This is a genomic window from Halomonas sp. KM-1, assembly GCF_000246875.1.
In the GTDB taxonomy this organism is placed as follows: domain Bacteria; phylum Pseudomonadota; class Gammaproteobacteria; order Pseudomonadales; family Halomonadaceae; genus Halomonas; species Halomonas aerodenitrificans.
Map to the genome: position 1 here is coordinate 1 of NZ_BAEU01000018.1, position 57,096 is coordinate 57,096.

Below are 57,096 nucleotides of genomic sequence, written 5' to 3' on the forward strand. Positions count from 1 at the left end.
ATATCGCGAGACCTCGAGCGCGGCCCCATCGAGGTCACTGCCGCGCCGGCCCCCTTTCACCCGCTGCCCGGCCCCTGGGGGCGTCGCTCGGTGTTTCGTCACCGCCGCTTCGCGGTGTTGGTGCAGGAGTTCTTTCTCGACGCCATGGCGGATGAACTGCAACTGCCGACACGCTAGGATGATCGGCATCGAATGAGGAGATACCGATGGATCGCTCCCTGATGCGCCCCAAGGGGCTGGCCCGCCTGCCCGATTTCCTGCACCTGATGCGGCTGGACCGCCCCATCGGCACCTGGCTGCTGATGTGGCCCACGCTGTGGGCGCTGTGGGTGGCCGCCCAAGGGCTGCCCGAGCGGCATCTACTCCTGATCTTCGTTGCCGGGGTCTACCTGATGCGCGCCGCAGGCTGCGTGATCAACGACTACGCCGACCGCCACTTCGACGGTCACGTCAAGCGCACCAAGGACCGCCCCCTGGCCACCGGACGCATCAGCGAGCGCGAGGCCAAGGGCCTGTTCGCCGGCCTGGTCGCCTCGGCCTTCGTGCTGGTGCTCTTCACCAACCTGTTCACCGTGATGCTGTCGCTGGTGGGCGTGGCGCTGGCCTTCATATATCCATTCATGAAGCGCTATACCCACCTGCCCCAGCTGTTCCTCGGTGCGGCGTTCTCCTGGGCCATTCCCATGGCCTTCGGCGCGGTGCTGGGCCACGTACCCCTGGAAGCCTGGCTGCTGTTCGCCGCCAACCTGGCCTGGACGGTGGCCTACGACACCGAATACGCCATGGTCGACCGCGACGACGATCTGAGGATCGGCATCAAGTCCACCGCGGTGCTGTTCGGCCGCGCCGACCGCGTCATGATCGGCCTGCTGCAGCTGATCACCCTGGGCCTGCTGGGTTGGGCCGGGCTACGTCTGGGCCTCGGCGTGTTCTTCTGGCTGGGCCTGGCCGGCATGGCCGCCACCTTCCTGCACCAGCAACTCCTGATTCGCGGCCGCGAGCGTGAGCGCTGCTTTCAGGCCTTCCTCAACAACCACTGGTCAGGCCTGCTGGTATTCGCCGGCATCGCACTGAGCCTGTGGCCCATCACCGGCGTCTAAAGCCACTGGCGGCAGTGTCATGCAAATGTCATGATCACATGGTGAGATCGTCACCGACCCGTCACTGACCGCGAGGCTTCGGGATGACCGCCAAGACCGTTTTGATCGTCGATGACGAAGCGCCAATCCGCGAGATGATCGCGGTGGCGCTGGAGATGGCCGACTATCGCGTGCTGGAAGCCGCCAATGCCCAGAGCGCCCACACCATGATCGTCGACAACCAACCCGACCTGCTGCTGCTCGACTGGATGATGCCCGGCACCAGCGGCATCGAGCTGGCGCGCCGGCTCAAGCGCGAGGAAGCCACCCGCGAGCTGCCCATCATCATGCTCACCGCCAAGAGCGAAGAGGACAACAAGATCCTCGGTCTCGAAGCCGGTGCCGACGACTACATCACCAAGCCCTTCTCGCCGCGGGAGCTGGTGGCTCGGCTCAAGGCGGTACTGCGCCGGACCACGCCCAAGGGCGTCGAGGAGCCGGTGGAAGTGGACGGCCTGGTGCTCGACCCCGTCAGCCACCGGGTCAGCTCCGATGGCAAACCACTGGAGATGGGCCCGACCGAGTACCGCCTGCTGCAGTTCTTCATGACCCACCAGGAGCGCGCCTATACCCGCAGCCAGCTGCTCGATCAGGTATGGGGCGGCAACGTCTATGTTGAGGAGCGCACCGTGGACGTGCACATTCGCCGCCTGCGCAAGGCATTGGGCGATGCCCATCAGCATCTGGTCCAGACCGTGCGCGGTACCGGCTACCGCTTCTCCAGCAAGGGCTGACGTGCGCCTCTGGAGCCATGAACTCTGGCGCCTAGGCCTGCTCGCTATCGCCGGCACCCTCGTCGGCTGGCTGTTTTCCGCCCCAGGACTCGGGCTGGCCCTCGGGCTCGCCCTGCGTCTGGCCTACCACCTGCGACAACTGCACGCCCTGCGTCGCTGGCTCACGCGCAACCCGCACAGCGAACCGCCCGCAGCCACCGGCCTGTGGGGCGAACTGTTCGATCGCCTGTACCGCTACCAGAAAGGTCAGCGCCAGACCCAGCAGCGCCTGCAGACGACCCTCAAGCGTATCCAGGAATCTTCGGAGGCGATGCGCGACAGCGTGGTAATGCTCGACCAGCACGGCGACCTCGAATGGTGGAACAGCGCCGCCGAGCGCATGCTGGGGCTCGAGGCCGCCCACGACCGCGGCCAGCACATCACCAACCTGATCCGCGACCCGCGCTTCGTCACCTATTTCAATGCCCGCGACTACCGCGAGCCGCTGACGCTGAGCTCGCCGGTGAACGAACGCATGGTGCTGCAGTTCCAGATCACTCTCTACGGCGACGACGAGCGCCTGGTGATGGCGCGAGACATCACCCGCCTGCATCGCCTGGAGGAGATGCGCCGCGACTTCGTCGCCAACGTCTCCCATGAGCTGAGAACCCCGCTGACGGTGCTGGCAGGCTATCTCGAGACCTATGCCACCTACGCCGAGCAGCTGCCGCCGCGGCTGGCACAGGGGCTGACCCGCATGCAGGAGCAGACCAACCGCATGCAGAATCTGGTCAACGACCTGTTGCTGCTGTCACGCCTGGAGATCGACCGCGGCGGCGAGGACCATCTGCCGCTGGCCATGGACGCCCTGCTCGAGGAGGTACGCCGCGACGCCCAGGCGCTGGCGGCGAGCCGCCAGCAGGTGCGCGTCGAGCTGGAGGAGGCTCGCCGCCTGGTCGGCAGCGATACCGAGATCCACAGCGCCCTGTCCAACCTGGCCTTCAACGCGGTGCGCTATACCCCGGAGGGCAGTCAGGTCGTGCTGCGCTGGAAGGCACACCCCAAGGGCGCGTGCCTCGAGGTGCAAGACAACGGCGAAGGCATCGATTCCGTGCACATCCCGCGCCTGACCGAACGCTTCTACCGGGTCGACAAGGGCCGCAGCAGCGAGACCGGCGGCACCGGTCTGGGGCTGGCCATCGTCAAGCACGTGCTGCTGCGCCACGACGCCTACCTGGAGATCGAATCCCGCCCCGGCCAGGGCGCGCTGTTCCGCTGCGTCTTCCCCGCCGAGCGGCTGGTGGCGGCCGAAGCAGCAGCTGATCGAATGACAGGTGCTTGATCCTCGCGGCACCGCCCCAGGATGCGTCTCAGGTGGCGGCGACATCCCCCTCGCCGCGATAGTGGCGGTCCCACATCAGCACGGCGCCGGCCACGGCACCGGGCAGCAGGAAGAGGTTGGCCAGCGGAATCCAGGTGATCAGCGTCACCCAGCCGCCGAAGGTTAGGGTCTGCCAGGAGTGCGCGCTGAGGCGGCGGCGCATGTCGGCGAAGGTCACCTTGTTGTTGTCCATGGGGTAGTCGAGGTAGGTGATCGCCATCATCCAGGCCGAGAACAGGGCCCAGAGCAGGGGGGCGAACACGTTCAGCGCGGGTATCCAGCTGATCACGAACAGCGCCAGCGCCCGCGGCAGGATGTAGCCCAGCTTGACCAGCTCGCGGCCCAGGGCGTCCACCGCGGTGCGCGCCAGGCCACGGTCATCCAGCGGCGGTCGACCGGTGGCCCGAACCTCCACCTTGGCCGCCAGAAAGCCGTAGAAAGGGGCGGCGATCAGATGGGTCACCAGGGTGAAGGTGAAGAACACGATCAGCACCAGGCTCAGCACGAACAGCGGCCAGAGCAACCACTCCAGCCAGCCGAGCCAGGCCGGCACCATGGCCATCCACGCCTCCAGCCAACCGCCGAAGCGGGTCACCACGAAGTAGAGCATGGCTGCATACACCGTCAGGTTGACGGCGATCGGCGCATAGACGTAGCGGCGCAGGCCGCGACCGTAGACCAGTCGCGTCCCGCGATTGAGTGCCGTGAAGGCGTCCAGCATGAACCTCAGCCCTTGCGCTTGAGCGCATCCTCGTCGATCTTGTCCGGGTCCATGTGGCGGATGTCGAGCCCCTTGACCAGATAGATGACGTACTCGGCCAGATTGTCGGCATGGTCGCCGACCCGCTCCAAGGCACGCAGGATCCACATCACGTTGAGCACCGGGCCGATGGCGCGGCTGTCCTCCATCATGAAGGTCATCAGCGAGCGCATGGCGCTGCCGTACTCGTCGTCCACCGACTCGTCTTCATGCACCACACGCAGTGCCAGCTCGGTATCGAAGCGGGCGAAGGCGGTCAGCGCGTCGCGCAGCATACCGCGCACGTGCTCGCTGATGTGGCGCACCTCTACCAGGCCGCGCACGTTGTTGCCGTTGTCGATCAGGGTCAGGGCGTTGCGCGCGATCTTGCTCGCCTCGTCGCCGATGCGCTCGAGATCCGCCGTGGCGCGGATCACCGCCAGCACCAGCCGCAGATCGGAGGCGGCCGGCTGACGCCGTGCCAGCACCCGCGTGCACTCGTCGTCGATCTTGAGCTGCATGGCGTTGACGTCGCGGTCGCGGTCGCGCACCTTCTCGGCCAGACGACTGTCGCCCTCGAGCAGTGCCTGGATCGCCTCCTGGACCTGCTGCTCGACCAGCCCGCCCATGGTCATCAATTGGGTCTTGAGGGCTTCCAGCTCCTGGTTGAACTGGCGGGAAATATGCTGACTGTGGGTATCGCTGGTGATGTCCATGGTGCTTCTCCTCGGGCGGCCTGGATCAGGCCATACGGCCGGTGATGTAGTTCTCTGTACTGCGCAGACTGGGGTTGGTGAACAGGGTATCGGTGGGGGCGTACTCCACCAGTTGGCCATCCTGCAGGAAGGCGGTGTAGTCGGAGACCCGCGCCGCCTGCTGCATGTTGTGGGTGACCAGGATCAGCGTGAGCTGCGACTTTAGACTGCGGATCAGCTCCTCGATCTTCAGCGTGGAGATCGGATCCAGTGCCGAGGCCGGCTCGTCGAGCAGCAGCACCTCGGGGCGTACCGCCAGCGAGCGGGCGATCACCAACCTCTGCTGCTGGCCGCCGGACAGCGACCAGGCCGATGCTCGCAGCCGATCCTTCACCTCATCCCACAGCGCTGCCGACTGCAGCGCCCATTCGACGAGGTCGTCCATACGCCGACGCGTCAGCCCGCCCTGCAGACGCAGGCCGAAGGCCACGTTTTCGTAGATCGACATGGGGAACGGGTTAGGCACCTGAAACACCATGCCGACTCGCCGCCGCAGCTCATCCACGGCCACCTCGGGGGCGTGGATGTCTTCGCCTTCGAGCAGAATCCGGCCGCTGTGACCGACCTCCTCGTTGAGGTCATGCAGCCGGTTCAGCAGCCGCAGCAGCGTCGATTTCCCACAGCCGGAAGGCCCGATGAACGCCGTAACCCGATGCCGCGGCACGCGCAGGGTGATGTCGCGCAGGGCCGGTTTGCCGCCGTAAGCCAGACTCACCCCTTCGATCTCGAAGCAGCTGGCGGTGGGATCGAAGTCGATGATCGAGCCCGGGGCGGACGGCTGGAAGCGTGACAATAGTGTCATCGGTGGGCGTTTTCTCCTCATGGGCGCGGCTGCACGCCATGGCGTGAACGAAAATAATGCCGCAGAAATATGGCAGTCAGGTTAAGCACCAGGATCACCATGACCAGCAGCAGCGCCGTGGCGTAGACCAGCGGCAGCGCCGCCTGGACGTCGTTGCCGTGAAAGGCCGTATCGAAGATGTGATAGCCGAGATGCATGAACTTTCGATCAAGATGGAGGAAAGGAAACTCGCCGTCCACCGGGATCTGCGGCGCCAGCTTGGCCACCCCAACCAGCATCAGCGGTGCTACTTCGCCGGCGGCGCGGGCCACGGCCAGAATCACCCCGGTGAGCATGGCCGGCACCGCCATGGGCAGCACCACTCGGGTCAGGGTTTCCAGCCGTGTGGCCCCCAGCGCCAGGGCGCCTTCACGCTGCTGCACCGGAATCCGCGCCAGGCCCTCTTCGGTGGCCACGATCACCACCGGCAGGGTCAACAGCGCCAGCGTCAGCGAGGCCCACAGCAGCCCGCCGGTACCGAAGGTGGGTGACGGCAGGGCATCGCTGAAGAACCAGTCGTCCAGGGTACCGCCAATGCCGTAGACGAAGACCCCCAGCCCGAATACGCCGTAGACGATGGAAGGCACCCCGGCCAGGTTACGCACCGCAATGCGCACCAGATTCGTCAACCGCCCCTGGTGAGCCACCTCGTTGAGATAGACCGCGGCCAGCACGCCGAAGGGCGTCACCAGCAGCGACATAAGCAGCACCATCAGCACGGTGCCGAAGATCGCCGGCCATACCCCTCCCGCGGTGTTGCCATCCCGCGGTCCTTCGGACAGAAAGCGCCATACCCCCCGCGCCCAGGCCCCGCCTTTCTCGCCAAGCGACATGGCGTTGGGCTGCCAGGCGCGCAGCACTTCATCGAGGGGCTGAACAAGGCGACGCCCATCGACGCTTTCGAGCAGCGCCGCCTGCCCGCCCATGGCCTGCTGCAGCTCACGCACTCGCGCATTGGCCTCGGCCAGCGCCTGGCGGGCTGCCGTGTCGTCCGGGCGGGCATCCAGACGTCGAATCAGCGGTCGCAGCACGTCGCGGCGCAGCCGGTCATGCTCGTCACGCAGCGCCTCGAGCTCCGCCAAACGCGCCTCTAACCCGGTCCAGGCCGCTTCCCGGGACTGCGCCGACAGCAGCGCATCGGACTCCCCCACCGCCAGCAGACGGCCGATGAAGGCGCCGTGCCGCCTGCGCTCCAGTACCACCAGTTCGGCTGGCCGCTCGCTGGCCACGATGGTGTCCACCGGCAGCCAGTGCCAGACATGGCCGTCCAGGTCGCGGTTGCCGGTGAAGTAGAGCCGCTCGCGTCCGGCCCGATGTTTCAGCGGCAGCTCGCGCACTGCCTGCCCCGCCAGCAGACGGCCATCCTCCAGCTCGACGAGTGTCACCGAGGCGGGCCAAAAGTGCCCGAGGCCGCGCACCGCCAGCAGTAGCAGCAAACCGCCCAGCATCAGCAGCGACAGCGCCACGCTGCCGGCGGCCAGCCAGGCCCAGGGGCCCTCGGTACGCGGCAGACGTCGACTCATGCCGCACCACCCAGCCAGCGATATCGCCGTCTCAGGCGGCTACGCACCATCTCGGCCAAGGTGTTGACCAGGAAGGTGAACAGAAACAGCAGCAGGGCCGCCAGCATCAGCAGCACATAGGCCTCGCTGCCCGGCACGGCCTCGGGCAGTTCGACGGCGATGCCGGCCGCCATGCTGCGCATGCCCTCGAACGGGCTCAAACTCATCAAGGAGGCATTGCCGCTGGCCATCAGCACGATCATGGTCTCGCCCACGGCGCGCCCGGTACCGATCATCACGGCGGCGAAGATACCCGGTGACGCCGCCGGCAGCACCACCCGCCGCAGCGTCTGCCAGCGCGTGGCACCCAGCGCGTGGGCGCCCTCGCCGAGTCGGCTCGGTACGCCGGAGAGCGCATCCTCGGCCAGGGCATAGATACTGGGCATGACGGCAAACCCCATGGCCACGCCCACGATCATGGCATTGCGCGTGGCGTAGTCGAGCCCCAGTTCACGATCCAGCCACACCCGCAGGTCGCCGCCGAACAGCAGCCCCTCGAGCCAGGGTGCAAGCGCAAAGGTCGCCAGCGCCAGCAGCAGCAGCCAGGGAACGAGCCACAGCCCGGCGCGTGCCAGCGACAGCCGGCGCCGCCAGCCCGACGGCAAGCGGCGCCAGAGGCCCGCCGCCAGCAGCACCCCCAGGGGCAACACCAGCATTAGCGTCAGGACACCGGCCAGATGACGCTCGATCCAGGGGGCCATGACCAGCCCGGCCACGAAGCCGACCACCACACCCGGCATGGCCTCCATCATTTCCAGGGTCGGCTTCATGCGGCTGCGCAAGCGCTGGGTCATGAACAGCGCCGAGTGAATGGCGGCCCCCAGTGCCAGCGGCACGGCAAAGATCATCGCCCACAGGGCCGCCTTCAGCGTCCCCCAGGCCATCGGCGTCAGCGCGAGCCGCACGCGTTCCATCTCCAGCCGGCCACCGAACAGGGCAGGCAACACCTCGACGACGAGGAAAGCCCCGATCGCCATGACCGCCACGATCACGCCGATACCGCCCGCCGCGATGAGCCCCGTGGCCAGTCGATCGAAACGTCGGCGCCAGGGCGAGCGGGGGGCGGAAACGAGATTTTGGGGCTCTATCATGATCGGCAGCCTATAGCGGCTTGATGACAGTTTCGTGACACGCGCTCAGGGCAGCGTAGCGTCGAGGCCCAGCAGCTCACGCTGGGCGGCCAGGTGCTCCTCCGACAGCGCCACGAAGCCCATCTCGGAGACCGTGCGCTGCCCCTGAGGCGACAGGATGAGATCCAGCAGCGCCCGCTCCGGCCCGGAGAGCGCCTCTCCGGGGGGAAGGTTGACGTAGAGGTAGAGCGCACGGCCAAGTGGATACTCGCCCTGGCGCACCGGTTCGGCAGCGGGAACATGCCGGCGCCCCTCGCCATCCTCTATGGCGAGGGCCTTGATCCCGGGAGTCAGGTGATTGAGGCCGACATAGCCGATGGCCTCCAGGCTTTCGGTGACCGCCGCCACCACGGCGGCAGAGCCCGGGTGCTCGTTGAGCCGTGGATTGTAGCTGCCGCCACACAGCGCCTGCTGGCGGAACAGGCCAAAGCTGCCGGAAGCGGGATTGCGCCCGTTGAGCTCGATCCTTCCCCCTCGCCCCGCGACGCCGAGCTGCTCCCAGCGCAGGATCGCCTCGTCGCCACCGCAGCGGCGCGTGGTCGAGAAAATGGCGTCGATCTCGTCAAGTCGCAGCGACTCCAGCGCATGGTGACGGTGCACGATCACCGCCAGAGCGTCTCGTGCCACCTCCACTTCCAGCACCGGGTAACCGTGCCGTTGCTGGAAGGCATCACGCTCGCTGTCGCTCATGGCCCGTGACATCGGCCCGAGCCGGGTGGTGCCGGCCGCCAGCGCCGTGGGAGCACTGGCCGAGCCGCTGGCCTGGAGCTGCAGGCGAATGCCCGGATGGCGCTCGCTGAGCTGTTCGCCCCAGCGCAGCATCAGCCCGGCCATGGTGTCGGAGCCTACCACGCCGAGCGTACCCACCGGCTCATCGCCGTGGGCCGTGGACATGGCCCAGACCAGCAGCAGCACCAGACAACTGTGCCATGGCCTGCGCCGACCACGCGCCTTGCCGAAAGGGATCATGAGAGGCTCCTTGCCGCAGACTGGGAGGATCGCGCACGAGTGACGGCTTGTCGCAGCGCTGGTGAGGCCAAGGCTTGGCGTATAAGATGGCCACCAGCAAGCGCTGCAACGCAATATCGCCGCCCACAACAACAAGCCGAGCATACGACATTCCATGACCGACCTCGACGACGTTCCCGCGCCCCAGGGGCAATTGACACTCAAGCTGCTGGCCGATCGCCAGGATACCAACCTCTATGGCGACATCCCCGGTGGCTGGTTGGTGCGCCACATGGACCAGGCCGCCGAGCTGGCGGCGGGCCGCGAGGCGCGTGGCCGCACCGCAACAGTGGCCATCGAGACCATGGACTTCCTGTGTCCGGTGCGTGTCGGCTCGATGGTCAACATCTTCACTGCCGTGCGCGAGATCGGCCACAGCTCGATCAAGATCGACGTCGAAGTGTGGATCCGCCAGCCTCACGAACGCGAGAGCAGCGAACTGCACAAGGTCACCGAGGCCCGCTTCGTGATGGTGGCGCTGGACGACAAGGGGCGCATCCGCGCGGTACGTCAGAACGGCTGAGATCCCGGAAAGCAGCGAGGGCGCCAATAGGCGCCCTCGCTGCGTTCGACGTCGTCGATCAGGTGACGACGGTGTCGCGGGTCTTGAGATACTCGAACTCGCCCACGTCGCTGAACGGGCGAACCAGCGCCTGGAACGCGCGGTAGGACTCGTAGACCTTGGCCGAGTCGGGGTCGTTCTCCACCTGCTGCTGGATGACCCGCTGCGACGACTCGTAGAGCGCCTCGATGACGTCCTGCGGGAAGGTGCGCAGCTGCACGCCATGCTCCTCCACCAGAGTGGCCAGCGCCTGAGCGTTGCGATAGGCAAACTCGCTGATCATATCCAGGTTGGAAGCCTTGGCGGCTTCGCGCACCACGGCCTTGAGGTCGTCGGGCAGGGCGTTCCAGGCGTCCAGGTTGACGGTGCCCTCGAGCACGGCGGTCGGCTCGTTCCACGGCGAGGTGTAGTAGTAATCTGCCACCTGATGCAGGCCGAAAGCCATGTCGTTGTAGGGACCGACCCAGTCGGCGGCGTCGAGCACGCCGGTCTGCATGGAGGTGAAGATCTCACCGCCCGGCATGTTGACGGTGGTCACGCCGATGCCGTTCATGGCCTCGCCGGCCAGGCCCGGCAGACGCAGGCGGATGCCCTGCATGTCGGCCAGCGAGTTGATCTCGCGCTTGAACCAGCCGGCCATCTGGGCACCGGTGTTGCCCACCGCGAACGGCTTCAGGTTGTGCTTGGCGTAGATCTCGTCCCACAGCTCCTGACCGCCACCGTGGTAGAGCCAGGCGTTCATTTCGGTGGTGTTCATGCCGAAGGGCACGGCGGTGAAGAACTGCGAAGCGGCGACCTTGCCGCGCCAGTAGTAGGCGGCGGAGTGGCCCATCTCGGCGGTACCGGCGGCCACGGCGTCGAACACCTCCATGGCGGGCACCAGCTCGCCGGCACCGTGCACGCGCACACGCATACGGCCGTTGGAGAGCTGTTCGATACGCTGGGCGAATGCGTTGGCACCGGTACCCAGGGCCGGGAAGTTGGTCGGCCAGGAGGTGACCATGTCCCAGGTGATGGTTTCCTGCGCTTTTGCGGTGGAGACGAAGGGGGCAGCGACGACGCCGGCAGCACCGAGGCCGGCGGTCTTGAGGAATTTACGGCGTTGCATGCGGGCATGACTCCGGGGTGGTTATTCTGAGTCGCGTCTAATCAAGCGCGATGTGTCCGTCAGTGAGTATGCTTAATGGCAATTTGGGCAGCAAGCGCGGCTTTTGACGTAGACGTCAACGTACAAGGGATACGCTGATCTCTCTATAGAGGAGTTAGCTTGGCGAACCCCAACACCAGCCACTTGTCGCCTTCGCCCTCGAAGCTGACCTGCACCCGGGCCCGTGCGCCCTCGCCCTCGGCGTTGAGAATCACCCCCTCGCCGAAGACGGGGTGATGCACGCGCTGACCCAGGCTCAGGCTGGGCAGGTCGTCGCCGCCGTCGACCGAGGTCTGACGCGACAGCCCCACCGCCGGACGCATGGCCGTCACCGGACGCGAGATCTGCCCACGCAGGCGCACTTCCTCCAGATACTCGGCGGGAATCTCACGCAGGAAGCGCGACGGTCGCTGGAAGGTCTCCTTGCCGTGCAGGCGGCGAATCTCCGAATGCGTGAGGTAGAGCTTGCGCATGGCGCGGGTCAGACCGACGTAGCACAGCCGGCGCTCCTCCTCGAGCCGGCCGGGCTCCTCCAGCGACATCTTGTGCGGGAACAGCCCCTCCTCGACCCCGGCGATGAACACTACCGGGAACTCCAGCCCTTTGGCCGAGTGCAGGGTCATCAGCTGCACGCTGTCCTCGAACTCGTCGGCCTCGTGCTCGCCGGCGTTGAGCGCCGCTTCGGCGAGGAAGGCCTCCAGAGCCACGGCGCCCTCGCCGGCCTCGGGCGGGTCGAAGGATTCGCCCTGGGTGAAGGCGCGGGCGGCGTTGATCAGCTCTTCCAGGTTCTCGACCCGGGCCTGCCCCTTCTCGCCCTTCTCGTTGCGATGATGCTCGACCAGCCCGGAGCGGTCGTTCACATGATCGATGATCTCGTGCAGCCTCAGGCCGGCGGTGTCGTTGTCGAGCCCTTCGATGAGATCGGCGAAGAGCTGCAGCAACGCACCGGCACGCCCTTTCAGCGAACCGTCGGCCAGGCCGTCGTGCAGCGCCTGCCACAGCGATACCCCGGCCACGCGCGCCCGCTCGCGCAGTAGCTCCACGGTACGCGTGCCGATGCCCCGCGGCGGCACGTTGATGATGCGCTCCAGCGAAGCGTCGTCGTCGCGGTTGAGCAGCAGACGCAGGTAGGCCAGGGCGTTCTTGATCTCCAGCCGCTCGTAGAAGCGATGACCGCCGTAGATGCGATAGGGCATGCCCTGGCGGATCAAGGTCTCCTCGAGCACCCGCGACTGAGCGTTGGAGCGATAGAGGATGGCCACGTCGCGGCGTCGGTAGCCCTCGTCGACCTTCTCCTTGATGGTGTCGACGATGAAGCGCGCCTCGTCCAGGTCGTTGAAGCCGGCATATACCGAGATCGGCTCGCCGCGGGCGCCGGCCGTCCACAGCTCCTTGCCCATGCGCTCGGCGTTGTGGCTGATCAGGGCATTGGCGGCATCGAGAATGGCGCTGGTGGAACGGTAGTTCTGCTCCAGGCGCACGGTATGGTTGCCCGGGAACTCCTGCTCGAAGCGACGGATGTTCTCGATCCGCGCCCCGCGCCAGCCGTAGATCGACTGGTCGTCGTCGCCGACCACGGTCATTGGCGTCTTCATGCCGGTGAGCAGCTTGAGCCAGGCATACTGCAGGGTGTTGGTGTCCTGGAACTCGTCGACCAGCACATGGGCGAAGCGCTCCTGGTAGTGGGCCAGCAGCGCCGGGGTATCGCGCAGCAGCTCGAGGCTCCTGAGCAGCAGCTCGCCGAAGTCGACCAGACCGCCGCGCTCGCAGGTGAGCTGGTAACGCTCGTAGAGCTCGACCATCTGGGCCATGTAGGCGTCGCCGTGCACGTCGACCTGATGCGGGCGCAGCCCCTCCTCCTTGCAGCCGGAGATGAAGTACTGCACCTGGCGCGGCGGGTAGCGCTCGTCGTCGATCTGGTGATCCTTGAGCAGGCGCTTGATCAGGCGCAGCTGGTCGTCGGAGTCGATGATCTGGAAATGCTGCGGCAGCCGCGCATCCTGCCAGTGGGTGCGCAGCAGGCGATGGGCGATGGAGTGGAAGGTGCCGACCCAGACGTTGCGCAGCGACAGCCCCAGCAGCGCCTCCAGACGCGTGCGCATCTCGCGGGCCGCTTTGTTGGTGAAGGTCACAGCGAGCACGGCGTAGGGCGAGAGCCCCTCGGCCTGCATCAGCCAGGCGATGCGATGCACCAGCACCCGGGTCTTGCCGGAGCCGGCTCCGGCCAGCACCAGCATGTTGCCCTGGGGGGCGCTCACCGCCTCGCGCTGGGCCGGGTTCAACTGATCGAGAATCGCCGTGACGTCATCCATGGAAGGGATCTGCCGCTGGAAAAAATGAGCGGACAGCTTAGCATATCCGCCCGTCCAATCCTCGACACGAGCGGCGTTACACGTCGGAAGTCATCGTTCGCGGCTGTTCCGTCGGCAGGCCTGAGAGGAGGCGCTGTGAACCCATCCCTGGGCGCTATCTTCGCCATCCCTGGCGAAGAACCTCCTCTTCGGCCTGCCCCCGGCGCCGCTCACTTCAGGGTTTGCCTTCCTGTTCGGGAAACCTCAACGGCGTCAGGCTCTTCTTGACCGCCTTGAGCTGCTCGGCGAGCTTCGGTCCGCGGGTCTTGGCCACCCCCACGGCGAGCACGTCGATCAGCACCAGGTGGGCCACACGTGAGCTCATCGGCGTGTAGATCTCGGTATCCTCGTGCACGTCGATGTAGAGCGGCAGAGACACCTCCTCGGAGAGCGGCGACCCGCTGGGGCACAGGCCGATCACCGTGGCGCCGGCCTCGCGGGCCAGGCGCACGCTGGCCACCAGGGCACGGGTGCGGCCGGTCTGGGAAATCGCCACCACCACGTCGCCCTCCTTGAGGGTCACCGCCGACATGTTCTGCATGTGGGGGTCGGCGTAGGCCGCGGTGGAGATCTGCAGACGGAAGAACTTGTGCTGAGCGTCGAAGGCCACCGCACCGGAGGCGCCGAAGCCGTAGAACTCGACCCGGTTGGCCATGGCCAGGGCCTGGATCGCCCGGCTCAGTGCCTCGTTGTCGAGGCGGTCGCGCACCGACAGCAGGGTGCCCACGGTGGAGTCGAAAATGCTCTGGGAGAACTCGGCGACGGAGTCGTCGTCGTTCATCGAGAACTGGGCGAACTGGCTGCCTGAAGCCAACATCTGCGCCAGCTTGAGCTTGAAGTCCTGAAAACCGTTGCAGCCCAAGGCCCGGCAGAAGCGCACCACGGTCGGCTCGCTGACCTTGGCCTCGGTGGCCAGATCGACGATGCGCATGTGAATGACTTCATCGGGATTACGCAGCACGAAGCGCGCCACTTTCTGCTCGGAGCGGCGGAAGAGCTCCATGCGGCGTCTCATTTCATCGAACAGGGCGCGGCTCACGCTGAACTCCTTGGTTTGACGAACGCAGAATCTCAGTATGCACGATCCCGACTCGCTTGGGGGAGTTTCACTCGCCAGCGTGGAATAGCCCACTTCGTCATGATTCTGTCAAGTAGGGTATAGTAAAGATGCTGTGATTTGATCTTGCCGTACAGACGAAGATAAGGCACAGAAGAAGAAGGGAGGGTCGACATGAGTAAGGTCGAACGAGTCACTTCCGTCAAGAATGAACTTCTCGACATCTTCATGAGCATCAACGTCGCCGAGCATGAAAAGCGCTCCCGCAGCGCCGCCCAGCGAAACCTGCGCGCCCGCCGCGGAATCGAGCTGCATCAGGAGTTCAAGCAGCTGGAGCGGAACATCGCCGACCTGGTCGACGAAGAAAGACACTGAAGCGGCCGCCCAAAGGCGGCCGCGACAAGCAGCAGATCCGGCCCCGGCATGCGGGGCCAGGTAGGCTCGTCACCCAATAATCCCTGGGTCATCCCAACAGGGAGTTGACGAACACCAGGATCACCCCCAGCGGCGCCACGTAGCGCGCCACCACCAGCCACACCTGCTCGCTGCCGCCGGTCAGATTCAGCTCGGCGGCCACGCTGCGGCGATCCAGACACCAGGCAACGAAGACGATTGCGCCCAGCCCCGTCAGCGGCAGCAGGATCTTGCTGGTGAAGGTGTCCAGTAGATCGAACACGTTGAGCCCCATCATCACCGGCTCGGGCCAGACGTTGAACGACATCAGCGCGGCAATGCCCAGCAGCCACACCGCCACGGCGCTCACCAGGGTGGCCATGACCCGCGTCAGCGGCGTGCGCTCCTCGACGAACTCCACCACCGGCTCGAGCAGCGAGATGGCCGAGGTCAGCGCGGCGAAGGTCAGCAGCAGGAAGAACATCAGCCCCAGCAGCATGCCGCCGGTCATGTTGCCGAACGCCAGCGGCAGGGTGACGAAGATCAGCCCCGGGCCTTCCCCGGCACTCAGACCGTTGGCAAAGACGATGGGGAAGATTGCCAAGCCAGCCAGCAGGGCGATGCCGGTATCCAGGATGATCACCGTGCGCGCGGTGCCCAGCAGGTTGACGTCCTCACCCAGATAGGAGCCGTAGGCCATCATGATGCCCATGCCCAGCGACAGGGTGAAGAAAGCCTGGCCCATGGCGGCCAGCACCACGTCACCGGAGAGCGCGCCCCAGTCGGGGCGGAACATGAAGGCCAGCGCCTCGCCGAAATGACCGGTGGTCATGCCGTAGCCGACCAGCACCACCATCAGCACCACCAGCGCCGGCATCATGGTGCGTACCGCACCTTCAAGCCCCTTGGTCACACCGCGGGCCACGATCCACACCACCAGCGCCATGAAGGCGGTGTGCCACAGCAGCAGCAGTAAGGGATTGCCCAGCAGCCCCTCGAAGGTGGCGCCGACGCCGTCGGCATCCTGGCCGGTAAAGGTACCGGTGACCGAACCCAGGGTATAGGAGAGCGACCAGCCGCCGATCACGCTATAGAAGGAGAGGATCAAAAAGGCCGCCAGCACGCCGCTCGCACCTACCAGTGCCCATGCCTTGGGCTGGGCGTTCTTGCTGGCCAGCTCCGCCATGGCGTTGATCGGGTTCTTCTGACCCCGCCGGCCAATCAGCCACTCGGCCACCAGCACGGGGAGGCCCACCACGGCGACACAGGCCAGATAGACGAGTACGAAGGCGGCGCCACCGTTGTCTCCCACCATGTAGGAGAAGCGCCAGATGTTGCCTAGCCCGACGGCCGACCCGGCGGCCGCCAGCACGAAGGTCATCTTCGATGACCACTGCGCGTGGACGAGTTTAGACATGAGTCACCTGTTGTTATGTATCCGATTGTTGATCTGTTTCAAGCGCAAAAACCCGGAAAAACGATGGGTAATTACACCGAATGGTGGCAAATCTATCCGATCATACGCTCGAAGGCCAGCAGCAGAGGACTCAAAACAGCGTGGTTTGGCGCTCGCCGGCAAAGTCGTTGAGCGGCGGTTGGTCGAGCTGGACGATCAGCTCGCCATGGAGTCGTCGGGCAAGCTCGGGAGCCCGTCGGTTATTGGCGGTATGCACAAAGAGAAAAGGGGTTTTCCCCTGTTTTATCCACAGCTTTAGCTGGCCGATCCAAGGCCGGAAGTAGCTGAGGTTGATCTCCTCATCGAGGTGTCCGATAAAGCGGACAAGCGGCTCGTTTCCCGTGGAAAGCACGTGTAATGGGCAGCGTGGCTTTTCACTCTGCGCTTGTGCAAGCGCGGGGCAGCCCGTCGCCGGGGTCGAGAACAGTGGCCTCACGTCGAGCATGACGCGGTTGGCGCCATGAGTTATCAACAGGCGGTTGAGAGCGATCTCGACCGACCCCTTGTGGAAAAATTCAGGATGCCGGACCTCCACGGCGCAGGGAATCGCCGCAGGCCAGCGCTCCAGCAGCGCTGCGAGCCGGGGCAACAGGTCAGGGCCGAAGTCCCGCGGCAACTGGACGAGCAGAGGGCCCAGGCGATCGTGCAGTGGGGAGAGAGCCTCGACGAAGGCATCGAAATCCGCCTCGATACCCTCGAGACGACGCTCATGGGTCAGCGCCGCCGGCAGCTTGAAGCAGAAGCGGAAATCAGCAGGCGCCAGGCGCGACCAGCCAGCCACCGTCTCGGCCCGGGGCGCCCCGCTGTAGAAGGTCGTGTTGCCCTCCACCGAGTTGAACACCCTCGCATAGTCGGCCAGCCAACCCTCCTGGCCGCCATAGGGCGGGTAGAGGGAGCCACACCAGTCGGAGTTGGCCCACATGGCCAAACCCAGATACAGTCTGGACAACCTTGTCATGCTCCTGTAACAAAATTAATCGGAAACGTCGCCTGACGAATGGCAGCATGAGCGGCCTGCTCCAAATGAACAAGGAAGAGCGCCCAGCGCACCCAACTCATGGAAACCACACTCAACCTTGCCCTGTTCGCCCAGCTCAACGCGGCGCCCGGCAGCGACCCACGGCTGCTGCTGATGGCGGAAGTCTTCGCCGTCTATTTGATCTGGCTGGTACCGGCTCTGCTGGTAATTGGCTGGCTGCGCGGCAGTGAGCGCCTGAAACGCCCGCTGTGGGAGGCCTTCATCGCCACTCTGCTCGCCCTGGCGGCGAGCTGGATGATCGGCTGGCTGTGGCCGACGCCACGCCCGTTCATGATGCCAGTCGGGCAGACCTTCCTGGAACACGCCCCGACCCCGGCGTTTCCCAGCAATCACGCCACCATCATGCTGACCATGGCCTTCAGCCTGCTGCTGCATGCCGGCACCCGAAGGATCGGTCGCTATCTGCTGCTGCTGGCCGTTCCGGTGGCCTGGGCGAGGGTCTTCCTCGGCGTGCATTTCCCCCAGGACATGCTCGGCGCCCTGGTGCTGGCGGCTGCCATGGCCACGCTGGTAGGTGTCAGCCGCAGTTGGCTTATCCTGCCCATCTATCACCGGGTGGCCATGCGGCTCTATCGAATGCTGTTCGCGCCGTTGATCCGCCGCGGCTGGGTGGAGCGCTGAGCGCGCCACCCAGCCCAGTTCAGCGTTTCTTCGCAGCGGCTCAGAACTGCTCCAGCAGCCACTCGCCGGGTTCGCCGTTCACCAGCAACTGGCCGTCCTGTAGCTGCACCTTCAAGGTGTAGCTACCGTCCTGCTCGCGGCGAACGACGCCCATCTCGAGCATCGGCTCCACGCTTCCAGCCACCACCTCCTTGGCCATGGCATCGAGCTCATTGCCCGAAAGCATCCCATTGTACTGCTGACGCAGGACTTCACGGCTCACCCGGTGCAGCAGCATGGCGGAAGCCTCCACGCTCAGGTCCAGGCGGTTTTCCGCATCGAGCAGAAAGCTCTCGTCGAGACCGGCAATGTCCTGAAGCAGCAGGTCGGCTTCCAGCGCCAGCACGATGTCCGCATCGCCCATGCTGAAGGTGGCCGGCTTGATGGTGAGCACGGAGCGGCCCGCCATCAGCGCCTCGCCGGCCTCACCCATGCGCTCGAAAATGGGCAGCAGGGCCTCAGGGTCGTTCCACTGGAAGCTGGCAATGGCTTCGTAGATCAGGCTCCACAGGGTGTCGTACTCAGTACGCGACAGCTGCCCGTAGCTGGATTCGACATGGAAAGCGATCGGCTCTTCCAGGCCCTGAATCTGCAGCCCCTCGGCCGCCCATAGCTGCGCCAGTTGGAAGTGCTCCTCGGATTCCGGCTCCAGCCCCAGGCGAACCGTGGCGCTTTGCGCGGTAAAGCCCGGTGAGAACTGCTCGCGCACCGCCAAGCCGTCGAGGCTGAGGCCCAGCTGGCCATACCAGCTGCTATCGCCCTGGCGAGTCGCCGTGAAATCGGCTGCTAGACCATCCATGGTGAAATAGAGGTCAGGCGCTTCGGACTCGAAGCCCTGCATCTCGAAGTGCGCTACCAGGTCTGCGAAGCGGCCCTGCTCATCGAACAGGAACTTGATCTCGACGCTCTGTCCTTCGATGCGGGAGTTGCCCACCTCTTGCAGATCGCGGCTCTCCGTCAACATGGGCGCATCGTTCGATCGCAGCGTGATTTCACGCAGCACTCCCTGGGGGAAAGAAATCACCAGGTCGGTGGTAGAGCCCTCGAAGGTGTGAACGGCCGAGGGCTCCACCAACCGGGACTGCCCCAGACGATTCGTACTACGATACTCACCTGAGTTTGGGTCGTAGCGGAACTCACCGCCCAGGTACTCACCCTCGTAACGCATCTCCACACCCAAATCATTGAGTAGCGGACCCGAGGCCAGCGTTACCGTCAGGGGTTCCCATTCGCCCTCCACCATCTGGTCGAAGCCGACCCTGCCGGCATAGCGGGTGAAATCCTCGTCATCCAGTTGGAGCGCTTGCTCGAACAGCCAACCCGACGCCTCGGCTCGCCCCTCGAAGGTGGCCAGAGCGCCCATGAAGGGACCGTGGGTGATGCGGTCGTTGACGGCTATCCTGAGCGGCTCTCCCTCGAACGACAGTCCCATTTCTGCGTCAAGGAGATGCTCGTACGCCTGAGCAAGTTCGGGCTCGATGATGAGTTCATAACTGGCACTGGCTTGGAACCAGCCACGTTCATATACCGGGTTCTCGACCTGTATATAGTCGAAGCGCTGCAACTGTTGCAGATAGTCGGCGTAATGCTTTTCCACCTGCTGGCCCAACCAATAGGGAGCTCCCAGACCCACCACAAGCACGAGCCCTGCGCTGATCACCAGTAAGCGCTTCAGTAAACTTCCCTGACGTTTCTGTCCGTTCCCCACGTCGATATCCTTTTCTCGTTCTTCGTTTAATTGAAATTAGGCAGCAACGAGTGGCTCGTTACTGCCTAGTTCAAGTCGAAGTTTAACGACAGAAAACGTGAAAAGTAAGCTGAAGTATCCCGAGTTCACTCCACCGTTACCGATTTGGCCAGATTACGCGGCTGATCGACGTCGGTTCCCTTGAGTACCGCCACGTGATAACTCAACAGCTGCAGCGGCACGGTATAGAGAATCGGTGCCAGAGCGTCGTGCACGTGGGGTAACGGCAGCACCCTGACGCCATCTTCCTCCTCGATGCCGACTTGCTCGTCGGCGAAGACGAAGAGTTCGCCGCCACGGGCGCGTACTTCCTGCAGGTTGGACTTGAGCTTGTCGAGCAATTCGTCATTGGGAGCGACGGAAATGACCGGCATCTCGCTGTCCACCAGCGCCAGCGGGCCGTGCTTGAGCTCGCCGGCGGGATAGGCCTCGGCGTGGATGTAGGAGATCTCCTTGAGCTTGAGCGCGCCCTCCAGGGCGATAGGGAAGTGCGCGCCGCGCCCAAGGAAGAGGGCGTGATGCTTCTCGGCAAAGGCGGTCGACAGCCGCTCGATGGCATCATCCAGTTTCAGCACCTGGCCCACCAGCTGCGGCAGCGAGCGCAGCCCGGCCACCAGCTCGGCCTGGGTCTCGGCCGCCAGCCCCTTGACCCGCCCCAGAGCCAGAGTCAGCAGCATCAGGGCGGTGAGCTGGGTGGTGAAGGCCTTGGTCGAGGCCACGCCGATCTCAGGGCCGGCCTGGGTCATCAGGGTGAGGTCGGACTCCCGTACCAGGGAGCTCCCCGGCACGTTGCAGATGGCCAGGCTGCCGAGATAGCCCTGCTCGCGGGCGAAACGCAGCGCCGCCAGGGTGTCGGCCGTCTCGCCGGACTGCGACAGCGTGACGAACAGGGTGTCGTCCGGCACCACCACCGTGCGGTAGCGGTACTCCGAGGCGACTTCCACCTGCACGGGGATGCCGGCGTAGCGTTCCAGCCAGTAGCGCGCCACCAGACCGGCATGATAGCTGGTGCCGCAGGCGACGATATGCACCTGCTTGACCCGCTCGAACAGCGCTTCGGCATCGGGGCCGAAGCACTCGACCGGCACCGCGCGCTCGCCCAGGCGCCCTTCCAGCGCAGCCGCGATCACCGCCGGCTGCTCGAAGATCTCCTTCAACATGTAGTGACGGTATTCGCCCTTGCTGGCGGCGCCGTCGCCATGCTCGAAGGTATGCGTCTCACGCTGCGCGGCTTGCCCCTGCGCATCGTGGATCTCGATCCGGCCGCCGTCGGAGAGCCGGACCACGTCACCCTCCTGCAGATAGATGAAACGGTCGGTGACCTGCAGCAATGCCAGCGGGTCGGAGCCGAGGAAGGCTTCATCGATCCCCACCCCCACCACCAGCGGACTGCCCTTGCGCGCACCCACCACGACGTCGGGCTCGTCAGCATGTACTACGGCCAGGGCATAGGCACCTTCCAGGCGAGCGAGCACTCGCTGTACGGCGGCCAGCAGGCCGCCGCCATGGCGGTACTCGCGCTCCAGCAGGTGCGCCACCACTTCGGTATCGGTCTGCGAGGAGAAGACATAGCCGTCGGCCTTCAGCTCGCGGCGCAGCGGCTCGTGGTTCTCGATGATGCCGTTGTGCACCAGCGCCAGCCGGCTTCCCGACTGGTGCGGATGGGCGTTCTCCTCGCTGGGCTTGCCGTGGGTGGCCCAGCGGGTGTGGGCGATACCGCAGCGCCCCGGCAGGGCTGCCTCATCGAGCATGGCTTCGAGGGCTGCGACCTTGCCCAGCGCGCGACGGCGCTGCAGCTCGCCATCGGGAGAGATCACCGCCATACCGGCCGAGTCGTAGCCGCGATACTCCAGGCGCCTCAAGCCTTCGAGCAGGATGCCTTCCACGTTGCGCTCGGCAACGGCACCGACGATTCCACACATGACGATTCCTCGCGCTGTTGTCAGTCTCGGGTCTTCTTGGCCGGTCGCGCCCAGTCGGCCTTGCCGATCTGGCGTCCACGGGAAACGGCCAGGGCGTTGTCGGGCACGTCCTTGCTGATGGTCGAGCCGGCCCCCACCGTGGCACCTCGCCCGACGCTGACCGGCGCCACCAAGGCGGTGTTGGAGCCGATGAAGGCATCGTCGCCGATGTCGGTATGGTGCTTGTTGGCACCATCGTAGTTGCAGGTGATGGTACCGGCGCCGACGTTGACGCCGCGACCCAGTCGCGCATCGCCCACATAGCTCAGATGATTGATCTTGCTGCCCTCGCCCACTTCGGCATTTTTCGTCTCGACGAAATTGCCCACCTTGGCACCCACCGCCAGGCGCGTTCCCGGGCGCAGCCGGGCAAAGGGCCCGATGCGGTTGTGGCCGGCCGCCACGGTCCCTTCGATCACGCTGTGTGGCTCGATGACGGTTTCGGCGCCGATATGGCTGTCGCGAATCACGCAGTGGGGCCCGATGCGCACCCCTTCGCCCAGCTCCACATCGCCCTCGAACACGCAGCCGATGTCGATCTCCACGTCATGACCGCAGCTGAGACGACCGCGCACGTCGAGGCGTGCCGGATCGATCAACGCCACGCCCTGGGCCATGAGCTCGTCGGCAATCCGCATCTGGTGGGAACGCTCCAGGCGTGCCATCTGCTGGCGATTGTTGACCCCTTCCACCTCCATGGCATCGGCCGGCTGGGCCGTGGCGATGGCCACCCCCTCGGCGGCCGCCATGGCGATGACGTCGGTGAGGTAGTACTCGCCCTGGGCGTTGTCGGCGGAGAGCTGCGGCAGCCAGCGCTTCAGTTGGGCCGCGGTCATGGCCATGATGCCGGTGTTGCATTCGCGGATCGCCAGCTCACGCTCGCTGGCATCCTTCTGCTCGACGATGGCCACCGCCTCGCCGTCAGCGTTGCGCAGAATACGGCCGTAGCCGGTGGGGTCGCCCAGGGTCACGGTGAGCAGCGCCATGCACGACTCGCTCACTTCGGCCAGCAGTGCCGCCAGCGTCTCGCGACGGATAAGCGGCACGTCGCCGTACAGCACCAGCACCTTGCCGTCACCCAGGCCATCCAGCGCCTGAGCCACGGCATGGCCGGTGCCCTTCTGTTCGGCCTGCAGGGCAAAGCGTACCGGGTATTCAGCGAGTGCCTCGCGCACCCGCTCGGCACCGTGGCCGACCACGACGTGCAGGCGTTCCGCCTCGAGTTCGAGGGCGGTATCGAGTACGTGACGCACCATCGGCTTGCCGGCCAGGCGATGCAGCACTTTGGGCAGGGTCGAACGCATCCGCGTACCCTGCCCGGCGGCAAGGATCACCACATCCAGGGTCATCGAAGACTCCTTGTCCATTCGATTGGCTTCAGTTCATCAGGGACCAGGCGGTACCCATCGCTCAACATGGACCGTACACCGCTCTTTGCCGGCGGTTCAGCGCACCTCGAGGTCCATTTCTTCGCTCAGCTCCCCACCGAAGCGTTCCGCGAAGGCCGGGCTCGCCACGCTCCGCCAGCCTTCGCCTTCACGTACCAGCAGCAGCACCTTGAGGTCCTGCTCACGGGCCAGGGCCAGACTCTCCTCTTCACCCAGCACCAGCATCGCCGTGGCCCAGGCGTCGGCCCAGGCATTCGAGGGGTGCGCCACCGTTACCGAGGCCACCCGATGTTCGATGGGATGACCGGTTCGCGGATCGATGGTGTGTGAGAAGCGCCGCCCCTCCTCTTCGAAATAGTTGCGGTAATCGCCGGAGGTGGCAATCGAGATATTCTGTACCGGCACGATCTGCGTCGCTTCCTGACGGTCGTCCAGCGGTGCCTCGATGCCGATGCGCCATGGCTCGCCGTCAGCATCACGGTAGCCGCGCGCCACCAGATCGCCACCCAGGTTGACCAGATAGTGTTCGATGCCTTCGCCATCCAGGTAGGAGGCCACCCGGTCGGTACCGTGCCCCTTGGCCACACCGCCGAGATCGACGAACACGTCGCGCAACCGGCGCGCCTGCATGGCGTTCTCGTCGACCTCGATACTGTCGGGCCCCACCTCGGCAAGACGGGCCTGCAGGGTCTCGTCATCCGGCACTTCCCGCGGACGGGCCTCGGAGCCGAAGCTCCACAGGTTGACCAGCCCGCCGATGGTCACGTCGAAGGCGCCGTTGCTGCTCTCGGCCACCGACTGGCTGATTGCCAGCACCTCGATCAGCTCGTTGGAGAGCGGCTGCCACTCCCCCACCGGCGACTGATTGAAGGCTATCAGCTCCGCGTCTTCACGATAGATCGACATGGACGCATCCACCTGCTCGAGCACTTCGAGCAGCCCCTCTTCCAGTTCGCGCGCCTGCCCCTGGGTCAGACTGTCGGCGATGGTCACCTGATAGAAGGAGCCGAAGATGGCGCCTTCGAGACGTACCGGCGAATCCAGCGGACGGTCGTTTTCGGAGCATCCACTGAGAAGCAGCATCAGGCTCAAGGCAAAGGCTGCCACGGGACGCAGGACAGAGGTCATGATATCAGGACTCCTCGATAGAGTAGGCGGGCTACCAGAAGATCCACAGCAGCCATAACCCAAGCACGATGCGGTAGACAACGAAAGGCTGCATTCCGATCCGCTTGATGAAGGCGATGAAGTAGTGAATGCAGATATAGGCGCTCACCCCCGACAGCACCACCCCTGCCGCCATCGCTTGCCAGTCGATCTCGCGCGGCACCTGCAGCGCTCCGTGGATTTCCAGACCCGACGCCAGGGCTGTGACCGGGATCGACAGCAAAAACGAGAAGCGCGCCGCTCCCTCACGGCTCATGCCCAGCAGCAGCGCCGCCGTCATGGTGATGCCGGAGCGCGACGTACCGGGGATCAGCGCCAGCGCCTGAGCGGCACCGATCAACATCGCATCGCGCAAGGTAAGCTGGTACTCACTTCGCCCCGCTCGCTTGTTCCAGTCAGCATATCCCAGCAGCAGGCCGAAGCCGATCAGGGTAACGCCGATCAGGATCGGCGAGCGCATGCTGACGCTGATGGCGTCATGCAGAATGAAGCCGCCCACGCACACCGGAATCGTGGCCAGCAGCACCCACCACGCCAGCCGGGCATCCGGATCTTCGACGCCCTGGCGCAGGCTGCGACGCCGCAGCGACATGACCCAGCTGGCGCCCATGCGGCGCAGGTCGTGACGGAAATAGAGCACCACCGCCAGCAGGCTGCCCAGATGCACCGCCACGTCGAAGGTCAGCCCCTGGTCGTCCCAGTCGGTGAGCACCGGCACCAGAATCAGATGGGCGGAACTCGAAATCGGCAGGAACTCGGTCAATCCCTGAACCACTGACAATATAACGACTTGGAGCCAATCCATTCCTGGCACTCTCCCGATGACAAGGCATATGCAGTGCAGCAAAAGCACGATCGGACGCGAAGAGGATACACGCCCCCTTCCCGATTGTCCGCCGTAAGGCGTTACAATTCCGCGGCTCGTGCCGATATTGCGGATCGGCAATGACCGGCCTAGAATGCCCGCGCCACCGAATGGCGGCGACACCCCATTTTCCCGAGGACGTTATGGAACCTCCGAGTCGACAGACAACGACGGACATTCCAGCTATCAGCGCTGCACCGCCGCGCGCGCCCCGGCCCTTGCCGGACCTGACTCTCTAAGGTCCAGCCAAAGGCTTCTGCGCGCACGTGCCGATGCGCGCCAGGAGCCCGACCATGAGCTATGCCATTCTCGCTGCCTCTCTGCGCAGCGCCATGCAGCGTCGCGATCAGGAAGCCATCGAGCGCCTGATCGCCGAAATGCAGCCGGCCGACCTGGCCGAATTCGTCCAGCACGAGCACACCGATACCGTGCTTTCGCTCCTGCAGCACCTGCCGCTCGACCAGCGTGCGGTGGCGTTCGGCTATTTGAGCGTGGCGCTGCAGGAGGAGCTCGCCGCCACGCTGACCGACAGCAAGCTTGGCGAACTGCTGCAGCACATGAACGCCGACGAGCGTGCCGACCTGTTCAAGCTGCTCGACGAGGATCGACAGCAGGCCTTGCTGCGCACCCTGGCCAAGGAGGAGCGGGAAGACCTGCGCAAGCTGGCCAGCTACGAAGAAGGAACGGCCGGGGCGATCATGACCTCGGATTACATGGCCGTGCCGATTGGTATCCCGGTGGCGGAAGCCTTGAAACTGGTACGCACCAAGGGGCCGGATGCCGAAACGATCTATCAGATCTACTGCATCGACGAGGCCGAGCGTCTGGTCGGTACCCTTTCTCTGCGTGAGCTGATTCTCGCCGCGCCGGACGCCCTGGTACGCGATCTCATCACCGAAGAGATCGTCTGGGCCAGTGTCGACACACCCCAGGAGGAAGTGGCCAAGCTGATCGCCCGCTACGACCTGCTGGCCCTGCCCGTGATCAATGGCGGGGAGCGCCTGGTGGGCATCGTCACCTATGACGACGCCATGGACGTGGCCGAGGAAGAGGCCACCGAAGACATGCACAAGGGTATGTCCATCGGCAAGCTCGGTGGCAGTCTGCGCACCGCCAGCCTGTTCGATCTCTACCGCAAGCGGGTGGTATGGCTGGTGCTGCTGGTGTTCGCCAACATCTTCTCCGGCGCCGGTATCGCCTACTTCGAGGAGACCATCGAGGCCTACATCGCGCTGGTGTTCTTCCTGCCGCTGCTGGTGGACAGCGGCGGCAACGCCGGCTCCCAGGCCGCCACCCTGATGGTGCGCGGCATGGCCACCGGCGACGTGCGCACCCGCGACTGGACCCGGCTGCTGGGCCGCGAGGTGCTGGTGGCCATGGGGCTGGGCCTGACCATGGCGCTGGCGGTATCGGTGGTGGGCATCTTCCGCGCCGGTACCGAGATCGCCATGGTGGTGGCCATGAGCATGGTGCTGATCGTGATCGTGGGCAGCCTGATCGGCATGGTGCTGCCGTTCATTCTCAACCGCATCGGCTGGGATCCGGCCACCGCCTCGGCGCCACTGGTGACCTCGATTGCCGATGGGGTCGGTGTGTTGATCTATTTCGCCATCGCTACCTCGGTGCTGGGCCTGCCAACCATCTAGCCATGCCCGCTGGCAACGGCCAGCGGTGTCATCTCCCTTCAATGAACAAGCGCTATCACAGCCAGAGGCTACGGCCCCTGGCTCGCACGGGAGAGCTGCCATGAGCTACAGCATCATTGCCGCCGAATTGCACAAGGCCCTGCAGGACCAGGACACTGCCCTGGTCGAAACCCTGGCCAGCGAACTGAATCCGGCCGACCTCGCCCAGGTCGGCCACCATGAGCCGGCGTCGAGAATGGCCGTGCTGCTGCACTGCGTGCCGCTCGACAAGCGGGCCGCCACGCTGGGCTTCCTGGAGCCACAGGAACAGTTGGCCGCTACCGCCGGCATGCCCGTATCGGAGCTAGCCGAGTTGGTCGCGCACATGAGTGCCGATGAGCGTGTCGACTATTTCAAGCAGCTCGACAGAGAGCGTCAGCAAACCTTGCTCAAGGCGCTGCCGCCAACGGTGCGCGACGACCTGTTGAAGCTGGCTCGACATGCGGAAGGCACGGCGGGCGCCATCATGACCTCGGCGTTCATGGCCATTCCCGCCTACTACAGTGTGGCTCGCGCCATGCAGACGTTGAGGCTCAAGGGCGCCGATGTCGAAACCATCTATCAGGTCTACTGCATCGACACCTCGGGGCGCTTTCTCGGCACCGTGTCGCTGCGTGAAATCATCCTGGCCAGCAGTGAGAACCAACTGGCCGAACTGATGACCGAAGAGGTCATCTGGGTCGGCATCGACACCCCACAGGAAGAGGTGGCCAGACTGATCGCCCGCTATGATCTCCTCGCCTTGCCGGTACTGGAGGGTGAGCGCCTGGTCGGCATCGTCACCTACGACGACGCCATGGACGTGGCCGAGGAAGAAGCCACCGAGGACATGCACAAGGGTATGTCCATCGGCAAGATCGAGGGCGGGCTGCGCAGCGCCAGCCTGCTCGATCTCTACCGCAAGCGGGTGATGTGGCTGGTGCTGCTGGTATTCGCCAACATCTTCTCCGGCGCCGGTATCGCCTACTTCGAGGAGACCATCGAGGCCTACATCGCGCTGGTGTTCTTCCTGCCACTGCTGGTGGACAGCGGCGGCAACGCCGGCTCCCAGGCCGCCACCCTGATGGTGCGTGGTATGGCCACCGGCGACGTGCGCAGCCGCGACTGGGCCCGACTGCTGGGCCGCGAGGTCTTCGTCGCCGCCGGGCTGGGCCTGACCATGGCGCTGGCGGTGTCGGTGGTGGGCATCTTCCGTGCCGGCACCGAGATCGCCATGGTGGTGGCCATGAGCATGGTACTGATCGTGATCGTGGGCAGCCTGATCGGTATGATCCTGCCGTTCATTCTCAATCGACTGGGTTGGGATCCGGCCACCGCCTCGGCGCCGCTGGTGACCTCCATCGCCGACGCTTCGGGGGTGCTGATCTACTTCGCCATTGCCACCGCCGTGCTGGGCCTCTAGGCGCTTCAATTGGCTCAGTGTAAATGAGAACATATAGCAGTTGGATGCAGGGAGCTCGAACGACCATGATCTCGACTGACGATCAGGCAGTGCACAGCCGCGATGCCAAGCGCGCCACCTACATCGCCGCCTGGCTCGACGGCCTGTTGGGCTGTGCCAAGGTGGTGGTGGGCACGCTGGTCGGTTCAGCGGCCCTGGTGGCCGACGGCATCCACTCATTCTCCGACCTGATCACCGACGGCTTCGTGCTGGCGGCCACCCACTATGGCCGCCAGGGCCCCGATCATGACCACCACTACGGCCACGGTCGTATCGAGACCCTGGCCACCCTGTTGCTGGGCAGCGTGCTGATATTCGTCGCCGGTGCCATCGCCTGGTCGAGCCTGCTGCGGCTGCTTGCCGGCACCGAGATCGCCGCTCCGGGGATCTTGGCGATGCTGCTGGCGCTGGCGGCCCTGCTCGCCAAGGAGTGGCTGTTTCACTACACCATGCGTGTTGCCAAGCGGGTGAAGTCGAAGCTCCTCGAGGCCAACGCCTGGCACTCGCGCTCCGACGTGCTCTCCACGGCGGTAGTGCTGGTAGCCCTTATCGGTGCCCAGTTCGGCTTCGGCTGGCTCGACGCCGTGGCGGCGGTGATCGTCGGCCTGTTGGTGGGCAAGGTGGGTTGGGATCTGCTGTGGGAGTCGGCCCGCGAGCTGGTCGATACCGCCCTGCCGGCCGATGCCCAGCAGCAGATGCACCAAGTCGCTCTCGAGGTGCCCGGCGTGGAAGGCGTGCACGACCTGCGCACCCGCCAGTCGGCGGGTCACGCCATCGTCGACCTGCACGTGGTGGTGGGCCCGCGCATCAGCGTCTCGGAGGCTCACGAGATCGGCAACGAGGTCAGCCGCCGGCTGCGCCTCGCCTATCCCGCGCTCAGCGACGTGACCTTTCACATCGATCCCGAGGACGACGCCGGCGAGGGCGATCCCAGCCGCTTCCCCGGCCTGCCACTGCGACCCGAGGTGGACCGTGTGCTGACCGACCACTGGTCGTCGCATCCCTGCTGGCCCCATATCGAACATTATCGGCTGCACTATCTCGAAGGACGAATCAGTGTGGATGTGTTCATGGATTGCCAGCTGTCCTACTCGGAACTCGCGGCGCTGCCCCGTCAGCTGAGCGACCTCATTCACGACGTGCCGTGGCTGGCAGAGGTCGAGATAAAGCAGAACGTGCGCTGAAACCCGGCGTCCGCCGTGCTAACATCGCCTGTCCAGTCGACGCCTAGCGCCGGCGCTCCCCACTCGTCGCTCTCAAGGAGTTCGCCATGGCCGCCGACATGATCGTGCCTGCCGTTTCGCTCATCGCCATTCCCTTCTCGCTGCTGCTGACGGTTATTCTGTTCGTCGCCATTCGCTCGATCTTCGAGCATCGAGAATGAGTCCGTCGAGTGGACGAAGCAAGCGTGGGCAATAAATGAAGAAGGCGGCTATGTAGCCGCCTTTTGCCTGTCTCTTCCTACTTTGACTTTACGGTTCGCGTTCGGCCAGCCTCGACGCCATCAGCACGATGGCCTTGCGCGTGGCAGCCTGCAGAGTGCCTTCGTCGTAGTCGACCTCAACGAAGCGTGGCTCTAGCAATGCAGGTTCCTCGACGCGCACCCGCCTGACTCGCTTGCATACGCTGACCCTCAAGCCCAGGCGAGCCTGGAGCTGACTGGCGTCCCGGCTGCTTTCCAAAGGCTGCCAGCGCTTTTCACCACCGCTGTGCATGTCCTGCTGCACGAGACAGCAGCGCTTGGCATCCCACTGGCCGTGAATGTTGGCCGCCTTGGCCGCCTGGAGCAGCACCGCGGGGTTGTGGATGGAATAGGTCATCTCGCTCACCTCTTGTTCCCGGGAGGTGGTTGAATAGCAGGGCTGGAGCCACCAGGGGCCCGCAGCCCTGCCGACATCAGAAGGCGTAGGTCAGAGCCAGGGTGTAGGCACGGGTGTTCTCCCCACCCAGCTCCCTTTCGAAAAGGGCATCGATCAGCACTTTGTCGTCCAGCAGCGCCAGCCGGGGGCCCACCTCGATACTGCTCTCACTGCTGCTGCGGTCATTGCCGAACACATTGGCAATCGCCACCAGCGGCCCGGCGATTCCGACTTCGCTGCCAAGCCCCCAGGTCAGGGCGTTGCGTGTCTCCGCACTGCGCTCCCTCTCCCAGCCCAGATTGAAGTGCACCAGAGCGCGCTCGTCGGCAAATCCCAGCGTGAGCGGCACCAGCGCATACTGGGTTTCCCAGCGGCTCATTTCAGTCAGGTACTCGCTACCGACGACCAGGCCCAGGCCATAGCCATGCGCTTCGAGGCTGGTGAATAGCATCTTGGCTTCGAGGCCATAAACCTGCTCGCTCTCGCCCTCCTCATGCTCGTTGCCGAACACCGCGGTGAACTGGTAGTTCCCGCCGGGACGACAGGTGGGTGAGACGTAGTTCTGATGGCCTCCACCGTCGATACGGGTATGCCAGAGATCGATGGAGCAGCTGTTGGCATCGATCAGGGCGGCATCGTCCACCCCGGCCACTGCAAGGGTGGGCAGCAAGGCGCAGAGCAGACCGCCGGCAAGACGTCGTGGTTGGAACATGGTGTGATCTCCCATGAGCGAAGCATCGCTTCGGAGAGTTCTCCGGCATGCCGGGGAGCTCGATGAGTCCCGATAAAAGTACCTGTCAATGCCACTTGCTGACTTCAGCCTGACACGCCCAGCAGCCAGCCGGCCATCAGGAAGTACACGGCCAGGCCGGTGAAGTCCTTGATGGTGGTGATGAAGGGGTCGGCTCCCGGCGCATGGTCGACGCCGATCTTCAGCATGATATAGGGCAGCAGGAAACCCAATACGCTGGCAGCCACCACCGAGACGAACAGCGATACGCCGACCACCACGCCCAGCATCGGAATGCCGTTGGGCGCGCCCTGCCAGGCCCAGGCGATGGCACCGGCAAGCGTGGCCAGCAGCACCCCCATGACCAGACCGACACGCAGTTCGCGCAGCAGATGCTTGCGGAAGAACTGCTTCAGGTCGATATGCCCCAGCGCCAGGCCGCGGGCGAAGATGGTAGTCGACTGGGTGCCCACGTTACCGCCCATGTCCATTACCAGCGGGATGAAGATCGCCAACGCCACCAGCGACTCCAGCACGCCTTCGAAGTGATCGATCACCCCGCCCACCAGCATGCCGCCGGCCAACGTCACCATGAGGAACATCAGCCTCACCTTGACCGGATAGCCGATGCCACCGGAAGTGAGCTTCTCGCTGCGCACGGCGTCCTGATAGTGGGTCACGTCACCCACGCCCGCCTTCCAGTAGATGTCGTCGGAGGTCTCTTCATCGAGAATGTCCATGGCGTCGTCGAAGGTCAGCACACCGCGCATCGCACCGCTTTCGGAGAGGATCGGCAGCAGGGCAACGTCATGCTTCTGCAGCAGTCGCGCGGCCTCCTCCTGATCGGTGCTCTCCCGCACGAACAGCGTCTCCCCCTGGAGCAGGTAGTGAACCGGCTGGTCGGACTTGGCACGCAGCAGGGCCGTCAACCGCACGAAGCCCAGGTGACGGCCGTCGTCGGCGTGCACGAAAACGATCCCCATCATCTCTTCGGGCAGCTCCGACCACTTGACCATGTCCAGCACGTCCTTCGCCAGTGTATTGCGGTTGACCCTCAGGAAGGTCTGGCGCATGGAGTTGGAGATCGGGTGAGCCAACTTTTCGCCGCCAGCCGCTTTTTTCAATGTCAGGACTTGAGTCGCCATCGTTCTTTCCTTTCGCTTATTTAAGGCAAAAGAATGCCATGGCCGAAATAAATTAATATTTAATTTCGGCAATAAAAACCCATGAGACTTTAAATAAAAGGCTCAATGGCAGCAGATTGTCAGTGACGCTCGCTCAAGACATGCCTGTCGAATCGCAGACACGACAACGCCTCGCAAGGCCACGAATGGCGCGAGGATAGACGCTTGGTGGGAAATACGATGGCTCCAGGCTCACTCTGCCTGGAAAGGCTGCATCCGGGGGAGGCAGATTTTACAGGCAGGGGGGAAGCTGGGTCATCTCCGCCAGGCGAAAACTCCCGCGCTTGGATAATCGACTACTGGGGTCTTCCATGGATTTCCACCTTGCCTATGTTGATGTTGAACTACGCGGCGAACCTTAAAACAGCTAATTTGATGTGTCAACTAACTTCATGTCGTTACCATTTAAATATTCAGCACTGCTGCACAGTCAATTTCAAGCCGTACTCAGACACACGGCACGAATGCCTCGGCAAGCGAACAGATACCGCCCTTGCCAGCCAGGCCGGGCGGCTCGACCGGTCACCGCCTTGCTGGCAATGACCAACCAAACCGCCTGGCGCTGGTGTGGTCCTTCTAGCCTCCCGGCAGGCCCAGCACAGCCGTTGCCAGGGCAAAATAAATCAGCACCCCCGAAGCATCGGCGATGGAGGTCACCAGCGGCGCCGAGGCGGTGGCCGGGTCCCAACCCAGTCGATTGAGAATGAACGGCAGGATCATACCGATCAGGCTGCCCACGATCACGATCAGTACCATGCTCATGGCCACCACCATGGCGATCTCGGTGCCGGCACGGAAGATGCCCACTACCGACACCGCCAGCGCCATGGTCAGGCCCAGCCCGGCGGCGACGAAGACCTCGCGACCCAGCAGCTTGGCCCAGTCACGGCTGCGCACGTCGCCGGTGGCCATGCCGCGCACCATCAGGGTGGCGGCCTGGGAGCCGGCGTTGCCGCCGCTGTCCACCAGCAGCGGCAGGAAGAACACCAGCGCGATGTAGGCCTCGATGGTCTCCTCGAAGTAGGCGATACCGGCGCCGGAGAAGATGTTGGCGAACACCAGCAGCACCAGCCAGACGATACGCTTACGGTAGAGATCGAACAGGCTGGCGCTGCGCAGCCCGCCCTCGAGCTTGCCGATGGACATACCCTTGTGCATGTCCTCGGTGGCTTCCTCTTCGGCCACGTCCATGGCGTCGTCGTGGGTGATGATGCCAACCAAACGCTCTTCATGGTCGATCACCGGCACGGCCAGCATATCGTAGCGGGCCACCAGACGGGCGACCTCCTCCTGCTCTTCGTCCACCGGTACGCTGATAACATCCTTGATCATCAGGTCGTCGACCTGGGCTCCGGGCCGCGCCACCATCAGCTGACGCAGCGACAGGGTGCCCGCCAGCTTGCCATCCTGGTCAATGATGTAGAGCTGATAGACGGTTTCGGCATCCGGTGCGGTCTGACGAACACGCATCATCGCCTGGGACACGGTCATGCCGCTGGGAATCGCCACGTAGTCCGAGGTCATGATCGAACCCGCGGTGCCCTCTTCATAGCTCGCCAGGCGCTTGAGGTCTTCACGCTCCTGGCGTGCCATGCGCCGCAGCAGCCCTTCGCGCCGGTCTTCATCCAGCAGGTTGAAGAGATCGGCACGCTCGTCCGCACTCATCTCCTCCAGAACCGTGAGCAGCACCTCATCGCTCATCTCACGTGCCAGGTCTTCCTGAAGATCTTCGGGCAGATAACCGATGATGTGCGCTCGCCGATCCAGCGGCAGGCGGTCGAGCAAGGCGAACACGGTCTGGTTGTCCTGCTCCTCGGCAATCTGCTCGAGGATCTCGGCAATGTCCGCCGCGCGCAGCTCGGGCAAGAGTTCATCCAACCGTTCGCGGTCGTCGGCCTGGTGGGCCTCCAGTAGGGCGTCTTTCTGTTCTATCAGGGTCTCGTTCAAGGACATGGCATCCTCCTGACGCCGCAAAGTGGGAGTTAGCCGGCCATGCTAGCAGCCGACCGTGGCAATCTGACGGCTATGGTAACAGATACGAAAACGCCCCTCGAACGCTGTTCGAGGGGCGTTTCGTGACAGACAGGCCTGGAATCAGCCTTTGCCGGCCTTCTTGCGCAGCTGCTGAATGGTACGCAGCTGGGCCACGGCTTCCGCGAGTTCGGCGGCGGCGCGGGTGTAATCCAGCTCCGACGACTTGTCGTTGAATGCCTTGAGCGCATGCTGACGGGCTTCCTCGGCGGCGGCCTCGTCGAGGTCGCCGGCACGGGAGGCCGCGTCGGCCAGTACGGTCACCACGTCGGGCTGCACTTCGAGGAAGCCGCCGGAGACGTAGAAGTTCTCTTCCGTACCGCCTTCCCGGATGACGCGGACCGGACCAGGCTGAAGCTCGGTCAGCAGCGGGGCGTGCCCGGGCAGGATGCCCAGGTCGCCCATGATGCCGGAAGCGACGAGCTGCTCGATCTCACCCGAGAAGATCGCCTCTTCGGCGCTGACGATGTTGCACTTGAAGCTATTCGCCATAGCGAAGTCCCCCTGGTGGACGGCCTTACTTCATCTGGTTGGCTTTCTCGACGGCCTCGTCGATGCTGCCCACCATGTAGAAGGCCTGCTCCGGCAGGTTGTCGTATTCGCCCTCGAGGATGCCCTGGAAACCGCGAATGGTATCCTTCAGCGATACGTACTTGCCGGGTGCACCGGTGAAGACCTCGGCCACGAAGAACGGCTGCGACAGGAAGCGCTGGATCTTACGCGCACGGGCCACGGTCTGCTTGTCCTCGTCGGACAGTTCGTCCATGCCCAGGATCGCGATGATGTCCTTGAGCTCCTTGTAGCGCTGCAGCACGTTCTGCACGCCGCGGGCGGTGTTGTAGTGCTCCTCGCCGACGACCAGCGGGTCGAGCTGGCGCGAAGTGGAGTCCAGCGGATCGATGGCCGGGTAGATACCCAGTTCGGCGATCGAACGCGCCAGTACCACGGTGGCGTCCAGGTGGGCGAAGGTGGTGGCCGGCGACGGGTCGGTCAGGTCGTCCGCGGGCACGTAGACGGCCTGCACGGAAGTGATTGAGCCCACCTTGGTGGAGGTGATGCGCTCCTGCAGAACGCCCATCTCCTCGGCCAGGGTCGGCTGGTAGCCTACCGCCGAGGGCATACGGCCCAGCAGTGCGGATACCTCGGTACCGGCCAGGGTGTAACGATAGATGTTGTCGACGAACAGCAGCACGTCGCGGCCTTCATCGCGGAACTTCTCGGCGATGGTCAGGCCGGTCAGGGCCACGCGCAGACGGTTGCCCGGCGGCTCGTTCATCTGACCGTATACCAGCGATACCTTGTCGATAACGTTCGACTCGGTCATCTCGTGGTAGAAGTCGTTACCTTCACGGGTCCGCTCACCCACGCCGGCGAACACGGAGTAACCGCTGTGCTCGATGGCGATGTTGCGGATCAGCTCCATCATGTTGACGGTCTTGCCCACGCCGGCGCCGCCGAACAGGCCGACCTTGCCACCCTTGGCGAACGGGCAGACCAGGTCGATGACCTTGATGCCGGTCTCGAGCAGCTCGTTGGAAGCTGCCTGCTCGGCATAGGTGGGTGCCGGACGGTGAATGGGCATGCGCTCCTGCTCACCGATGTCGCCGGCCTCGTCGATCGGCCGACCCAGCACGTCCATGATGCGACCCAGGGTCTCCTTGCCGACCGGCACGGAGATCGGTGCTCCGGTGTTGGTGGTCTCCATGCCGCGCTTCAGGCCCTCGGTGGAACCCATGGCAATGGTACGCACCACGCCGTCGCCCAGCTGCTGCTGGACTTCGAGCACGGTCTCGGAGTTGGCGACGTTGAGCGCGTCGTAGACCTTGGGAACCGAGTCCCGCGGGAACTCGACGTCAATCACCGCGCCGATGATTTGTACGATACGTCCGCTCATCTTGCGATCCTCTCAAATACCTGCAAATGAAACCTGTAGCGGGAGAGCCATGGGCTCTCCCCGGGCGCTATACGGCGGCGGCACCGCCGACGATCTCGGAAATTTCCTGGGTGATGGCGGCCTGGCGGGCCTTGTTGTACACCATCTCCAGATCGTCGATCAGTCCGCCGGCGTTGTCGGTGGCGTTCTTCATGGCGATCATCCGGGCCGCCTGTTCACAGGCCCCGTTCTCGACCACCGCCTGATAGACCTGCGATTCAATGAAGCGAACCAGCAGGCTATCCAACAGCGCCTTGGCATCCGGCTCATACAGGTAGTCCCAGCTACCGGGACGCTTGTTGTCCTCGTCATCCGCATCGGCCCCCATATCGGGGGAGAGCGGCAACAGCTGACGAACCACCGGCTTCTGCGTCATGGTGTTGACGAACTCGTTGTACACCACGAACAGGCGGTCGACCCGCCCTTCGTCGTAGGCGTCCAACATCACCTTGACGCTGCCGATCAGAGCCTCGACCTCGGGCGCTTCGCCCAGGCCGCTCTTGGCTGCCACCAGGTTGCCGCCGTAGTTGCGGAAGAAGCCGCCGGCCTTGCTGCCCAGAGCGCAGAAGTCGAGCTCCGCGCCCTCGTTGCGCCACGCCATGGCGTCCTTGATGACGGCCTTGAACAGGTTGACGTTCAAGCCGCCACACAGGCCGCGGTCGGTGGAGACCACGATGTAGCCGACCCGCTTCACCTCGTCACGCTCGATCATGTAATCGTGGCGATACTCGGGGTTGGCGTCGGCGATATGGCCCACCACGTTGCGGATCTGCCGGGCATAAGGCTGGCTGGCCTTCATCAGATCTTGCGCTTTACGCATCTTCGACGCAGCGACCATTTCCATGGCGCTGGTGATCTTTTGCGTATTCTTGATGCTCCCGATCTGGGTGCGTATCTCTTTTGCAGCTGCCATAGCGATCTACTCCGTTCGTGGCCCTCAGAAAGCTCCAGGGCCCGCCCTTGCCGGGCGGGCCAGTGGAATTACCAGCTCTGAGTGGCCTTGAACTGCTCGAGACCCTGCTTCAGCCCTTGCTGGATCTCGTCGTTGTAGTCGCCGGTCTGGTTGATCTTGTCGAGCAGCTCGGCTTGCTCGGACCTCATGTACTCGTGCAGGGCACGCTCGAAGTCCAGCACCTTGCTCACGTCGACGTCATCCAGGAAGCCTTCGTTGGCGGCATACAGCGACACGCCCATCTCGGCCACGGACAGCGGCGAATACTGCTTCTGCTTCATCAGCTCGGTGACACGCTGACCGTGCTCCAGCTGCTTGCGGGTGGCTTCGTCCAGATCGGAAGCGAACTGGGAGAAGGCCGCCAACTCGCGATACTGGGCGAGTGCCAGACGCACGCCGCCACCGAGCTTCTTGATGATCTTGGTCTGGGCCGCACCACCCACGCGGGATACCGACAGACCGGCGTTGATGGCCGGGCGGATGCCTGCGTTGAACTGGTCGGTTTCCAGGAAGATCTGGCCGTCGGTGATCGAGATCACGTTGGTCGGAACGAACGCGGAAACGTCGCCGCCCTGGGTCTCGATGATCGGCAGCGCGGTCAGCGAGCCGGTCTTGCCCTTGACCTCACCGTTGGTGAACTTCTCCACGTAGTCGGCGTTGACGCGCGCGGCACGCTCGAGCAGACGCGAGTGGAGATAGAAGACGTCACCCGGGTAGGCTTCACGGCCCGGCGGACGACGCAGCAGCAGGGACACCTGACGGTAGGCCCAGGCCTGCTTGGTCAGATCGTCATAGACGATCAGCGCGTCCTGACCGCGGTCGCGGAAGTACTCGCCCATGGTGCAGCCGGCGTAGGGTGCCAGGAACTGCATCGGGGCCGGGTCGGCGGCGCCGGAAGCGACGACGATGGTGTGATCCATCGCGCCGTGCTCCTCGAGCTTGCGCACCACGTTGGCGATGGTCGACTGCTTCTGACCGATGGCCACGTAGATACAGATGACGCCCTTGCCCTTCTGGTTGATGATGGCGTCGACGGCGATGGCCGACTTACCGATCTGACGGTCGCCGATGATCAGCTCACGCTGGCCGCGGCCGATCGGCACCATGGCGTCGATCGCCTTGAGACCGGTCTGGATCGGCTGGTCGACCGACTGACGGGTGATGACGCCCGGGGCGACCTTTTCCACCGCGTCGGTCAGCTTGGCGCCCACGTCGCCCTTGCCGTCGATGGGGTTGCCCAGCGGATCGACCACGCGGCCAACCAGTTCGGGGCCCACCGGCACCTCGAGGATACGACCGGTACAGCTGGCGGTCATGCCCTCTTCCAGCTTCAGGTAGTCGCCCAGCACCACGGCGCCCACGGAGTCGCGCTCGAGGTTGAGCACCATGCCGTAGATACCGCCGGGGAATTCGATCATCTCACCGAACATCGCGTCCTCGAGACCGTGAATCTTCACGATGCCGTCGGAGACGCTGACGATGGTGCCCTGATTGCGGGCTTCGGATGCGACATCCAGCTTTTCGATACGCTGCTTGATGATGTCGCTGATCTCGGAAGGATTCAGTTGCTGCATGCCATGTCCCTCAGACTCAGGCGGTAAGGGCTTCGGAGAGGCGGTTCAGTCGACCACGCACCGACCCGTCGATGACGGTGTCGCCGGCGCGCAGGATAACGCCCCCGATAAGCTTCGGATCCACCTGAGTGGTAATGGAGATTTCGCGATTCAGCCGCTTCTTGAGCGCGCCTGCGAGCTTGTTCTGTTGCTTGTCGTCGAGCGCGAAGGCCGTGACCACGGTGACGTCGACACGCTTGTCATGCTCGGCGCGCAGACGTTCGAACTGCTCGGCAATGGCACCCAGGGCGGTAAGACGCCCCTTCTCGGCAAGCGACTCCAGGAAACGACGGCCTGCGTCGTCGACCTTGGCCTCGGCCAGTTCGATGACCAGCTCGACCTTGCGGTCGTCGGTCAGTTTGGGGCTCGCGAACAGTTTCTGCGCATCACGCTCCGCTACGACTTGGCCCAGCTTGACCAGCATGTCGGACCAGGCTTCCAGCGCCTTGTGGTCACGCGCATACTCGAAAGCCGCCTTGGCGTAGGGTCGTGCGACGGTTGACGTTTCCGCCATGGGTCACCTCCTTCACAGTTCGGCGGCAAGCTTGTCGAGCAGCTTGCGATGCGCCTTCTCGTCGACGGAGGCTTCCAGAACACGCTCGGCCCCGACAATGGCAAGTGTCGCCACCTGGGCGCGAAGCTCTTCCTTGGCGCGATTGATTTCCTGATCGATCTCGGCACGGGCGCCAGCCACCAGGCGTTCGCCTTCGGCACGGGCCTGCTCACGCGCTTCCTCGATCATCTGAGTGGAGCGCTTGTGGGCCTGTTCGAGGATCTGGGAGGCCTGCTCCTTGCTCTCGCGCAGCGTCTGAGCAGCCTGCTCCTGAGCAAGCTCGAGGTCGCGGGAAGCCCGGCTGGCCGCGTCGAGGCCATCGGCGATCTTCTTCTGGCGCTCGTGGAGCGCGGAGCTGATCGGCGGCCACACGTACTTGATGCAGAACCAGACAAAGATCGCGAAGGCGATCGTCTGCCCGATAAGCGTCATGTTGATATTCACGGGTATGTACCTCTGACGGGTTCGTGGCAACCGGAGAGAAGCGAACCGAGCGCCTCAGCGCTCGGTGCTGTCTTTAACCGGCAACGACGAAGATCAGGTACATCGCGATACCGACGCCGATCATCGGCACGGCGTCGAGCAGACCGGCCATGATGAAGGTGCGGGTCTGCAGCTGGTCGCCCAGCTCCGGCTGGCGAGCGGTGGACTCGAGCAGCTTGCCGCCCAGCATGGCGAAGCCGATACCGGTAGCCAGGGCGCTGACGCTGATGATGATGGCGGCGGCAAGGTAGACGATTTCCATGATGTTGCTCCTAGTAGGTCAGGTTGAGGTTAGTTTCAGTACTTCGTTGCAAAGGTTGCTTGGTTCAGTGGTGCTCGTGAGCGGCACTCAGGTACACGATCGACAGGGTCGTGAAGATGAAGGCCTGCAGCGATACCACCAGAATGTGGAAAATGGCCCACGGCACGTCGAGCACCCAGATCGCCCAGAACGGCAGCAACGCGATCAGGATGAAGATCACCTCGCCGGCGAACATGTTGCCGAACAGACGCAGTGCGAGGCTGATGGGCTTGACGATCAGGCCGACGATTTCGAGGACCAGATTGAACGGGATCAGCAGCCAGTGGTTGAACGGCGTGAGCGAGAGCTCCTTGGCGAAGCCGCCGACACCCTTGACCTTGCAGCTGTAGTAGACGATCAGACAGAACACGCCCAGCGCCATGCCCAGGGTGGCATTGACGTCGGTGGTGGGCACGATCTTCATGTACTCGACGCCGAGGCGACCGAACAGCTCCGGGAAGTAATCGACCGGCAGGATCTTCAGCGTGTTCATCAGCAGGATCCACATGAACAGCGTCAGCGCGATAGGCGCGATGTGCGGATTCTTGCCGTGGAAGGTGGAGCGGGTCAGGTTCTCGATGAACTCGATGACCATCTCGACAGCGTTCTGCAGCCCGCCGGGCACGCCGGTGGTCGCCATCTGGCCGGCCTTGCGGAACAGCCACAGGAACAGCACACCCATGGCGATGGACCAGCCCATGGTGTCCACGTGAATGGCCATGAACCCCATCTCCTGGGCTTCGGTCGAGGTGCTGGCGAACTTCCAACCGAGCTCGGGATGCCTGCCGAAGGTCAGGTTCTGAAGGTGGTGCTGTATGTAATAAATGGCGGTTATTTCATTACCTGCTGCCATACGCTGCTACCTCAGGTTCGTTGGGTCGGTCGGTCACGCAGTAGCCAGGGTGTCAGCCAGTGCATGAGCTGCGCCGCCACATATGCGACAAAGAAAAAAGCCGGGTTTGAGGGGGGCACTGCGACGAACACGATCACGAACAGTGCCACCGTCAAACCGAACTTTCCCATCGCTGCCTGATAGAGATTCATCACGCTGACCCGCGGTCGCCGGCCGTCTCGAACGCGCAGCCCGCGCCAGACGAAGTAGAGCGAAGGCAGCAGACTGACCAGGCCGCCCATCAGGGCCGACAGCACCCCTTCGTGACCATGTCGCAGGCCAGCCAGCAGGGCTACCAGCAAGGTGGCGAAGCCCTGTGCCAAAAAGAGGCGGGTAAAATCCGGGCGCCGGCGCCTCATGGCAGCGTATCCGTGCATCCTGTCGACATTTCCTGCCCTGCCTAAACAGGGTTTGGGTGCCGGCTTGGCCGAGCGTGACACTCAGGCAAACAACGGCGGATTATAGGGAAGCGCCCCTGGCCCTTCAACCGGCCAGTACGCTTTTAGGCTCGAATGACGTAGCTATGCGACCAAAGGTGGAAGTCATTGTCGACATCCCACGGGCCGCATAGCTCAACGAATGTGCTCGAGAATACCGTCCAGTTCCTCGAGGCTGGAATAGCGGATGGTGACCCGCCCCTTGCCGCCGCGACCGTGCTGAATCCTGACCGGAGCGCCCAGCACTTCGCCGAGGCGGGTCTCCAGGCGCGCCACGTCGGGGCTGGATGCCACCGCCGCGACTTTCTTCGGTTCGCCCTGGGTCAGACGCTTCACCAGCGCCTCGGTATCGCGCACGGTGAGATCCTTGTTGACCACCTCGTGGGCAGCGCGACGCTGCTTGGCAGCGGGCAGCACGAGCAGGGCACGGGCATGGCCCATGTCGAGATCGCCGCGCTCGAGCAGGGTCTGCACTTCCGGGTCCAGCGCCAGCAGGCGCAGCAGGTTGGCGACCTGGGCGCGGGACTTGCCCACCGCATCGGCCACCTGCTGCTGGGTAAGTTCGAACTCTTCGAGCAGGCGCTTGAGCGCCATCGCCTCCTCCACCGGGTTGAGGTTCTCGCGCTGAATGTTCTCGATCAGCGCCAGGGCCAGGGCGACTTCGTCGCTGACCTCGCGGATCACCGCCGGGATGGTGTCGAGTTCGGCCAGCTGGGAGGCGCGCCAGCGACGTTCACCGGCAATGATCTCGTAGCGCGACTCGCCGATGGGCCGCACCACGATGGGCTGCATCACGCCCTGGGCTCGGATCGAGTCGGCCAGCTCCTCCAGCGCCTCGGGCTGGATGTCGCGACGCGGCTGATACTTGCCGCGGGTGAGCTGGCTCAGCGGCAGGCGTTCGAGTCGCTCCTCGATCTCGGCTACCGCCGCCGCCGGCTCGCTCGCTCCGTCGGGCAAGGCTTGCCCTTCGGGCAGCTCGAGATTCTCGCGGCGGCGGGCGCCGGCACCGATCAGGGCATCCAGGCCGCGGCCCAGGGCGCGTTTTCGCGTCATCAGCATTCCCTCATCACGAGCGGGTCACGACAGTAGGCTCCACCCGGCGCACTACAGCGACAGGCGACGAATCAGTTCCTTGGCCAGCACCCGGTGGGCCTGGCTGCCGCGCGAGAAGCGCGCGTACTTGGTCACCGGCAGGCCGTGGCTCGGCGCCTCGGCCACCCGCACGTTGCGCGGGATCGTGGTCTTGAGCAGCGCCTCGCCGAAATAGTCGCGCAGCTGCTTGGAGACGTCCCGGGTCAGACTGTTGCGACCGTCGAACATGGTACGCAGGATGCCATAGATCGCCAGGTCGGGGTTCACGCTGTCCTTGATCTGCTCCACGGTGTCGAGCAGCGCCGAGAGCCCCTCCAGGGCATAGAACTCGCACTGCAGCGGGATCAGCACGCCGTTGGCGGCGGTCAGGGCGTTGACGGTGAGCATGTTGAGCGAAGGCGGGCAGTCGATCAGCACCACGTCGTACTCGCCAGCGACGCTGGCCAGAGCTTCGGTCAGGCTGCGCTCGCGGCCTTCGGCGCGGTCGAGCAGTTCCACTTCCGCGGCGGTGAGATCGCCGTTGCCGGGCAGCAGCGAGTAGCCGGCAGTGGGGCAGTCGAGCATCACCTCGGGAGCGCTCTTCTCGCCCAGCAGCAGGTCGAGCACGCTGCCCTCGAGCGAGTGCTTGTCGATGCCGCTGCCCATGGTGGCATGGCCCTGGGGGTCGAGATCCACCAGCAGCACGCGGCGATCCAGCGCGGCCAGGCTGGCGGCCAGGTTGACGGCGGTGGTGGTCTTGCCCACGCCGCCCTTCTGGTTGGTCAAGGCGATGATTTGACTCACGGGCGACTTCCTTGCGTCGACGGCTCGCTTCAACGGCGGCCTGGGTTGAAATCGGTTCGCTCGACGATCAACAGCTGACGCTCCCCCACGGTGAACGGTACCGCAAGCACGTGGCGCTCGCTCACGACCACACCGGCATCCAGCGCCGCCAGCTCGTCATCGACGGCCGGCCCCTTCATGGCCAGCCAGCGCCCGTCGCGGGCCAGCAGCGGCTCGGTCAGCGCGACGAAATCCGCCAGACTGGCGAAGGCACGCGAGACGATCTGCACGAAGCCTCCCGGCGGTGGCTCGAAAGCCTCGACCCGGACCTGCACCGGGGTGACGTTGGTCAACCCCAACTCCATCACCGCCTGGCGCTGAAAGCGCACCTTCTTGCCGTTGCTGTCGAGCAGCGTGACCGCCAGGCTCGGCTCGAGGATCGCCAGCACCAGCCCCGGCAGACCGGGCCCGGCGCCAACGTCGAGCAGCGGCGCGGGGCCGACGTGAGGCACCACGGCCGCGCTGTCGAGCAGGTGCCTTGACACCATCTCTTCCGGTGAGCGTATCGCGGTGAGGTTATAGGCGCGATTCCACTTGTGCAACAGCCCGACCAGGCGCAGCAGTCGCTCGCGCTTCTCCGCGTCGAGTTCGAGACCCAGTGCCGTGAAGCCCTCGTCGAGGCGAGCCGCCACTTGAGGCGTGATGGCTTCGCTCATCCGTTGGCCACTCGCGTGTCGTCGAGAAGACGGCGTTTCTTCAGGTGGATCAGCAGGATAGAGACCGCCGCCGGGGTCACGCCGGAGATCCGCGAAGCCTGGGCCAGGGTCTCCGGACGCGCCTCGGCGAGCTTCTGACGGATCTCGTGGGAGAGCCCCTCTACCTGGATGTAGTCGAGATCGGCCGGCAGCGGCGTGGCTTCGTGACGCTTGAGCTTGTCGATCTCGTCCTGCTGACGGTCGATGTAGCCCTGATACTTGGCCTGGATCTGCACCTGCTCGGCCACCGCCTCGTCGTTCACCGGCTCGCCGGCGAGGTGGGCCACATCGGCGTAGCTGAGCTCAGGGCGCTTGAGCAGGTCGAGCAGGCTGTACTCGCGGGCCAGCGGCTTGCCGGTCCTGGCCTCGATGGCCTCGGCGGCCGGGCTGCCGGGTTGCACCCAGCTGGCCTTGAGCCGGGCACTCTCGCGCTCGATCGCCTCGCGCTTGGCACTGAACGTGGCCCAGCGAACGTCGTCGACCAGCCCCAGCTCGCGGCCAGCCTCGGTGAGGCGCAGGTCGGCGTTGTCCTCGCGCAGCAGCAGGCGGTACTCGGCACGCGAGGTGAACATGCGGTAGGGCTCCTTGGTGCCCAGGGTGATCAGGTCGTCGACCAGCACGCCGAGGTAGGCCTCGTCGCGCCGCGGCCACCAGGCCTCGAGCCCCTTGGCACGGCGCGCGGCATTGAGGCCGGCGAGTAGCCCCTGGGCGCCGGCCTCCTCGTAGCCGGTAGTGCCGTTGATCTGACCGGCGAAAAACAGGTTGTGGATAAATTTGGTTTCCAGCGAGTGCCTGAGATCGCGCGGATCGAAAAAATCGTACTCGATGGCATAGCCGGGGCGGGTGATGTGCGCGTTCTCCAGTCCCTTGATCGAGCGCACCACCTGCAGCTGTACGTCGAACGGCAGCGAAGTCGAAATCCCGTTGGGGTAGAGCTCGTGAGTGCCGAGGCCCTCGGGCTCGATGAACACCTGGTGGCTCGCCTTGTCGGCGAAGCGGTGCACCTTGTCCTCGATCGATGGGCAGTAGCGCGGCCCGACGCCCTCGATCACGCCGGAATACATCGGCGAGCGATCGAGGTTGGCGAAGATGATCTCGTGGGTGCGCTCGTTGGTGTGCGCGATGTGACAGCTCACCTGGCGCGGGTGCATCTCGCGGCTGCCGAGGAAGGACATCACCGGGGTCGGCGTGTCGCCGGGCTGCTCCTCGAGCATCGAGAAGTCGACGCTCCTGGCGTCCAGCCGCGGCGGGGTGCCGGTCTTGAGCCGATCGACCCGGAACGGCAGTTCGCGCAGACGGCTGGCCAGTGCGTTGGAGGGAGGATCGCCGGCGCGTCCGCCGCGGCTCTGATCGAGACCGATATGGATCACCCCACCGAGGAAGGTGCCGGTGCACAGCACCACCGTTTCGGCATGGAATTGAATACCGGTCTCGGTGGTCACGCCACGCACGGTGTCGCCATCGACGATCAGATCCCCCGCCGCCTGCTGGAAGATCGTCAGGTTGGGGGAGTTCTCCAGCATGCCGCGAATGGCAGCCTTGTAGCGCACTCGGTCGGCCTGGGCGCGGGTGGCACGCACCGCCGGTCCCTTACGTGCGTTGAGCACGCGAAACTGGATGCCGCCGAGATCGGTGGCCAGACCCATGGCACCGCCCAGCGCATCGATCTCCTTGACCAGATGGCTCTTGCCGATCCCGCCGATGGCGGGATTGCAGGACATCTGACCGAGGGTCTCGATGTTATGGGTCAGCAGCAGGGTCTGACAGCCCATGCGGGCGGAGGCCAGAGCGGCTTCGGTTCCCGCATGGCCGCCGCCGATGACGATGACGTCAAAGCGGTCGGGATACTCCAAGGTTCACCTCGTTGCGCTTGTGCGCGGATATTGCCTAGGGATGAAAAACAGCCTGCCAGTATAAACCGACTGTGGGTAACCGTCAGGGTTTTCCACACCGGGTTTGCCTGCCAGCCGCGAGCTACCACTCACTAAACAAAACAGAATGATTAAAAGAGAGAAGTTCTGTTGTGGTTGTGACTACTGGTGTGGACAATTTCTGTGGATAACACAATGTCCTACAGATATATCAGTAAGTTGCATTGTTGACTTTTGTGGTGAGAAGAGGATGACGAGCTGAGGGCGAGCGGTGACGAGGCTGTGTATAAAAGAGGGTCTTTTCCACAGCGGCAACGCTACACCTCTTTTCCACCGTTGGCTACCGGGCTTGTCACCGCGACTGTGAACAGTTGCGCTGATGACGACAAGATCCCGGCCTCATGCGGTTTGCAGCGCGATCGGGAGCTTCAAGAGAAGAATGTTATCCACAGGCGAAAAAAAGCCCTGTCGGGAACGACAGGGCTTACGATCGGGCTCGAAGAGAGGGAGAAGGATCAGACCATGAAGGAAGCGCCGCAGCCGCAGGTAGTCGTCGCGTTGGGGTTCTGCACCAGGAAGCGAGCGCCTGCGAGTCCCTCTTCGTAGTCGACGGTGGACCCTACGAGGTACTGGTAGGAGAGCTCGTCGACCACCAGGGCCACCTCTCCGAATTCGATGACGGTATCGTCCTCGCCGACGGTATCGGCAAAGTCGAAGCCATACTGGAAACCCGAGCAGCCGCCGCCCGTCACGTAGACGCGCAGCTTGAGTTCGGGCTTGCCCTCCTCCGCAATCAGCGTCTGGAGCCGCTTCCTGGCGGCTGCGCTGAGCATCATGGGAGTAGGGACGAAAGATTCTGCGCCGCTCATGGGCATCCTCCCGTGAGCCGAATGAATGGATAACAATCGATTATCTTAAATTCCTAGCAAAAGGGTCAACTATTCAGGAAAAGGACTCACCAGTGACGGCATCGCTAGGGCTGAGCCGTCGGCAGGTCTACGAGGAGGCGCTGTAAACCCATCCCTGGGCGCTATCGACGCCATCCCTGGCGTAGAACCTCCTCTACGACCTGCCCCCGGCTCCCAATACCTCTGGTGAAATCATCAGGGCATCAGGGCGGGGGCGGCGAGTCCGGCATGCTCGTCGAAGCCGAACATCAGGTTGAGGTTCTGCACCGCCTGGCCGGAAGCGCCCTTGACCAGGTTGTCTATCACCGAGAGTACCACCACGGTGTCGCCGTTGCCCGGCCGATGCACGCCCAGGCGGCAGACATTGGCGCCTTTGACGCTGCGCGTCTCGGGGTGGCTGCCGGCGGGCATCACGTCGACGAAGGGCTCGGCGGCGAAGCGCCGTTCGAACAGCGCCTGCAGATCGCCGGGCTCGCCGGTCAGGCGCCCGTACAGCGTGGCGTGAATACCGCGGATCATCGGCGTCAGGTGGGGCACGAAGGTCAGCCCCACCGAGCCCTTGGCGGCATCAGAGAGGCCCTGGCTGATTTCCGGCAAGTGGCGGTGGCCGGAAGCGCCGTAGGCCTTCATCGATTCGCTGGCCTCGGCCAGCAGTGAGGGCACCTTGGCGCCACGGCCGGCGCCGGTGACGCCGGACTTGCAGTCGGCGATCAAGTGGTCGGCGTCGATCAGGCCGGCTTCCAGCAGCGGCAGCAGCCCCAACTGCACCGCGGTGGGGTAGCAGCCGGGCACGGCGATCAGGCGCGCCTGGCGAATGCGCTCACGGTGCATCTCGGGCAGACCGTACACGGCTTCTTCGAGCAGCTCTGGGGCGCCGTGAGGCTGACCGTACCACTCGGCCCATACCTCGGCGTCACGCAGGCGGAAGTCGGCGGAGAGGTCGATCACTCGGGTGCCCCGCTCGAGCAGCTCGCCGGCCAGGGCATGGGCGACGCCGTGGGGAGTGGCGAAGAAGACTGCGTCGCAGGTTCCCAGACGCTTCGGGTCTGGCTCGCTGAAGGCCAGCTCGTCGTAGTGACCGCGCAGGTTGGGGTACATGTCGCAGACGCGCACACCGGCTTCGGAGCGCGAGGTGATCGCTTCGACCTCGACTTGCGGGTGCTGCGCCAGCAGCCTGAGCAGTTCGACCCCGGTGTAACCGGTGCCGCCGACGATTCCGACCTTGATCACGATGCGACTCCTTCGATGGTTGCCTGGCAGGGAGCGGCTGCCAACGGGACCGCTCTGTCCGGATATGATACACAAGAGAGGGGGCGACCACCCAGCCGGCGCGTCCCACTCACAAGGAATGCCTGGACAGGAAACTGCCGTGCCGCGTCTTTCGCTACCTAGCTTCAGTCTCGAGAGGTTTCGCCGCCAGCTGGCCAGCGTCGATGCCTTGCCGCAGCTGTGTGTGCTGGGCGTCGTCTCGGGGCTCGTTACCGGTGCGGTGATGGTCGCCTTCCGCTTACTGCTCGAGCTGGGGGGCGTGCTGTTCATGCCCGGTGGCGATCACGAGGCCTTCGAGGGTTTGCCGCCGATGGTGCGCTCGAGCCTGCCTTTGATCGCCGTGGCCATTATCGGCATTTTCCTGTGGCGTCAGCCGGCGGCGGCACGCAAGCTGGGCGTCGGTCACGTGATCGAGCGGCTCACCTATCATCAGGGGCGCTTTCCGCTGCGCAACTGGATCAACCAGTGGTGGGTGGGGGTGACCACGGTGCTGGGCGGCCTCTCCGCCGGGCGCGAGGGGCCGGCGATACATCTCGGCGCAGCCGCGGCCAGCGGCCTGGGCCAGCAGCTGCGCCTGCCGCACAACAGCCTGCGAGTGCTGGTGGCCTGTGGCACGGCGGCGGGCATCTCGGCCTCGTTCAATACCCCGATTGCCGGTGTCATCTTCGCCATGGAAGTGGTGATGATGGAGTACACCATTGCCGGCTTCATGCCCGTCATTCTGGCCTCCACCATGGGGGCGCTTGTGGCCATGCTGGTATACGGTTCCGAGCCGGCCTTCCAGGTACCCAGCGTCAGCCTGGGCTCGTTGATGAATCTGCCCTGGATCGTGGTCACGGCGCTGTTCATCGGGCTGCTGGCCGGACTCTTCATCCACGTGGCGCGCAGCGAACGCATCGCCGGGCTGCCGGTGCCGCTGCGTCTGGCGCTGGTGGCGTTGGCCACGGCGACGGTGGCGTGGTGGTTTCCCGAAGTCCAGGGCATCGGTTACGACAGCATGGAAGCCGCGTTAGCCGGCAATCTGGCGGTCGAGGTGCTGCTGGCACTGGTGGTAGCCAAGCTGCTGCTCACCGCCATCACCGTGGCCAGCGGTATCCCCATCGGCATCATCGGCCCGGTGCTGGTGGTCGGGGCCGCCGCCGGTGCACTGGCCGAGCTGCTGGGCGCCTGGTTGTTTCCGCAACTGGAGATGGAGCCGGGGTTCTACGCCATGCTGGGCATGGCGGCGATGATGGGGGCGGTGCTGCAGGCGCCTCTGGCGGCGCTAATGGCACTGCTGGAACTGACCCATAACCCCAATATCATTCTGCCGGGCATGCTGGCGGTGGTGGTATCGGGGCTGACGGCACGCCAGCTGTGTCGCTGCGACGGCTTCTTCATCAGCATGACCCGCCATGGCCTGCACCCGCTGCAACAGCCGTTGATGCAGGCGCTGTCGCGAGTCTCGGTGCCGGCGGTGATGGAGCGCAGCTTCGTCGCCACGCCGCGCATGGTCACCCGCGATCAGGCTCGGGTGCTGCTCGATGCCAGACCGGCCTGGATATTGATTCTGCGTTCGACCGACGACAAGCCGACGCTGGCACTCAAGGCCGCCGACCTGGCCCGCGCCTTGATGGACGAGGCGCAGGAAGCGGAACTGGTTGGCGAAGACGAAGAGGCGCTGATCGATCTGCTCGAGGTGCCGGGGCTGCGCCTGGAAATGGCACCGATCCATCACCAGGCAACCCTGTCGGAGGCGTTCGAGAGGCTCAACGATCAGGCGGTCGATGCGCTGTTCGTCGAGCAGGGCCGGCGCCCGAAGCAGCAGCGAATTTCCGGTATCATCACCCGCGGCTCCATCGAGCGTTACTATTCGCTGAAGTGAGCCGGACGAGTTCTTGAAGTACGTTCAATGAAACGAGGCGGCTGCGATCGTCGTCGTCATCTCTGAGGAGACTGCATGTATCTCTGGATCAAGGCGCTGCACATCGTGGCCGTGGTGACCTGGTTCGCGGCGCTGTTCTACCTGCCGCGCCTCTATGTCTATCACGCCATGGCGCGCGACAAGGGCGAGCAGCAGGCCATCGATTACTTCAGCGTGATGGAGCGCAAGCTCTATCGCGGCATCATGACGCCTTCGATGATCGCGGTGATCGTGTTCGGCCTGTGGCTTCTTTATCTGATGCCGCACTGGCTCGGCATGGGCTGGATGCACGTCAAGCTGCTGTTGGTGGTGTTGTTGGTGGCCTACCACCATGTCTGCCTGATCTATCTCAAGCAGTTCGCTGCGGGGCGCTGTCAGCGTAGCCACGTGTTCTTTCGCTGGTTCAACGAGCTGCCGGTGGTCGTGCTGTTGGCCATCGTGATCCTGGCCGTGCTGAAGCCGTTCTGAGCATGGCCGGCGAAACGAACACACAGCCACCCGTGGTGCTGGTACTGGCCGGCCACGACCCTACCGGCGGCGCGGGCATCATGGCCGACGGCGAGGCGATCGCCGCCTGCGGCGGCTGGGCGTTGACAGTGCCGACGGCGCTGACGATGCAGGATTGCCGCGACGTGCATCGTGTGGTTCCGGTGCCGGCCGAGCTGATTCGCGAGATGACGGCGCGGCTCTCCGGCTTTCGTCTGGCAGCGATCAAGGTCGGCCTGCTGGCAAGCCGCGAGACGCTCGATGCCGTGGTCGACATCATCAAGGCACGGCCGGGCATCCCCGTGGTGGTCGATCCGGTGCTCAAGGCGGGTGGCGGCAAAGAGTTATCCACATCCGCCATGGTCGAGGTCTTCCGCTCTCGTCTGCTACCGCTTGTGGATATCCTGACGCCGAATCGTCTCGAGCTCGAACGCCTGGCCGGAACGGAGCCACAGGATGACGAAGCGCGTGCGCGTCAACTGATGGCGCTGGGCTGTCGTGCCGTGTTGGTGACCGGCAGCGACGATCCCGATCGCGACGTGCCGCAGGATGTCGTCGAGCAGGTGCTGTATGCATCAGAACAGAACCGTGCCTGGCGCTGGCCGCGGCTGGCAGGCAGGTTTCACGGCTCGGGCTGCACTCTGGCCGCGGCGTTGGCGGCACGGCTCGCGGCCGGTGAGTCCTTGGAGGTTGCCTGCGAACAGGCTCAGCGCTTCACCTGGCAGGCGCTGGCCAAGGCCTGGCAGCCGGGTAATGCTCAGGCGCTGCCGCGGCGAACGGCTGCCCAGGGCAGCTGGTACGATCCCGTACAGGGCGTGGCCAAAGCCCCTTCAATGAGCGAAGATCACCGTAACTTCACCACGCATTCCAAGGTTATCCAAGAAGTTATCCACAGACCGGGCAGCGTGAGCCTGGCACTACCCGTGACGGGGTTACACCATTCTCGTGACAGCAAAGAGGCTTACATGACCACTTCCGAAACGCTCTTCGAACAGGCTCGCCGCCATATTCCCGGTGGCGTCAACTCTCCCGTGCGCGCCTTCAAGGGCCTGCACCGGCCGCCGGTGTTCATGGAGCGGGCGCAGGGTGCCTACCTGTTCGACGTCGAGGGCAAGCGTTATGTCGACTATGTCGGTTCCTGGGGGCCGATGATCACCGGCCACGCCGATCCGGACGTGCTGGGTGCCGTGCGCAGCCGACTCGACCACGGTCTTTCGTTCGGCACGCCGACGGCCATCGAGACCACCATGGCCGAGCTGATCTGCGAGATGATCCCCACCATCGAGCTGGTGCGCATGGTCAACTCGGGCACCGAGGCCACCATGTCGGCGATTCGACTGGCGCGTGGCTATACCGGGCGCGACAAGATCGTCAAGTTCGAGGGCAACTACCACGGCCACTCCGACTCGCTGCTGGTCAAGGCCGGCTCCGGCGCCCTGACCCATGGCGAGCCCAGCTCCCCGGGGGTGCCGGCGTCACTGGCCGAGCACACCATCACGCTTTCCTACAACGACCTCGATGAGGTGGAAACCTGCTTCGAGGAGATCGGCAACGAGATCGCCTGCATCATCGTCGAGCCGGTGGCGGGCAACATGAACTGCATCCCGCCGCAGCCGGGTTTCCTCGAAACCTTGCGCCGGGTTTGCACCGAGTACGGCAGTGTGCTGATCTTTGATGAAGTGATGACCGGTTTTCGCGTTGCCCTGGGTGGGGCCCAGGCGCACTTCGGCATCGAGCCCGATCTGACCTGTCTGGGCAAGATCGTCGGCGGTGGCATGCCGGTGGGCGCCTTCGGCGGCAAGCGTGCGATCATGGAGCAGATCTCACCGCTGGGGCCCGTCTATCAGGCGGGTACGCTGTCGGGCAACCCGCTGGCCATGGCCGCCGGTATCGCCCTGTTGACCAAGCTGCGCGAGCCCGGCTTCCACGATGCCCTGGCGCAGCGCGTGGAAACGCTGTGTCACGGGCTGCAGGAGCGCGCCGATGCCGCCGGGGTCGACATGATCACCCAGCGCGTGGGTGGCATGTTCGGGCTGTTCTTCACCGGGCAGACCCGGGTCGACAATTTCGCCCAGGCCACGGCCTGCGATGCCGAGGCCTTCCGGCGCTTCTTTGCGGCGATGCTGGAAGAGGGCGTTTACCTGGCACCCTCGGCCTACGAGGCGGGATTCATGTCGAGCGCGCATACGCCGGAAGACATTCAATTCACGCTGGACGCTGCCGAGAAGGCATTCGCCAAGGTACGCTAGGCCAATAGAAAACAGGAGTGAACATGGACGCCACTTCAGTGCCCTACCCGACCTCAGCCACCGCCCTCGAGCTGGATGAGCTGATCGATTCGCTGGTGGCGTCGCACCGCTCCTTCGTCGACGACCTGCCTTATGTGGGGGCGTCGGGCTGCCTGGCGGCAACCCGGGCCCTTGTCAAGGAGGAAGTCGGCGTGCTCGATGCACGCCTGAGCGGTGAGGAGGATCGCTTGCACCTGCAACGGCTCGAGGCCTGGTTGGAGCAGGAGATGGTGAGGCTCGAGCCCTGGTTCGACGAGCGCGGCGAACCGCGCCCGAGCTGGATCGTGGGGCGGCAGGTACTGCCGCTGTGCGATCGGCAGCGCCTCATCATGACCAGCGCTCTCGATCTCGAGCCAGCGGATCCTATGGCCAGTCGTTGCCTCGATCCGGGGTTCGACCTGGTCTCGCTGCTGGTGGGCCTGTATGTCCGCGACGAGACACGACTGGCGCACTACGCCCTGGATCGCTATCTGCGTCGCTCCGGCGACTACTCCCTGATGCGGCTGATCTCGGTCTTTGCGGTGTGTCGTTGCCTGGCAGGGGCACGGCGAGCGCTGCAGCGCTCTGAGTCGGGGCGTGAGCCGGCATTCCGCATGGCGGAGATCATGACCGAGTGTCGTCGCTATCTCGACCTGGCCGAACAGGTCTCCAACTTCCGCTTTCCGCCGTTGATCATCGGGGTTGGCGTCTCAGGCAGTGGCAAGAGTCGCTTCATGGCCGAGATCGTCGAGCGGCTGGGGGCCGTCAGGCTGTGCTCGGATGCCGAACGCAGACGGCTGTTCGGAATCGATCCACAGGCGGTAGAGCCCGATACGGCTGTGGATATCTTCAGCCCCGAGTCCACCGAGCGTACCTATCAGCGTCTGGCCAGTCTTGCCGGCCTGCTGCTCAATGCCGGCATACCCACCTGCATCGATGCTACCTGCCTGACACAAGCGCAGCGGCAGCTGTTGCGACAGCAGGGCGAGGCGCGCGGCCTGCCGGTGCTCATCGTCAGCTTCGAGGCGGACGAGGGTACCTTGAGAGAGCGCATCATCAAGCGTTCAGGGGAGTATGGTGTAGAGCCTGATGAGAGCCTTGCCGTACTGAATGGCCAAATGGAAGTCTTCGAGGATTTTTCCCCTGACGAAAGGCGAAATTTGTTGCGCATAGATACCACGGCGGAACATGTCGGTGATACATTGGCCTTATTGGTCGAGAAGCGTTTCAATCTGAGCTTTAGCTGAGAATATGATGAACAGGTTTTCATGGATCCTCTTGGCCAGCTTGATAGGTGTTAGCTTCATGTTGGCCGTTGCCGGAGCGAATGCCATGTCGAAGCAGGTAAGTCGGGCTGATTCACCCAAAAGTGAGATCGTGATCGTCTTCGATGGCGTGCCGGGTACCCGCTTTCAAGCTTCATTGAAGATCGATGATGGGGTTCAGGTCGTCACTCACGAGCTGGAAGAGAGCGTTCCCGGTGAATATAGCTATCAAGGGGAGGCCTTGGAAGCGCACATCCGCCAGACGAGCCAGGAAGGCGCACTGAGCGTTGAGGTGCGTAAGCGGGGAAGTGTCAGCCGTTCCAGCACCCAGGGGCAGGGTAGCGAAATCAGACTTCGGGTCAGATAGCAGGTCTGATCTCGCCCCTTCCGTTGGTCAGGCCATGGCGTCGGATTGCCTGGAGGCATGCAGGCCGGAGCTGCCTTTCTGCCTGCGGTGATAAAGATATCGCTTGTATAGGGCCCAGCAGTGAAAGCTGAGGAACGTCAGGATGAACCCCAGGACGATCACTCTCGGCAGCAACGAAGTCGCGATCGTCAGTATCCAGACATCACTGCTGACGATGGAGATGGTCGTCTTGGCGATCAGCGCCAGCCAAACGGCCAAGGTCAGTGCGGTAATGGATAGGTCCCTTGCCCGATAGGACAGGCTCCTTTTACGTGGATTGTTGATGACCACTGGATGCAACTTATTCATGGAAGATTTCTCCTCTGTCTGGGCTGGTCCAGGTAGCCAATCGGCCTTTCTGTCGCTTTGCGGCTTTGGGTACTGCCAAGACAACCGTAGCCATGTTCAATAGCCAGTAGACGAGCGGATACCAGACACACCAGTATGCGCAACGCAACATACCTCTCTCATAACGACTGTCGATAGCAAAACTGACGATAAACTGAACGAAGCTCAGTATGATAAGGGTGCTTCCTACATAAGAAAGAAGAGCGCCCGAGTAGACCGTTGAGGATGTGAGGAAGGCCAAGGAAAAGAGCCAAGACAGCAGCATGAACAATGCCGAGTAGCACCACACAACGCTGACCATGTACTCCAGCATCAATGGCCAGAAGCGCCGGTTCTGCCATCTCACCGTTTGAGTGAAGTAGCGCAAAAAGACTTCTGCACCGCCTTGGGCCCAGCGCAGGCGCTGACGAAACAGACCACGGAGCGTTTCCGGCATCAGCACCCAGCACAGCGCCCTCGGCTCGTAGCGGACCTGTCCTCCCGCCATTTGCAGGCGCCAGCTGATATCGATGTCCTCGGTGATCATGTCGGTGTTCCACCCTTCGATGGCTTCTAGCGCGCTCCTTCTAAACGCGCAAACCACGCCGGAAATCGTGAACACCATGCCGTAGATTCGCTGGGCTCGCTTGATCAAGCCGATGATGGATGAGAACTCACCGGTCTGTATCTTGCCGATCACCGTGGAGCGCGTTCTCACCCTGGGATTGCCGGTTACGCCGCTGACGTTGGAACTTTGCAGGAAGTGCCCCACCATGTAGCCGATGGCGTCGTAATCGAGAATGGCATCGCCATCGATGCCAACGATGATCTCGCCGGTGGCCTCCTTGAGCCCATGGTTGAGAGCGCTGGCCTTGCCCTGATTGCTCTGATGAAGGACCTTCAGGTTCGGACAGGTGAGCTTGAGAGACTCCAGTAGCTCTCCTGTAGCATCTTTGCTGCCATCATTGATGGCGATGATTTCCAGTTTTGGGTAATTTTGATGGTTCAGATGCTCTATGGTTTCCCGGATATTAGCGGCTTCATTATAGCAGGGCAGTAACAAGGAAACATGGGGGCATGTTTCATCCCATACCTGAGGTTCAGGCCAAGCCTGTTTTCGTTCCCAATGCAAGTAAAAATAGAGCCCCCCGCAGATCCATATCGTGGCCATGACGCTGGGATAGGCATAGGTAAATATCGATATGGCATCAAGGATATTCATTGCTGCACCCCGAATCTTCGGCCAAGAGAGAAAATCGGACGCAGCATGTAAATATCAGGATGATTGATGTGAAAGTCATCGGGGTAGTAGCCGATGTGCCTGACGCCAGTTTGCTTGACGGTATCGATCCAGCTCATGAGAACTTCATTGGGAACGAGTGTATCGTCTCGCCAGTCACGTGTTTGTAATTCGAACACCAACCGATCGGCAGGAACGGCAGCCAGAGAAGCTCGTGCCAACTCCTCCAGCCAGCGCTGCGGATTACCAGCCTCTTCCATGTAAGGCATGGCCATGACTGCGACATAGTCGTAGGCGGCAGCGAAATCCTCTGGCGATTGAGCGAACCAGGCCTGACTCTCCGGCTCGAGAATAGGCAGCGCATAGATGTTTCGAGAAATCGTGAAAGTCTTGTTGTCGGATTGCCGATAGTAGTTGGCAGCCTCGACCAGCTCGAGGGTGAACTGCGTCAAGAACGAAGTCTTTCGCTGGGTCCACTGGTGAAAAAGCGCTTCATCTGCGCGAATGCTGTCGACATCGGGTGGCAGGTTCCATTCGTCTGCGTAGACACTTCGAGCCTCTTCGCTGGCATCCTCGAAGTCGGTCAGGAAGGCATCGTCGTGGAAGAGCAGGCCATCGAACTTGGTCATGCGGCCGAGGTCTTCGTAAATCTCGGCAATGAGCTGTCGATTGGCTGCCGAGTAGGGTGAGAGACGCAGGTAGTGTTCCGTGGCCTTCTGCCCAGTCCTGGCATCCGTGACGTAGGGGTGCCCCGGACCCAGATCGAAGGCGAGCACCGGCATCCAGGCATAGACCTTTACATCGGCGCGTTTCTTCAGCTGCCAGGCAACGCGATTGAACAGATCTTCGCGCATCGGGAGATGACGGTTGGGAAAATAGAGAGCCTCGGCCACGCCATTGCCGTTGGGGTCGGCGAAAGCCTGCAGGTAGACCGTGCTGACCCCGAAGCGGTAGATGCGGTCGATCAACAGGTCCAGATTGGCTTCCTGCTGAATGGGGTCGGGATCGTATACGTAGTCGAGATCCACATGCACGATACGCAGGACGTCGCGTTCCCACACCCGGTTGCTGAGTATTTCCTCGAAGGTCTGCAGGCTGGTTTCCTGATCGATGAGGTAGCGGCCCATGACCCTCGTGCCGTCACCGATGCGGTTGGGCTGGCTGAGCAGACTGAAGCTGTGTGGCATGCCGTGCTCGGCGGCAATATCCAGGGTGGCCTGACTGTAGGCTCCGTAGGGCCACACCATGAGACGCGGTGGCGTGCCGGTGATCTCCTTCAACTGCTCGCTGGCCCGATGCATGTCGTCACGTATTCGCTGCAGATAGTCGGCCTCGCTCTCGTAACCGTCTGTCTGCCAGCGGCTGGTGACGGCGGCCGCCTGTTCATTGC

At 64.0% G+C, this 57,096-nt stretch carries 52 protein-coding genes and 1 pseudogene (1 of these 53 only partly in view); 15 read left to right on the forward strand and 38 right to left on the reverse strand.

The annotated features are described in order from the left end of the window. Positions 1–206: 206 nt before the first annotated feature. From ubiA to phoR, 3 genes are all read left to right on the forward strand, one after another. On the forward strand, positions 207–1,100 hold the full coding sequence (gene ubiA / locus B8115_RS01290) for a 4-hydroxybenzoate octaprenyltransferase (protein WP_010625923.1): 894 nt from the start codon (positions 207–209) through the stop codon (positions 1,098–1,100). Between the two features lie 83 nt (positions 1,101–1,183). Next, entirely contained in the window at positions 1,184–1,873 is a 690-nt protein-coding gene (gene phoB / locus B8115_RS01295; protein ID WP_010625924.1) for a phosphate regulon transcriptional regulator PhoB, read from the forward strand. A 1-nt stretch (position 1,874) separates the two neighbouring features. Further along, a complete protein-coding gene (phoR, locus tag B8115_RS01300; RefSeq protein ID WP_010625925.1) occupies positions 1,875–3,194 on the forward strand; it encodes a phosphate regulon sensor histidine kinase PhoR in 1,320 nt (439 codons plus the stop codon). 28 nt (positions 3,195–3,222) lie between these two features. Here the strand turns inward: phoR and cysZ are convergent, their stop codons facing one another. Genes cysZ through B8115_RS01330 form a run of 6 tightly spaced genes read right to left on the reverse strand, consistent with a single transcriptional unit; the run spans position 3,223 to position 9,229 of the window. Then, entirely contained in the window at positions 3,223–3,954 is a 732-nt protein-coding gene (gene cysZ, locus B8115_RS01305; protein WP_010625926.1) for a sulfate transporter CysZ, read from the reverse strand. A gap of 5 nt (positions 3,955–3,959) precedes the next feature. Beyond that, the gene (phoU, locus tag B8115_RS01310) at positions 3,960–4,688 is read right to left on the reverse strand and encodes a phosphate signaling complex protein PhoU (RefSeq protein WP_010625927.1); all 729 of its coding nucleotides are present in this window, start codon (positions 4,686–4,688) and stop codon (positions 3,960–3,962) included. Positions 4,689–4,713: 25 nt separating this feature from the next. Continuing rightward, the gene (gene pstB / locus B8115_RS01315) at positions 4,714–5,529 is read right to left on the reverse strand and encodes a phosphate ABC transporter ATP-binding protein PstB (protein WP_010625928.1); all 816 of its coding nucleotides are present in this window, start codon (positions 5,527–5,529) and stop codon (positions 4,714–4,716) included. 17 nt (positions 5,530–5,546) lie between these two features. Then, positions 5,547–7,091: a phosphate ABC transporter permease PstA gene (pstA, locus tag B8115_RS01320; RefSeq protein WP_010625929.1), complete on the reverse strand. Its 1,545-nt coding sequence runs from the start codon at positions 7,089–7,091 to the stop codon at positions 5,547–5,549. Beyond that, positions 7,088–8,221, reverse strand: coding sequence for an ABC transporter permease subunit (locus B8115_RS01325; RefSeq protein WP_010625930.1), 1,134 nt, complete (start codon positions 8,219–8,221; stop codon positions 7,088–7,090). Before B8115_RS01325 ends, pstA begins: the two co-directional genes overlap by 4 nt. Before the next feature lie 45 nt (positions 8,222–8,266). Continuing rightward, positions 8,267–9,229 (reverse strand): PstS family phosphate ABC transporter substrate-binding protein, encoded by a 963-nt coding sequence (locus B8115_RS01330; protein WP_010625931.1) that lies wholly within the window; start codon positions 9,227–9,229, stop codon positions 8,267–8,269. Positions 9,230–9,383: 154 nt separating this feature from the next. Here B8115_RS01330 and B8115_RS01335 point away from each other — a divergent pair, with 154 nt between their 5' ends. Further along, positions 9,384–9,791, forward strand: coding sequence for an acyl-CoA thioesterase (locus tag B8115_RS01335; protein ID WP_010625932.1), 408 nt, complete (start codon positions 9,384–9,386; stop codon positions 9,789–9,791). Between the two features lie 58 nt (positions 9,792–9,849). Here B8115_RS01335 and B8115_RS01340 read toward each other — a convergent pair whose 3' ends face one another. From B8115_RS01340 to hexR, 3 genes are all read right to left on the reverse strand, one after another. Further along, on the reverse strand, positions 9,850–10,938 hold the full coding sequence (locus B8115_RS01340) for a TRAP transporter substrate-binding protein (RefSeq protein WP_010625933.1): 1,089 nt from the start codon (positions 10,936–10,938) through the stop codon (positions 9,850–9,852). A gap of 143 nt (positions 10,939–11,081) precedes the next feature. Beyond that, on the reverse strand, positions 11,082–13,289 hold the full coding sequence (uvrD, locus tag B8115_RS01345; RefSeq protein WP_010625934.1) for a DNA helicase II: 2,208 nt from the start codon (positions 13,287–13,289) through the stop codon (positions 11,082–11,084). A gap of 214 nt (positions 13,290–13,503) precedes the next feature. Next, entirely contained in the window at positions 13,504–14,367 is an 864-nt protein-coding gene (hexR, locus tag B8115_RS01350; RefSeq protein WP_010625935.1) for a transcriptional regulator HexR, read from the reverse strand. Between the two features lie 192 nt (positions 14,368–14,559). On the opposite strand from hexR, the gene B8115_RS01355 reads away from it, so the two are divergent. Next, positions 14,560–14,760 carry a PA3496 family putative envelope integrity protein gene (locus B8115_RS01355; protein WP_010625936.1) on the forward strand — a complete coding sequence of 67 codons (201 nt, stop codon included), beginning with the start codon at positions 14,560–14,562 and terminating at the stop codon, positions 14,758–14,760. A gap of 88 nt (positions 14,761–14,848) precedes the next feature. On the opposite strand, the gene B8115_RS01360 is transcribed toward B8115_RS01355, so the two are convergent. After that, on the reverse strand, positions 14,849–16,195 hold the full coding sequence (locus B8115_RS01360; RefSeq protein WP_026037801.1) for a sodium-dependent transporter: 1,347 nt from the start codon (positions 16,193–16,195) through the stop codon (positions 14,849–14,851). A 130-nt stretch (positions 16,196–16,325) separates the two neighbouring features. After that, on the reverse strand, positions 16,326–17,192 hold the full coding sequence (locus tag B8115_RS01365) for a DUF72 domain-containing protein (protein ID WP_010625938.1): 867 nt from the start codon (positions 17,190–17,192) through the stop codon (positions 16,326–16,328). A 99-nt stretch (positions 17,193–17,291) separates the two neighbouring features. Between B8115_RS01365 and B8115_RS01370 the strand changes: the two genes are divergently transcribed. Next, positions 17,292–17,894 (forward strand): phosphatase PAP2 family protein, encoded by a 603-nt coding sequence (locus B8115_RS01370; RefSeq protein ID WP_010625939.1) that lies wholly within the window; start codon positions 17,292–17,294, stop codon positions 17,892–17,894. A 40-nt stretch (positions 17,895–17,934) separates the two neighbouring features. Here the strand turns inward: B8115_RS01370 and B8115_RS01375 are convergent, their stop codons facing one another. The 5 genes from B8115_RS01375 to B8115_RS01395 all read right to left on the reverse strand — a co-directional run bounded on the left by B8115_RS01375 (position 17,935) and on the right by B8115_RS01395 (position 25,001). Then, positions 17,935–19,641, reverse strand: coding sequence for a DUF945 family protein (locus B8115_RS01375; protein ID WP_083861748.1), 1,707 nt, complete (start codon positions 19,639–19,641; stop codon positions 17,935–17,937). A gap of 125 nt (positions 19,642–19,766) precedes the next feature. Continuing rightward, on the reverse strand, positions 19,767–21,602 hold the full coding sequence (gene glmS, locus B8115_RS01380; RefSeq protein ID WP_010625941.1) for a glutamine--fructose-6-phosphate transaminase (isomerizing): 1,836 nt from the start codon (positions 21,600–21,602) through the stop codon (positions 19,767–19,769). 20 nt (positions 21,603–21,622) lie between these two features. Further along, the gene (gene glmU, locus B8115_RS01385; RefSeq protein WP_010625942.1) at positions 21,623–22,990 is read right to left on the reverse strand and encodes a bifunctional UDP-N-acetylglucosamine diphosphorylase/glucosamine-1-phosphate N-acetyltransferase GlmU; all 1,368 of its coding nucleotides are present in this window, start codon (positions 22,988–22,990) and stop codon (positions 21,623–21,625) included. Between the two features lie 96 nt (positions 22,991–23,086). Continuing rightward, on the reverse strand, positions 23,087–24,157 hold the full coding sequence (locus B8115_RS01390) for an FAD:protein FMN transferase (RefSeq protein WP_010625943.1): 1,071 nt from the start codon (positions 24,155–24,157) through the stop codon (positions 23,087–23,089). A gap of 31 nt (positions 24,158–24,188) precedes the next feature. Continuing rightward, positions 24,189–25,001 (reverse strand): undecaprenyl-diphosphate phosphatase, encoded by an 813-nt coding sequence (locus B8115_RS01395; protein WP_026037803.1) that lies wholly within the window; start codon positions 24,999–25,001, stop codon positions 24,189–24,191. 353 nt (positions 25,002–25,354) lie between these two features. Here B8115_RS01395 and mgtE (B8115_RS01400) point away from each other — a divergent pair, with 353 nt between their 5' ends. The 3 genes from mgtE (B8115_RS01400) (at position 25,355) to B8115_RS01410 (ending at position 29,371) form a co-directional block, all read left to right on the forward strand. Further along, positions 25,355–26,707: a magnesium transporter gene (mgtE, locus tag B8115_RS01400; RefSeq protein WP_010625945.1), complete on the forward strand. Its 1,353-nt coding sequence runs from the start codon at positions 25,355–25,357 to the stop codon at positions 26,705–26,707. A 100-nt stretch (positions 26,708–26,807) separates the two neighbouring features. Continuing rightward, a complete protein-coding gene (mgtE, locus tag B8115_RS01405; protein ID WP_010625946.1) occupies positions 26,808–28,148 on the forward strand; it encodes a magnesium transporter in 1,341 nt (446 codons plus the stop codon). A gap of 65 nt (positions 28,149–28,213) precedes the next feature. After that, positions 28,214–29,371, forward strand: coding sequence for a cation diffusion facilitator family transporter (locus B8115_RS01410; RefSeq protein WP_010625947.1), 1,158 nt, complete (start codon positions 28,214–28,216; stop codon positions 29,369–29,371). A gap of 288 nt (positions 29,372–29,659) precedes the next feature. Here the strand turns inward: B8115_RS01410 and B8115_RS01415 are convergent, their stop codons facing one another. The 19 genes from B8115_RS01415 to argC all read right to left on the reverse strand — a co-directional run bounded on the left by B8115_RS01415 (position 29,660) and on the right by argC (position 47,773). Next, a complete protein-coding gene (locus B8115_RS01415) occupies positions 29,660–30,007 on the reverse strand; it encodes a hypothetical protein (protein WP_010625948.1) in 348 nt (115 codons plus the stop codon). 76 nt (positions 30,008–30,083) lie between these two features. Further along, positions 30,084–30,758, reverse strand: coding sequence for a hypothetical protein (locus B8115_RS01420; protein ID WP_010625949.1), 675 nt, complete (start codon positions 30,756–30,758; stop codon positions 30,084–30,086). A 104-nt stretch (positions 30,759–30,862) separates the two neighbouring features. Continuing rightward, on the reverse strand, positions 30,863–31,921 hold the full coding sequence (locus tag B8115_RS01425; protein ID WP_010625950.1) for a magnesium transporter: 1,059 nt from the start codon (positions 31,919–31,921) through the stop codon (positions 30,863–30,865). Positions 31,922–32,536: 615 nt separating this feature from the next. Further along, entirely contained in the window at positions 32,537–33,913 is a 1,377-nt protein-coding gene (mgtE, locus tag B8115_RS01430; protein WP_010625951.1) for a magnesium transporter, read from the reverse strand. Positions 33,914–34,054: 141 nt separating this feature from the next. Further along, positions 34,055–34,483, reverse strand: coding sequence for a F0F1 ATP synthase subunit epsilon (locus tag B8115_RS01435; protein WP_010625952.1), 429 nt, complete (start codon positions 34,481–34,483; stop codon positions 34,055–34,057). 25 nt (positions 34,484–34,508) lie between these two features. Continuing rightward, positions 34,509–35,885: a F0F1 ATP synthase subunit beta gene (gene atpD / locus B8115_RS01440; RefSeq protein WP_010625953.1), complete on the reverse strand. Its 1,377-nt coding sequence runs from the start codon at positions 35,883–35,885 to the stop codon at positions 34,509–34,511. Between the two features lie 67 nt (positions 35,886–35,952). Beyond that, complete coding sequence (gene atpG / locus B8115_RS01445; RefSeq protein ID WP_010625954.1) at positions 35,953–36,837, reverse strand: F0F1 ATP synthase subunit gamma; 885 nt, start codon at positions 36,835–36,837, stop codon at positions 35,953–35,955. A gap of 68 nt (positions 36,838–36,905) precedes the next feature. Next, complete coding sequence (gene atpA / locus B8115_RS01450; protein WP_010625955.1) at positions 36,906–38,450, reverse strand: F0F1 ATP synthase subunit alpha; 1,545 nt, start codon at positions 38,448–38,450, stop codon at positions 36,906–36,908. Positions 38,451–38,466: 16 nt separating this feature from the next. Further along, positions 38,467–39,003 carry a F0F1 ATP synthase subunit delta gene (locus B8115_RS01455; RefSeq protein ID WP_010625956.1) on the reverse strand — a complete coding sequence of 179 codons (537 nt, stop codon included), beginning with the start codon at positions 39,001–39,003 and terminating at the stop codon, positions 38,467–38,469. A gap of 12 nt (positions 39,004–39,015) precedes the next feature. After that, positions 39,016–39,486 (reverse strand): F0F1 ATP synthase subunit B, encoded by a 471-nt coding sequence (locus B8115_RS01460; RefSeq protein ID WP_010625957.1) that lies wholly within the window; start codon positions 39,484–39,486, stop codon positions 39,016–39,018. A 73-nt stretch (positions 39,487–39,559) separates the two neighbouring features. Continuing rightward, a complete protein-coding gene (gene atpE / locus B8115_RS01465; RefSeq protein ID WP_010625958.1) occupies positions 39,560–39,787 on the reverse strand; it encodes a F0F1 ATP synthase subunit C in 228 nt (75 codons plus the stop codon). 64 nt (positions 39,788–39,851) lie between these two features. Further along, the gene (gene atpB / locus B8115_RS01470; RefSeq protein ID WP_010625959.1) at positions 39,852–40,679 is read right to left on the reverse strand and encodes a F0F1 ATP synthase subunit A; all 828 of its coding nucleotides are present in this window, start codon (positions 40,677–40,679) and stop codon (positions 39,852–39,854) included. Positions 40,680–40,690: 11 nt separating this feature from the next. After that, positions 40,691–41,077 carry an ATP synthase subunit I gene (locus B8115_RS01475; protein WP_234251542.1) on the reverse strand — a complete coding sequence of 129 codons (387 nt, stop codon included), beginning with the start codon at positions 41,075–41,077 and terminating at the stop codon, positions 40,691–40,693. Between the two features lie 213 nt (positions 41,078–41,290). Further along, complete coding sequence (locus B8115_RS01480; RefSeq protein ID WP_026037804.1) at positions 41,291–42,208, reverse strand: ParB/RepB/Spo0J family partition protein; 918 nt, start codon at positions 42,206–42,208, stop codon at positions 41,291–41,293. Between the two features lie 51 nt (positions 42,209–42,259). Beyond that, positions 42,260–43,030: a ParA family protein gene (locus B8115_RS01485; RefSeq protein WP_010625962.1), complete on the reverse strand. Its 771-nt coding sequence runs from the start codon at positions 43,028–43,030 to the stop codon at positions 42,260–42,262. Positions 43,031–43,059: 29 nt separating this feature from the next. Next, entirely contained in the window at positions 43,060–43,725 is a 666-nt protein-coding gene (rsmG, locus tag B8115_RS01490; protein WP_010625963.1) for a 16S rRNA (guanine(527)-N(7))-methyltransferase RsmG, read from the reverse strand. Beyond that, entirely contained in the window at positions 43,722–45,617 is a 1,896-nt protein-coding gene (gene mnmG, locus B8115_RS01495) for a tRNA uridine-5-carboxymethylaminomethyl(34) synthesis enzyme MnmG (RefSeq protein WP_010625964.1), read from the reverse strand. The genes rsmG and mnmG overlap by 4 nt, the downstream gene beginning before the upstream one ends. A gap of 533 nt (positions 45,618–46,150) precedes the next feature. After that, complete coding sequence (gene erpA / locus B8115_RS01500; RefSeq protein ID WP_010625965.1) at positions 46,151–46,504, reverse strand: iron-sulfur cluster insertion protein ErpA; 354 nt, start codon at positions 46,502–46,504, stop codon at positions 46,151–46,153. A gap of 234 nt (positions 46,505–46,738) precedes the next feature. Beyond that, positions 46,739–47,773 (reverse strand): N-acetyl-gamma-glutamyl-phosphate reductase, encoded by a 1,035-nt coding sequence (argC, locus tag B8115_RS01505; RefSeq protein ID WP_010625966.1) that lies wholly within the window; start codon positions 47,771–47,773, stop codon positions 46,739–46,741. Positions 47,774–47,912: 139 nt separating this feature from the next. Between argC and B8115_RS01510 the strand changes: the two genes are divergently transcribed. The 6 genes and pseudogenes from B8115_RS01510 (at position 47,913) to B8115_RS01530 (ending at position 54,100) form a co-directional block, all read left to right on the forward strand. Continuing rightward, on the forward strand, positions 47,913–49,676 hold the full coding sequence (locus B8115_RS01510; RefSeq protein WP_010625967.1) for a chloride channel protein: 1,764 nt from the start codon (positions 47,913–47,915) through the stop codon (positions 49,674–49,676). Between the two features lie 75 nt (positions 49,677–49,751). Beyond that, complete coding sequence (hemJ, locus tag B8115_RS01515; RefSeq protein ID WP_010625968.1) at positions 49,752–50,183, forward strand: protoporphyrinogen oxidase HemJ; 432 nt, start codon at positions 49,752–49,754, stop codon at positions 50,181–50,183. A gap of 2 nt (positions 50,184–50,185) precedes the next feature. After that, positions 50,186–50,977: pseudogene (locus tag B8115_RS23780) on the forward strand (hydroxymethylpyrimidine/phosphomethylpyrimidine kinase); the annotation flags it as partial. Positions 50,978–51,166: 189 nt separating this feature from the next. After that, entirely contained in the window at positions 51,167–52,450 is a 1,284-nt protein-coding gene (gene hemL, locus B8115_RS23785; protein ID WP_010625969.1) for a glutamate-1-semialdehyde 2,1-aminomutase, read from the forward strand. Positions 52,451–52,473: 23 nt separating this feature from the next. After that, entirely contained in the window at positions 52,474–53,715 is a 1,242-nt protein-coding gene (locus tag B8115_RS01525) for a bifunctional aminoglycoside phosphotransferase/ATP-binding protein (protein ID WP_010625970.1), read from the forward strand. Positions 53,716–53,800: 85 nt separating this feature from the next. Continuing rightward, positions 53,801–54,100: a hypothetical protein gene (locus B8115_RS01530; RefSeq protein WP_141638476.1), complete on the forward strand. Its 300-nt coding sequence runs from the start codon at positions 53,801–53,803 to the stop codon at positions 54,098–54,100. 27 nt (positions 54,101–54,127) lie between these two features. Here the strand turns inward: B8115_RS01530 and B8115_RS01535 are convergent, their stop codons facing one another. The 3 genes in view from B8115_RS01535 to pgaB are tightly spaced (each overlapping or abutting the next) and all read right to left on the reverse strand, a layout consistent with a single transcriptional unit that may run on beyond the window. After that, the gene (locus B8115_RS01535; RefSeq protein ID WP_010625972.1) at positions 54,128–54,448 is read right to left on the reverse strand and encodes a hypothetical protein; all 321 of its coding nucleotides are present in this window, start codon (positions 54,446–54,448) and stop codon (positions 54,128–54,130) included. Beyond that, positions 54,441–55,688 carry a poly-beta-1,6-N-acetyl-D-glucosamine synthase gene (pgaC, locus tag B8115_RS01540; protein WP_010625973.1) on the reverse strand — a complete coding sequence of 416 codons (1,248 nt, stop codon included), beginning with the start codon at positions 55,686–55,688 and terminating at the stop codon, positions 54,441–54,443. The genes B8115_RS01535 and pgaC overlap by 8 nt, the downstream gene beginning before the upstream one ends. Beyond that, positions 55,685–57,096, reverse strand: the 3' portion of a protein-coding gene (pgaB, locus tag B8115_RS01545) for a poly-beta-1,6-N-acetyl-D-glucosamine N-deacetylase PgaB (RefSeq protein WP_051004578.1). The gene runs 547 nt beyond the window's last position; 1,412 of the gene's 1,959 nt are visible here — the last part of the coding sequence; its start codon lies off the right edge, out of view; the stop codon is at positions 55,685–55,687. The genes pgaC and pgaB overlap by 4 nt, the downstream gene beginning before the upstream one ends.

Bases quoted from the DNA above. Each gene is read 5' to 3' on its own strand.
- B8115_RS01535 (WP_010625972.1), bottom strand. From the start codon at position 54,448: ATGAATAAGTTGCATCCAGTGGTCATCAACAATCCACGTAAAAGGAGC.
- cysZ (WP_010625926.1), bottom strand. From the start codon at position 3,954: ATGCTGGACGCCTTCACGGCACTCAATCGCGGGACGCGACTGGTCTAC.
- mgtE (WP_010625945.1), top strand. From the start codon at position 25,355: ATGAGCTATGCCATTCTCGCTGCCTCTCTGCGCAGCGCCATGCAGCGT.
- B8115_RS01395 (WP_026037803.1), bottom strand. From the start codon at position 25,001: ATGGATTGGCTCCAAGTCGTTATATTGTCAGTGGTTCAGGGATTGACC.
- atpA (WP_010625955.1), bottom strand. From the start codon at position 38,450: ATGCAGCAACTGAATCCTTCCGAGATCAGCGACATCATCAAGCAGCGT.
- atpD (WP_010625953.1), bottom strand. From the start codon at position 35,885: ATGAGCGGACGTATCGTACAAATCATCGGCGCGGTGATTGACGTCGAG.
- pgaC (WP_010625973.1), bottom strand. From the start codon at position 55,688: ATGAATATCCTTGATGCCATATCGATATTTACCTATGCCTATCCCAGC.
- B8115_RS01355 (WP_010625936.1), top strand. From the start codon at position 14,560: ATGAGTAAGGTCGAACGAGTCACTTCCGTCAAGAATGAACTTCTCGAC.
- mgtE (WP_010625946.1), top strand. From the start codon at position 26,808: ATGAGCTACAGCATCATTGCCGCCGAATTGCACAAGGCCCTGCAGGAC.
- B8115_RS01370 (WP_010625939.1), top strand. From the start codon at position 17,292: ATGGAAACCACACTCAACCTTGCCCTGTTCGCCCAGCTCAACGCGGCG.
- B8115_RS01420 (WP_010625949.1), bottom strand. From the start codon at position 30,758: ATGTTCCAACCACGACGTCTTGCCGGCGGTCTGCTCTGCGCCTTGCTG.
- pstA (WP_010625929.1), bottom strand. From the start codon at position 7,091: ATGAGTCGACGTCTGCCGCGTACCGAGGGCCCCTGGGCCTGGCTGGCC.
- B8115_RS01415 (WP_010625948.1), bottom strand. From the start codon at position 30,007: ATGACCTATTCCATCCACAACCCCGCGGTGCTGCTCCAGGCGGCCAAG.
- B8115_RS01335 (WP_010625932.1), top strand. From the start codon at position 9,384: ATGACCGACCTCGACGACGTTCCCGCGCCCCAGGGGCAATTGACACTC.
- atpE (WP_010625958.1), bottom strand. From the start codon at position 39,787: ATGGAAATCGTCTACCTTGCCGCCGCCATCATCATCAGCGTCAGCGCC.
- hemL (WP_010625969.1), top strand. From the start codon at position 51,167: ATGACCACTTCCGAAACGCTCTTCGAACAGGCTCGCCGCCATATTCCC.
- B8115_RS01340 (WP_010625933.1), bottom strand. From the start codon at position 10,938: ATGCAACGCCGTAAATTCCTCAAGACCGCCGGCCTCGGTGCTGCCGGC.
- B8115_RS01455 (WP_010625956.1), bottom strand. From the start codon at position 39,003: ATGGCGGAAACGTCAACCGTCGCACGACCCTACGCCAAGGCGGCTTTC.
- B8115_RS01425 (WP_010625950.1), bottom strand. From the start codon at position 31,921: ATGGCGACTCAAGTCCTGACATTGAAAAAAGCGGCTGGCGGCGAAAAG.
- phoB (WP_010625924.1), top strand. From the start codon at position 1,184: ATGACCGCCAAGACCGTTTTGATCGTCGATGACGAAGCGCCAATCCGC.
- B8115_RS01410 (WP_010625947.1), top strand. From the start codon at position 28,214: ATGATCTCGACTGACGATCAGGCAGTGCACAGCCGCGATGCCAAGCGC.
- B8115_RS01330 (WP_010625931.1), bottom strand. From the start codon at position 9,229: ATGATCCCTTTCGGCAAGGCGCGTGGTCGGCGCAGGCCATGGCACAGT.
- phoU (WP_010625927.1), bottom strand. From the start codon at position 4,688: ATGGACATCACCAGCGATACCCACAGTCAGCATATTTCCCGCCAGTTC.
- B8115_RS01325 (WP_010625930.1), bottom strand. From the start codon at position 8,221: ATGATAGAGCCCCAAAATCTCGTTTCCGCCCCCCGCTCGCCCTGGCGC.
- uvrD (WP_010625934.1), bottom strand. From the start codon at position 13,289: ATGGATGACGTCACGGCGATTCTCGATCAGTTGAACCCGGCCCAGCGC.
- B8115_RS01365 (WP_010625938.1), bottom strand. From the start codon at position 17,192: ATGACAAGGTTGTCCAGACTGTATCTGGGTTTGGCCATGTGGGCCAAC.
- glmU (WP_010625942.1), bottom strand. From the start codon at position 22,990: ATGACCCTGGATGTGGTGATCCTTGCCGCCGGGCAGGGTACGCGGATG.
- B8115_RS01525 (WP_010625970.1), top strand. From the start codon at position 52,474: ATGGACGCCACTTCAGTGCCCTACCCGACCTCAGCCACCGCCCTCGAG.
- B8115_RS01390 (WP_010625943.1), bottom strand. From the start codon at position 24,157: ATGACCTCTGTCCTGCGTCCCGTGGCAGCCTTTGCCTTGAGCCTGATG.
- B8115_RS01475 (WP_234251542.1), bottom strand. From the start codon at position 41,077: ATGAGGCGCCGGCGCCCGGATTTTACCCGCCTCTTTTTGGCACAGGGC.
- erpA (WP_010625965.1), bottom strand. From the start codon at position 46,504: ATGAGCGGCGCAGAATCTTTCGTCCCTACTCCCATGATGCTCAGCGCA.
- mgtE (WP_010625951.1), bottom strand. From the start codon at position 33,913: ATGTCCTTGAACGAGACCCTGATAGAACAGAAAGACGCCCTACTGGAG.
- hemJ (WP_010625968.1), top strand. From the start codon at position 49,752: ATGTATCTCTGGATCAAGGCGCTGCACATCGTGGCCGTGGTGACCTGG.
- rsmG (WP_010625963.1), bottom strand. From the start codon at position 43,725: ATGAGCGAAGCCATCACGCCTCAAGTGGCGGCTCGCCTCGACGAGGGC.
- glmS (WP_010625941.1), bottom strand. From the start codon at position 21,602: ATGTGTGGAATCGTCGGTGCCGTTGCCGAGCGCAACGTGGAAGGCATC.
- ubiA (WP_010625923.1), top strand. From the start codon at position 207: ATGGATCGCTCCCTGATGCGCCCCAAGGGGCTGGCCCGCCTGCCCGAT.
- atpB (WP_010625959.1), bottom strand. From the start codon at position 40,679: ATGGCAGCAGGTAATGAAATAACCGCCATTTATTACATACAGCACCAC.
- atpG (WP_010625954.1), bottom strand. From the start codon at position 36,837: ATGGCAGCTGCAAAAGAGATACGCACCCAGATCGGGAGCATCAAGAAT.
- B8115_RS01480 (WP_026037804.1), bottom strand. From the start codon at position 42,208: ATGACGCGAAAACGCGCCCTGGGCCGCGGCCTGGATGCCCTGATCGGT.
- B8115_RS01360 (WP_026037801.1), bottom strand. From the start codon at position 16,195: ATGTCTAAACTCGTCCACGCGCAGTGGTCATCGAAGATGACCTTCGTG.
- B8115_RS01530 (WP_141638476.1), top strand. From the start codon at position 53,801: ATGTCGAAGCAGGTAAGTCGGGCTGATTCACCCAAAAGTGAGATCGTG.
- pstB (WP_010625928.1), bottom strand. From the start codon at position 5,529: ATGACACTATTGTCACGCTTCCAGCCGTCCGCCCCGGGCTCGATCATC.
- B8115_RS01435 (WP_010625952.1), bottom strand. From the start codon at position 34,483: ATGGCGAATAGCTTCAAGTGCAACATCGTCAGCGCCGAAGAGGCGATC.